We start from the raw sequence: 56,546 nt of genomic DNA on the forward strand, positions 1-56,546 counted from the left end.
GCATCTCGGAATTTAAAGAATTGGTTGGTCGTTCGCATAAAAATGGATTAAAGGTTATTATCGACTTTGTGCCCAACCATGTTGCCCGTACCTATGCCTCGGATGTAAAGCCCGATGGCGTGCACGATTTTGGCGAGCATGATGACACCAGCCTGCACTTTGCACCCGATAACGACTATTACTATATCCCCGGTCAGCCGTTTGTAGTGCCGGGCGGTTATAATCCCGGTGGTGATGAATTTACTTCGCCTTTAAAAGATGGCAAATTTGATGAGTTCCCGGCGAAAGCCACGGGGAATGATGTTTTCAACCCCGCGCCCTCCATAAACGATTGGTTCGAAACCATCAAACTAAACTATGGGGTTTACTACCTTGATGGTAAAAGATCCTATTTCGACCATATCCCGCCGCTGTGGCATAAAATGCTGCATATTTTAACGTACTGGGCAGATATGGGCGTGGATGGGTTCCGTTGCGATATGATAGAGATGGTGCCCGTAGACTTTTGGGCATGGCTTATCCCTAAATTGAAAGAAAAATTCCCCGGGCTGGTATGCATCGGCGAAGCATACGATAAAACCCAGTACAAAAACTATATCCACAATGGTGGTTTCGATTACCTATATGATAAGGTAGGGCTATACGATGCCGTCCGCCGATTAACCTGCGCCGAGCCGGGCGCATCAACCTGGGAAATAAACGCCGTATGGAACGACCATTGCCGCGGAATTGACGAGCATATGCTCCGCTTTATGGAAAACCACGATGAGCAGCGAATCGCCAGTCGTGATTTTGCAGGCGACGCCGGTTATGGCATTCCTGGCATGATCGTGAGCGCTACTTTAGCAACCGGCCCGGTCATGATCTACAATGGGCAGGAGGTAGGCGAACCTGCTGTAGGTGCTATGGGTTTTAGCAGCGATGACGGCCGCACCACTATTTTTGATTACTGGGGAGTGCCTGCGCACCAGGAATGGATGAACAACGGCGCTTTTGATGGCGCAAACCTCACATCGGCACAAAAGGAACTGCGAGGATTTTATAGCAAGTTATTGAATGTGGTAAAAGATAGCGACGCATTAAGCAGCGGCGAGTTTTACGAACTGATGATAGCCAACGAGCACCAGCCCGGTTTTGATACCATGCTGTATATTTATCTGCGCTATACAGCCACCCAAAAAGTACTGGTAATTGCCAACTTTAACCGTACCGAACGTGCCATTAATATCCAAATCCCTATGGAATTGCTTACACAACTTGGCTTGAGCGGCGGGGCAAGTTTTACAGATCTGTTAAGCGGGAACACCTTTTTTACAGATGATATCAATACAGGTATCCCCGTTATAGTAGGGGCGAGCAGTGGTTTATTGCTAAATTTGTAATTCTTCTTTAAAATCTCGCAAGGGCAGCACTTTGGCGTAATTATGGCTTGAAATTTCAGGAAATAATCGTTTATTAGCTGTTAACAAAATTAATTAGCTGATACATTAATCTTGCTTTACAGGGCTTTGCCGGTAAGGCCTATTGAAATGAATTGAATATGGCAGAAAATGTACCTGACCCAAACCCGGAACTGATAACGGCGAAATTGCTGCAGGTGGAGGATTTGATAGAAGAGGATGAAGAATTTCACCACTTAAATAACCCCGCCGATGGTATAAAGCCCATTGTTAAAAAATACCTGGGCATCCCCAACCACGCCGAACAAGCCGGCAATAAAATATTTTTTACAGATGGAGATGCCAAGGTAGAGGTTACCATAGTAACCAGCGAGATTATCCGCGTACGCCTGGCGCCCCACAGCGTTTTCCTGGAAGAGTTTTCTTATGCGGTACCCGAGTTGCCTCAAAAAGCAGTCGAGTTTACTTTACTGGAGAACGAGCACGAATTTAGGGTATCAACCCCATCTGTAAACTGCCACATCCGTAAGCAGGATTTCTTTATCTCGTTTTCGGATAAGAACGACCATGTGACCAGCGCCGATGCGGTGCCAATGCACTGGGAAGAGAACACCCAGTTTGGCGGTTACTACGTGTTTTGTACCAAAACCTGCGAGCAGGACGAAAGCTTTTTCGGCCTTGGCGATAAGGCCACCGAGTTTAACCTGCGCGGAAAACGCTTAAAAAACTGGAACACCGATGCTTATTCGTTCGGTTTTAACCAGGATCCGCTTTACCGCTCTATCCCGTTCTACATCAGCGTGAGCGATAATATTGCCCACGGAATTTTCTTCGACAATACCTTTAAAGCACACTTCGACTTTGGTGCCGAAGATACTACCAAAACCAGCTTTTGGGCTGATGGCGGCGAGCTACAATACTACTACATCCACGGCCCGCACATGATGGACGTGGTGAAAAACTACCACCTGCTAACCGGTACACACCCAATGCCGCCACTTTGGGCTTTGGGTTATCACCAATGCCGCTGGAGCTACTATCCCGAAAATAAAGTAAGGGTGATAGCAAATGGTTTCCGCCAGAACAGGATCCCTTGCGATGGGATTTATTTGGATATCGACTACATGGACGGCTACCGCTGTTTTACATGGAGCCCCAAATACTTCCCTAACCCTAAAAAAATGATAGCCGACCTGGCTGCCAACGGGTTTAAAACTGTTGTGATTATTGATCCGGGTATCCGTGTTGATGATAATTACTCGGTGTTTAAAGAAGGTAAAGAGAACAAATATTTCTGTCGCCGTTGCGACGATTACTTTATGGAAGGCCACGTTTGGCCGGGCCGTTGCCAGTTTCCTGATTTCACCAACCCCGAGGTACGTGCCTGGTGGGGCGGTTTGTTCGACGAATTGGTTGAAGTAGGCGTTGCCGGTGTTTGGAATGATATGAATGAGCCTGCAGTATTTGGCTCGGGCACCTTCCCGGATGATGTACGTCACCAATACGATGGTTACCGCGGGTCGCACCGTAAGGCACACAACGTCTATGGTATGCAAATGGTACGCGCCACTTACGAAGGTTTGCGCAAGCAAATGAAAAATAAGCGCCCGTTCACCATTACCCGCGCGGGCTACTCGGGCGTGCAACGCTATTCATCCGTTTGGACGGGCGATAACGTAGCATCATGGGAGCATTTAAAATTGGGTAACATCCAGCTGCAAAGGCTGTCGGTATCTGGTATCTCTTTCTGCGGAACGGACATTGGCGGTTTTAGCGGCGAGCCGGATGGCGAATTGTTTACCCGCTGGATCCAGATGGGTACCTTCTCGCCGTTTATGCGTGCACACTCTGCAGGTGATACCAAAGAGCGTGAGCCATGGAGCTTTGGCGAACCGTTCACCTCCATTAACCGTAAATTTATAGAGCTGCGCTATAAGCTATTACCATACTTATACTCGGCGTTTTGGGAGCACCACCGCTATGGTTTCCCTATATTAAGGCCCATGGTTATGCAGGAGCAGGAAGTTGCTTCGAATCACTTCCGCCAGGACGAATTTACTTATGGCGACAAGATCCTGATTTGCCCGGTATTGGAGCCGGGCCAGAAAAGTCGCAATGTATACTTGCCAAAAGGCAAATGGTACGATTTCTGGAGCCTGGAAATGGTTGATGGCGGCCGCGAGGTGAACGTATCAACGCCACTTGACATTATACCGATCTTCGTTAAAGCAGGTTCGGTGATCCCGGAATATCCTGTAATGCAATACACCGGAGAAAAGGAAATTGAGGAAGTAAAACTGAATATCTACTACAGCGATTACGAAGTGAATTCGTTCCTGTTTGAAGATTACGGCGAAACTTTTGCTTATGAGCAGGATATTTACCTCGAGAAAAAATTTGTGGTGAAAGGTGACGCTGATAAACTAACCATCAAACAAAGCATGGAAGGTTTATACACTCCACGTTATGAGGGCTACCATATTAAACTGAATGGCCTGCCGTTTAAGCCATCAAAAATTGTGGCCGATGGCAAAGAGATTCCAACTATTAATTATAATTCTGATAAAACCTACGAGTTTAAGTTTAGCAAGAACTTTAAACAAATAGAGATCTTTAAATAGGTCTTTTAAATATTTAACCACAAACAACACTAAGTTTTTTGCACAAAGGTCAAAAGGATTTTCCTTTAACCAATGTTCAAGCTTTGTGTGCTTTGTGGTTTTTCTTTGTGTTCTCTGTGGTTTAAAAACTCAAATATTTCTTTAATAATAAACATCTGCTACTATTGTCTGTTCAATAATTATATATTTGATACATCAGGAGCATGCATCCTGTAAACCAACTAACCTACGCGCAACGTCGCTACCGTAACTATGGCAAAGCAAACAATTAAACCCGATGCTGAACAAACAGAGCATGCACCTATAAAGGCAAAAAAAGAAACTAAGCCTAAAGCCTTTACCAAAGAAACTACGTCGAAGACAGAAGAGATAAAGGTTCCTAAAAAGTCGGCTGTTGCCAAAACTACTGCCACCGTTAAAAAATCAAAACCACTTGAGATCATCGAGAACAACGAACTGAAAGCGGTTGAAGCCTACAGCCGTTTTACTGACTTTGATATCGACCTGTTTAAATCGGGCAAGCACTTTAAGCTGTACGAGAAATTTGGTTCGCACGTGGTGGAGCATAAGGGCGTTGTGGGTACTTACTTTGCCGTGTGGGCGCCAAACGCGCAGTACGTAGCAGTAATAGGTAACTTTAACGGCTGGAACAAAGGTTCGCACTCGCTGAATTACCGTTGGGATGCATCAGGCATCTGGGAAGGTTTTATCCCAAACATCGGCGTTGGCGAAACCTATAAATATTACATCAAATCATCAACAGGGGAAGACCTGGAAAAAAGCGACCCGTTTGCCCTACGCTGGGAATTGCCCCCGCGTACCGCATCCATTGTTGCCGATACTTTTTACGAATGGAAAGACCAGGACTGGATGGCTAACCGCTACCAGTACACTGCTTTAGATAAACCATACTCGGTTTACGAAATGCACCTGGGCTCATGGGCACGCAGCCCCGAAAGTCCTGAAGAGTTTTTGAGCTATCGCCAACTGGCAGATACCTTGGTGCCTTACGTTAAGGAAATGGGCTTTACGCATGTAGAATTTATGCCTTTGATGGAGCATCCGTACTACCCAAGCTGGGGCTACCAGATCACCGGTTTTTTCGCGGCATCGTGCCGTTATGGTACACCGCAGGATCTGATGTTTCTGATAGAGAAATTCCACGAAGCCGGAATAGGCGTGATACTGGATTGGGTGCCTTCGCACTTCCCCGGCGATGCGCACGGCCTTTACAATTTTGATGGTACGCACCTTTACGAACACGCCGATCTGAAGAAAGGCTTCCACCCGGATTGGAAATCATACATATTTAACTACGGGCGTAATGAAGTTCGCGCATTTTTAATAAGCAACGCCCTATTTTGGCTGGAGCGATACCATATAGATGGTTTGCGTGTGGATGCCGTAGCATCTATGCTTTACCTGGATTACTCGCGTAACCACGGCGAATGGGACCCCAACGAATTTGGTGGTAACGAGAACCTGGAGGCGATATCATTCCTGAAAGAATTTAACGCGACGGTTTACAGCAACTTCCCCGATGTGCAAACAATCGCGGAGGAATCTACTTCTTTTACAGGTGTTAGTCGCCCGGTTTATACCGGCGGGCTTGGCTTTGGGATGAAGTGGATGATGGGCTGGATGCACGATACACTGGATTATTTTACGCACGATCCTATCCACCGCAAATACCACCAAAACCAGCTAACATTTAGTATGGTGTATGCCTTTACCGAGAACTTTATGCTACCATTTTCGCACGATGAGGTGGTTTATGGCAAAGGATCTATGCTGAACAAAATGCCTGGCGACGACTGGCAGAAGTTTGCTAACCTGCGTTTGTTATATAGTTTTATGTACACCCATCCCGGCACCAAGCTGTTATTTATGGGCAGCGAGTTTGGACAGGTTGCCGAATGGAATTATCAAAAATCGTTAGACTGGCACTTGCTGGAGCATGCCAGCCATAACGGCATCAAAGAAGCCGTTAAAGCCATTAACAACCTTTATAAAAGCGAACCTGCACTGTATGAGAAAGCGTTCGACTGGAACGGTTTTGAGTGGATAGACGCCGGTAACATGGATGATTCTGTGATTGTGTACATGCGTAAAGGTGTTGACAGGGATAACGACCTGGTGATCGTACTGAACATGACCCCGGTTGTGCATTATGATTACCGCATAGGCGTACCGGCAGCAGGCCAATGGCAGGAAGTATTCAATTCAGATGCCGAAAGATTCTGGGGTACGGGTTTGATCAACTTCGACCCGATAACTACCGAAGAAAAATACTGGCACGGAAAAGATAATTCGATCATAGTAAAAACGCCACCATTGGGTGCCGCTATATTTAAACGCGTTACCGCGCCTGCATCAACCGAAACAAAAAAATCTAAAAAGCTTAAATAATATGGCTGGTAAGTTTTTTTATTTATATCTGATAGGGGGCACCGTTGCCCTTGCCTTATTGGTCTACAGCATCATAGCCGCTTACCCGGATTTTAACCGCGGCGGCGCTTTTTTTTATGTGATCCCAACCCTTTTGCTTTATTACATGGCCTATAAAACATGGCATGTAAAGAATGACGGGGAGTTGATGTAGGCCTAAATCTAAAATAAATTGGGTCATCCTGAGCTTGTCTAAGGGCGCGCGAGGGGTTCTTGAATAGTGCTTCGACAAGCTCAGCATGACATGTTGATATTTAATACCTTTGCACCATGTACGGTTTACCAGCTACCGAAAATCATACTATCCGAAGTTACCCCTTAGTAACTATTGATGGCGGCAAACCCACCATGATAGGGGTGCACGAGGCTAACGGCGTCGACGTGACCATAGAGGATGCTTTCCTGCTTCCGCACCCTAGTTTTGCTTTATGGAAAAACAGACAGTATTAATAACCGGCGCTAATAAAGGTATTGGCTTGGAAACCGCTCGCCAACTGGCAAACGCAGGCTTAGGCTGCCGCGATAAGCAACGTGGCGACGAAGCTGTGTCGCAACTGCACAGCGAAGGCTTAAGTAATGTTGAATTAGTTGTAATTGACGTTGTAAGCGATGAGTCGGTACAGCAGGCATATGATGAGTTGGCTAAAAAGATAAACCATTTAGATGTGCTGATCAACAACGCGGGTATCCCCGGTAGCATCCCTCAGCCAGTATTGGAAACTCCTATAGAAACCTTTAAAGAAGTATATGAGGTTAATGTGATTGGTGTTGCCCGTGTAACAAAGGCATTTGTGCCATTGATGCAAAACGCACCAAACCCAAGGATTGTGAATGTTAACTCAGACCTTGGTTCTCTTGGCCTACACACTGATAAGACCTGGAGGCATTATGATGGTAAAACCGCGGCTTACGGCCCATCAAAAAGCGCATTGAATGGTTATACTATCGCGTTAGCTTATGAGTTGAAAAAACTTAGGGTAAACGCTGTAAACCCGGGTTACACCAAAACAGATTTTAACAATAACCAGGGTTACAAAACGGTTGAGATTGATGCAATACCAATCGTGAAATACGCTATGATCGACAAGGATGGCCCAACAGGTGGCTACTTTAGTGATTATGGGGTTACGCCTTGGTAATTCACCAATAGTCATTGCCAAGTTGCTACGCTCCTCAATGACGCAAAAGGGTTATTCCTCCTCCAAAATCCTCTTAGTCTCTGCCAGTTGGTCCATTTCCTCCTTAGGCAAAACAGGAAACTGCGGTTTCATATCTTTTAAGGTTTGCGCAACGATGGTTGAAATAGCTACCCGTGTAAACCATTTCTTATCGGCCGGTACCACATACCATAGGTTATCGTCGGTGCTGGTTTCTTTGATGGCTGTTTCGTAGGCATTCATATAATCGTCCCATAAGGCGCGCTCCTTAACATCGCCGGATGCAAACTTCCAGTTCTTTTCCGGGTCTTCAATGCGTTTCAGGAAGCGCTTCTTTTGCTCGTCTTTAGATAGATGCAGAAAGAACTTGATGATCACCGTCCCATTTTCGCTTTGGTGTTTTTCAAAATCGCGGATGCTTTGGTAGCGTTGGTCCCAGAATTTTTGGCCGATGTCTTTTACTTTGGTGATGCCGGGGATATGCTCTTTCAGGATATACTCGGGGTGTACCTTAGTAACCAGTACATTCTCGTAATGCGAACGGTTATGGATGCCAATGCTGCCACGCTCGGGCAGGGCCTTGTAATGTCGCCATAAAAAATCGTGCTCATAATCTTCGGATGTTGGCTGCTTAAAGCTATAAACCCGGCAACCCTGCGGGTTCAGTCCCGTCATAGTGTGCGCTATCGCGCTATCCTTCCCTGCCGCATCCATCGCCTGGAAGATAATGAGCAGGGATTTACTATTAGCCGCATAAAGCTCGTTTTGTAGCTTAGCGATTTTTTCGATCAGGTCGGCCAGTAATTCTTCCGAGTTATCCTTTTCATAACCGGCGGTGTCATCGGTATCAAAATCTTTTAATTTAAAGTTTTTGGTATTGGTTATTTTAAAACGATTGATAATGTCTTTCATATATAGGTAATAAGTTTGAAAGAGGGGAGAATGTTTGAACCAGTATGAACCTTTAAAACCAAACCCTCAAAACATTTATTTTGAGGGTTTGGTAAGCACGATTTTTGATCTTTAACTTACCAGATCCGTACTCTTTCGTTTTCGGCTTTATAGTTTTTATCGCCGGGCTGAATGTTAAAAGCCTTGTAAAAAGGAGCAAAATTCATCAACGGGCCGTTTACCCGCCACATAGCCGGTGAATGCGGATTAGTGTTTACGTAGGTGCGCAGAAAAGCATCCCTTGTTTTCACGCGCCAGATCCTGGCTATTGATAAAAAGAAGCGCTGATCGGGCGTAAAGCCATCTATCTTGTCATCGCTTTTACCTTGTTTAGTCATTTTAAACGCATCATAAGCGATGGCTACTCCGCCATTGTCTGCCGTATTTTCTCCTAATGTTAACGGCCCTTTAATATGTACCGTATCCAAAACGGTGAACGAACTATACAGGTTAGAAAGCTGCATTGTTTTTTCTTTAAACTTGCGTAAGTCTTCTTTAGTCCACCAGTTTTTTACGTTGCCGTCTTTATCATACTGGGCACCCTGATCGTCAAAAGCGTGGGTCATCTCATGGCCGATCACCATGCCGATACCACCGTAATTGATAGCGTCGTCTGCCGAGAAGTCAAAATAAGGATATTGCAGGATACCCGCGGGGAACACAATTTCGTTAACAGGAGGGTTATAATATGCTGTTACTGTAGATGGTGTTGTTCCCCATTCTGTTTTATCAACCGGCTTGTTCAACTTTGCCAGTTCAAACTGAAAATCATTTTTGTTAAGCGATAGGGTATTTTCAAAAAATTTAGTCCTGCTGACCTGTACCTTGTCGTAATTGCGCCACTTATCCGGGTAACCTATCTTCTTCGTAAAAGTATACAACTTCTCTTTAGCCTTTTGCTTTGTACTGTCGCTCATCCAGTCTAACTGGTTTATCCTGTTCTCAAATGCTTTTTGTAAATTGTTGACCAATGCCAGTACGCGCTTTTTGGCATCTTCATTAAAATATCGCTTTACATACAGTTGGCCCAAAGCTTGCCCCAACATATTATCTACGTTTGCCGTCATAATCTGCCTGCGGGACTTTTGCGTATCCTCTCCTGACAAAACCTTGTTGAAGGTGAACGAGGCATCAACAAACGGCTGGTTAAGCCTGTCAGCGTAGTTTTGTAGTGTAGCGGCTTTTAAATAAGCTTTCCAGCTTGCAATACTAACAACTCTCAGCATTGCATTTAGCTTGTCATAATAAGTGGGCTGGGCCATATCGATCGAATCTGTGGCCGCTCCTAAATTGCCAAGTAACGTCTTCCAGTTTATATTAGCCTGCTTTTTGCCTATAGCAGCAACTGCTACCTTGTTGAAATTCGCGTTAACATCTCTTAATTCTACATTAGTTTTACTACTATAGGCCAATTGTTTTTCAATACCATAAGTGATATCTGCATTTTTGGTTGCCACAACGCGCGTGCTTCCTGTCAACTGAAATAAAGTGCTGATGTAAGTTTTATAGGCCTTTTGAACTTGTAGTGTTGCCGAATCGGTTTTGAAGTAGTAGCCCTTTTCCGGCAAGCCGATACCGCCCTGGTACACATGGGCAATATTGATGGAGCTGTTTTTATTATCGGGAGATATGCCGAAGTTGATCACAGACCGGTTGCCCGACGCCATCTCAATGGCTACAAATTTAAGCAACGCCGGTACACTATTTATTGCGTCAATGCGCGCCAATATAGCTTTAACAGGCTCGTATCCCCTACGGTCAATGGTTGCCATATCCATACCCGAAGCGTAAAAATCTCCTACCTTTTGGTCGATGCTACCTGTTGTATTTTTAGCTTTTGAAACACTATCCAGGATGTTTTGCAGTAAAAGTTTTTGCGGAATATTCAGAAATGAGTAAGAACCCACACCCGCCTGGTCGTTAGCTATCTTCACGGTGTCATACCAGCGTGCGTTAACGTATCTAAAGAAATTGTCGCCCGGCTTAATAGCGGGATCCAAACCTGCTACATCTACAAACGTTTTGTGCTGGGCAATAGCATGGTGGCCTACGCTAAAAAGCGCTAACATTAAACACAGCGTAAATAATTTTTTCATAAATAAGATTTGTTTAAAGGTAATAAATGTAGATGATGTCTCAAATACTAGCCTCATAATCCGCATAGCAATTCTTATAAGCAAAGAAGCCCTCCAAACAATTAGTTGGGAGGGCTTTTAAATATTAGGGTTTAGATAAACTTATAGTTTGCCAATTTCCTGAACAAGATCGATCAGTTTGTTTGAGTAACCCCACTCGTTATCGTACCAGGATACAACCTTAACAAATTTATCGTTAAGTGCGATACCTGCTTTTGCATCAAAAATTGATGTGCGTGCATCACCTTTAAAGTCTTCAGATACAACTTCATCTTCGGTATAACCTAAAATGCCTTTAAGTTCGCCTTCTGATGCTTCTTTCATTGCAGCTTTAATGTCTTCGTAAGTAGCAGAAGTTTTTAAACGTACAACTAAGTCAACTACAGAAACATCAGCAACCGGGACACGGAACGACATACCTGTTAATTTACCTTTTAACTGAGGTAAAACTAAACCAACCGCTTTAGCAGCACCTGTTGATGAAGGGATAATGTTCTGGTAAGCACCACGGCCGCCTCTCCAGTCTTTGTGCGATGGGCCATCAACTGTTTTTTGAGTAGCTGTAACCGCGTGTACAGTAGTCATCAAACCTTCTTCGATACCAAATTTATCATCTAACACTTTAGCGATAGGCGCTAAACAGTTGGTAGTACATGATGCGTTTGACACGATAGTTTGATCTGCTTTTAAAAGCTTATGGTTTACACCCATTACAAATGTAGGGGTATCATCCTTTGCAGGTGCGCTCATAACCACTTTTTTAGCGCCGGCATCAATATGTTTTTGTGCAGTATCTATGGTTAAAAATAAACCTGTAGACTCGATAATAACTTCTGCACCTACTTCATTCCATTTAAGGTTTGCAGGGTCTTTTTCGGCAGTTACACGGATGGTTTTTCCGTTTACTACCAAATGGCCGCCTTCTACAGCGATAGTGCCTTTGAACTGGCCGTGGGTTGAGTCGTATTTCAACATGTAAGCCATGTAATCAGGCTCAACTAAATCGTTAATACCTACAACTTCAACATCTGGTCTTTCAATTGCGGCCCTAAAAGCTAAGCGACCGATACGGCCGAAGCCGTTGATTCCTATTTTCATGATTTTTAATTTTTATTAGAATAATACGTCAATAAATGGTTTATGGGTTCTTTTATAATATCCGTTATCGTTATCCCGGTACCCTCGGCAGCCTCATACAGGTAATCCTGAAAGTTGGCTGCTACCGATCCCGCAAAATGTACAGAAGCTCCCGGGTGCTGTTTGTTCAGAGGTACCAGGTAAGTTTGTATCAGTTTGCTAAAGCCTGTAGTGATAACGTTTTTTATGTAAGGGTCTTGTTTATTCTCCAGGAAAAAATCGCTGAACGAGCTCAGGAACAAAGCCGGCTGTTTTTGGCGATATACTTTTTCAAGCAGAGTTTTACGGTCGGCATCATACTTCTGCACAAACTTTTTGCGGATGTTTGCCGGCAAAGTTTCGTTCATAAAACCTTTTATGAGCTGCCTGCCCAACCAGTTGCCCGATCCTTCGTCGGCCAGTATATAACCTAAGCCGTAATTGTTTGGTTTTACCTTTTTGCCATCGTACCAGGCGGCGTTGCTTCCGCTTGCGCAAATGCTTACAATACCCGGGACGTTACGGCAGCAGGCAATGGCCGCGGCCTCAATATCGTGCCCAACGGTAATTTTAGCAAACTTAAAAAATGCTGCGAAGGCGTTATATACCACCTGTTTTAGTTCATCTGATGATGCGCCTGCACCAAAAAAATAGATCCGTTTTATTTCTTCTGCGTGGTGTATAAGGTTTATGTTTTTGTTGAAGAGCTGAACGATGTATTTTTCGTCGTTAAAATAGGGGTTAATAGCGGCGGTATTGAACGAGGCAACCGTCCTTCCCTTGTAGGCTAATCGCCAGCCGGCATTGTTAGATCCACTATAAACAACTGCAATCATTAAATTGATAATATATCTGCCATCAGCATCAGGTCGTCTTCTAACTTAAACTGATGCTGGGTTAAGGCCTCCTCAAGGCTTGTTAATTTTATGTGGTTGGCTTCAAGTCCAACCATCATTTGTGTCGAGCCATCTATCATGGCGTTAACAGCTGCAAAGCCTAAACGGCTGCCCAAAATACGGTCAAATGCTGATGGGCTTCCGCCACGTTGCAAGTGGCCTAATATAGTAACTTTTATATCGTAAAACTTGATTTGTTTTCTAACAACTTCGGCAAGGTCATAAGCACCGCCGCTCTTATCTCCCTCAGCTACAATTACAATGCTTGATGATTTTTTATTGTACTGACCAGCCTTCAAATTCTCTATCAGCATATCAATAGCGGTATCACGTTCGGGCAATAAAATAGCTTCTGCACCACAAGAAATGCCTGCACGCAGGGCAATAGCGCCCGAGTCGCGGCCCATTACTTCTATAAAAAACAAACGGTCGTGCGCATCAGCCGTATCGCGGATCTTATCAATAGCCTCAATAACGGTATTAGTAGCGGTATCAAACCCCAAGGTATAGGTAGATCCGTAAAGGTCATTGTCAATTGTGCCCGGTACGCCAATAACGGCTATGTCCGGATATTTTTTAGAAAAACGTAGCGCGCCGGTAAAAGTACCATCGCCACCAATTACCACAATACCATCAATACCGTTAGCTTTTAGGTTTTGGTAGGCAAGTTCCATACCCTCATCAGTGCGAAAGGGTAGGCAACGTGCAGTTTTAAGTATAGTACCACCAAGGTTTAAGATATTACTTACCGACCGGGTATTCATATCGTACATGTTATTTTCGATAAGCCCCTGGTATCCCTGGCGGATCCCTGCAACCTGCAGGCCATTATATATAGCGGTACGTACAACAGCCCTTATACACGGGTTCATGCCTGGTGCATCGCCGCCCGAAGTAAGAACTGCTATCTTTGAAATTTTTTGCATTATTTACTTAGGTAAATTTGTAGGTGCGAATATAGTGTGTCAAATTTACACCATTAAATTTATTTATTTATTTTTACATTAAAAATTAAGCAATATATTTAAGCACAATTAACCTAAATACATTTTCCCCTTGGAAGTAAAGTTACCTACATTTAACTCGGTTTTTTCTATAGACTGTGTCATATTTGGTTTTGAAGCTGGTGAGCTTAAAATATTACTTATAGAACGTAACGAGGAACCGTTTAAGGATTGGCTCGCCCTGCCCGGATATATTGTTGAGCAAGATGAGAGTATAGACGACGCTGCCGAACGGATTCTGTACGAGCTTACCGGCCTGCGCGACCTGCATATGCAGCAGTTTCATACTTTTGGCGAAGTTAACCGGCACCCGCAAGGCCGCGTAATTACCGTGGCGTACTATGCGCTGATCCGTATTAACGGGCAAAAAGAAGTTAAGCCGGTTACCCAGTACGCTAAAACCGCATTTTGGCATCCGGTGAACGAATTGCCTAAACTGGCGTTTGACCATAGCGAGATCTTTGAAACAGGTTTTAACAAAATTCGCCGCAGGTTAAATTACCAGCCTATTGCGTTTGAGTTATTACCCGAGAAATTTACCCTTACCCAACTGCAATCGCTTTACGAAGCAGTGCTGAATAAAAAGCTTGACAAGCGTAACTTCCGCAAAAAAATGCTGAGTTACGGCTTTTTGAAGGAGCTGGACGAGAAGCAGAAAGGTGTATCGTACCGTGCCGCCAAACTCTATAAATTCGATCGCCGCAAGTACACAAAGATCTTCCAGAATGATCTGAATCTTGATAAATAGGAGGGGAGAGAGTCAAGAGGTCAAGAATCAGTAATCAAGACAGGAGGAACTAAGAGGTCAAGAATCAGGAATTAAGATTGAAATAAAAATATAGTACATGAAAAAGCCGCATCGATATCGATGCGGCTTTTGTTTTATCTTAACTCTTCAGTCTTGACTCTTGATTCTTATAACCTTACAACTGGCTTGGTGCCAAATCTAAGTGGTATTTAACCAGGTTATCTATAGGCGAGCGGATGATGTTACCAACCGTCATGCCGTTTTCGGTACAAACTTCTTCCAACACGTTGCGGAAGTTGTAACCAACAGAACCTATACAGTTAAACGTGTATTTTTGATAATCGGGATAATGCGTAACCAGGTTTTTAAAGAAATCCTCGAAAGAGGTACGTACCAGGTTGCGCGAGTATTCGATGTTTACAATGTTATCATAAACAAATTTGCTAAAGCTTGCGCAAAAACGGTTTGCACGTGGTTGTGTGTAAACAATTTCGTTGATATCATCGGGTGTAAGCTTAAAGGTTTCCCAAAAGTTTTTACGCACAGCCTCGGGCATATAACCGCGCAGGTAATCAACCAGTAGTTTTTTACCAATATGGCAACCGCTGCCTTCATCACCAAGGATGTATGCGCCCGAGTCGATGTTGTTGATTACTTCTTTACCATCGTAAAGGCAGGTATTTGTACCTGTGCCTAAAATAGCGGCAAAGCCCTCGTTGTTGCCAAGCAAAGCGCGGGCAGCAGCAAGCAGATCGTGGCCAATATTAACTTTAGATTTTGTAAAAACTGCCGACATGGCATCCTCTACGATCTTTCGCATCTCGGGGGTAGAACAGCCTGCGCCGTAATAATTCACCTCGGTAATGTTGTCTTTCTCAAGATCGGTAGGCAGGCTCTCGTTCAACGATTGAATGATGTACTCAGTGCCCGAAAAATAAGGGTTGTAACCCTCGGTGTTAAAATACACCTTTTTACCTTCTTCGGTAACCAAACACCAGTTTGTTTTGGTGGAGCCACCGTCAGCAATTATGATCATAAAATAAGTTTTAGAAAAAAAATTAGGTTAAAAATATGATTAACTTATTGTAAAAAAAACACTTCCTAACTTTAAAAAGTAAAATCGTTGTAAAGCCAGGGTTAATTCTGTGTGTATGTGCACAATACTTAACTTTTTTACCAAAAAATAAATTTTGGCAAAAGGCCTTATTAATAAGTTAAATCATAAAAAAATACTTGTCAGTTTTACATATAAAGCACTGTGTTAATTGTACAACGCCGGTTTATAATTGAATGCAATTATATGTAATATTTTGACAAAAAATAATGGGTGGTGTTTTTTGTGACGATAAAAAATTTTATTACTGATGTTTTGTTACCCCCTGTTTTAAACGAAAGGTTTGCACCCGTTTGATTTTGAGCCTGCAATAAATATGATTGGGTAATATTTACCGATGCCTAAATACTATTGTTATGCATTACATTGTTTATGTAAGCGCGGCTGTAAACCATTTACAACCAAACAGTTGAAAGATCTTTTAAAAGAAAGCCGGGATAATAATATCCGGGTGGGCATAACCGGCTTGCTGCTTTATAACGATGGTGCATTTATGCAGGTTTTAGAAGGATATGAAGACCCTGTTAAATAAATTTACCACAAAATAGAGATAGATAAACGGCATACCTGCGTAATCAAAACTGCCGAGGAGCCTATGAAAAGGCGCATTTTACCGATTGGGTGATGGCTTTTGATGCCGTTTCGGGTACCGATCTCGCAAAAGTTAAGGAATTTATAAGCCCGCATAACATCAGTTTTGACCCTAACGACCGCCGCAAACCCATAGTTATGCTGAAAGCTTTTTTTGAAAGCTGCAAACCATAGCCGCCGATTTGAATTTAGCTATTGCCTTTTCCAACCATTTTTAGCATATTTGCACCGCGAAAAAAACGCGATGGTCCCATAGCTCAGCTGGATAGAGCAACAGATTTCTAATCTGTAGGTCATAGGTTCGAATCCTATTGGGATCACCTCTTGGGACAACACAGGATTTCTGGTCGTTGTCCCATTTTTTTTCCTCTTAAATTTCTGTTTATCAGGTAAATAAAACTAAATATCTCTCTTGTTTTCGCTGTTCGAACTTTCAAATCCTCATATGTGAACTTTTCGGGGTATATCAGAGTATGGTAAAACATTGCAAACCATAATTAAGGATCTTGCTGATTGGGTAGAAAACACCGGCAGATAATTATAGCAGACTTGTAAAATAAAGCTTTGGTGTAATTTACGCTTTAAACAGCAATCTGCAGGTCGTTCAAATAGGGTAGCACAAAAAGCGTGTGGTCAAAGGCGCGGAAGTGGGTGATGAGGTGGCTGCGGTCGTCAAAAAAAACTTCCACGTAAAAACTATTTAGGTTGTATAGTTTAATGTAATGATGATCGTTAAGGCGGTCGGCCAAAAAAGTGCCATTTAAAACAGCTTCTGTTTTTTCGTAGTATTTTAAAGCGTTAAAATCATTTGAGGTCATAATGGCAAAATATTTTATAGTCCGTTCATGATCAGGGTAATACAAAACCCGTGCCCCGTTTATAAATAAACAATAGCGTTTTTGAATAGTTATGAACATATGGAGAATTATCAGATAGCAGTAACCAGGGATACCGAAACGCACCAGTTTGAAGTAGGGGAGTATCCGCACTACGATGACGGACATTGTAAATACCGTGTATTTGAAAATGGCGTTTATGTAGCCAGTTTTGAACCAGATAAACATCACCTTTTACACATCTGCCAAAACCCCGGCCATATTGCCGAAGACATACTCCATTTGTTGGCGGATAAGATCGAGGATTATCATTCTAAGGGTTTGCGGGAAGATATTTAACTGTTATTATTACCCCTCTCCGGCAGTATCTCATCCGGTAATTCATCAGGGCTTTCCTTTGGTATCTCCGGCGTTTTAGGGTCTTCAGGTTGTTGTATTTCGGGTTGAGGTTTTGGGGTAGGCATTTCCTCAGGTTCGTTGGGGATGGTTTGATGTTTTTTGCTCATGTGTAATTAACATACCCGCCAAAAGGTTTGTTTGGATTCACCTCGCCATGCTTCTTCAAATTACTTACTTTTGGGTGTGCCTGTCAAAAAGAAAACTACGTCGCCTGTTAAACGGAAAACCACTAACAGGAAAAAGAAAGCCAAAGCCCCGTCGCGCTTAAAATACTACCTAATAGCGCTTGTATTTGCATTGCTTTTATCGCCGTTTTATTATGGCTATGTCATCAAAACGGCATCCTATACCTGGCGGTGGGTAAGGGACATTGGCCAGGATCCTAACTATCGTACCTACAAAAGTTTCGGCATCAAAATCCCGTCTAATTACGAGATTCACGGGATAGACGTATCGTACGCTCAGGGCAAAATTAACTGGCCAAAGGTGGTTGCAATGGAAGAGGATGGCGTACGCATCCGCTTCGCGTTCATCAAAGCTACGGAAGGCTTGCTTACGGTCGACCAATACTTTAAACGTAACTGGAAAGAGGCTAAAAATGCAGGCATCGCCTGCGGCGCTTACCATTTCTTTCGCCCTAAAAAGAGTGGTTTATGGCAGGGAAGGTTTTTTGTCCAAAATTCATCCATAGAAAGCGGCGGTCTACCACCCGTTGCCGATGTGGAGCGGCTGGACGGCAAAACACCCGCCGCCATGCGAAAGGAACTGCGCGATTTTCTGCTTTACGTAGAGAATAAAACTGGTGAAACCCCCATTATTTATACAGGCATTAGCTTTTACCGCGATTACCTGGCGGGATATTTTGACGATTACCCTTTGTGGATAGCCCATTACAATCAAGATAAATTAAACGTTAGCGCACGCACCAACTGGAAGTTTTGGCAACACTCGGAAACAGGCCACGTGAACGGCATAGGCCACACGGTAGATTTTGACGTTTTTAAGGGAGATACCCTCGCGTTTAAACGCTTTATATCGGGCGCTAGCCGTTAATTGACTTGCGTACCACGGGCGCTACTTTGGTGCCCAGCAGTTAAATGGCTTTTAATATTTTATGGTGGGGGGTGTGCCCGGTAACCAGTTGCGCCAAAAAACGGGTGTTGCCAAAAAGCTCATATTGCCCCATTATTTTATCTATAGTTTCCTGTGCATCGCCAACAATTAAAGGGCCATCGGTGCGCAGGTATTCAAACTGGTCGGTAGTCACGGGCGACCAGCCCCTGTCGCGGCCAACACGGTTCATCAGGGCCTCGTATGATGGGTAGAAGGCATCCCTGGCTTCCTGATTAGTATCGCCGGCCAAAAACTGGGACGAGATACCCACCTGTAGCTTAGCCACATCATGCCCCGCCTTCTCTGCCGACTCGCAATACAGCTCTACAAACGGCACAAAATGTTTTGGGGCGCTGCCAAGTATGGCAATCATTAGTGGTAAGCCCAACCTACCCGCGCGTATGGCCGATTTTGGTGTGCCGCCAACGCTATCCAAATGGGGAGCTGTTCCTGCAATGTCCTCGGGTAAATGCCCTGGTCGCTTATCGGCGCGCGGAATTTACCTTTCCAGGTAAGATTTACAGTTTTGTTGATCTGCATCAGCTGGTCAAGCTTTTCTTCAAACAGCTCATCGTAATCATTTAGGTCATACCCAAACAAAGGGAACGATTCGACGAAAGAGCCACAGCCTGCGATCATTTCTGCCCGCCCGCCGCATACGAGGTCGGCAGAACTTAGTACCGTTACCGAACTGGAGAGGCGGATGTTTTTAGTGATAGCCCCTGCTGCCGCGATAAAAATTTTGGGCTATGAGATGACAAAATCGGGGCGGTGGTACTAGCCAAAGGCAAAAACATCCAGGCCAACCTCGTAGGCCAGTTTAACCTCGTCCAGTAATTGCTGTACCCGTTTATATGCAGCGCGGTCGTTACCCGCAACGGCTGCCGGGTAAACTTCTCCAAAAGTGCTGATTTTTATAGGTGCAAATAGGCTAAAAATCTAATAAAATTGTGTCAGCCATAAGTTATGTTAAGCTAACCTAAAGGTTACCACGCCGTTTAGCGAAGATAAAGTCTGCTCACGCATAGAGAATAGATTAAGCTTTATTAAACATAATTATTGTAACATCGTATAACGGAGCAGAGGCTTTTTTTATATGACCCGGAGATTCATCTTGCTTTTCGTTTTTGTTTTAGTGATGCCTTGCCTGTGCTTTGGCCAACTATCCGAGATCAGGCAACTGCAACAGCAATTAAAGCATCCTAAAGATAGCTTGGATTACCTGCGTAAATTAAATAAAATAGGTTTGCTTATCCACCTCAAAAATGCCGACAGTAGTTTTTATTACGGTATACAAGGCAACGCTTTAGCCGATAGGTTGAACGCGCCGAAAGAGAAAGCCCATGCCATGTCTAACATTGCCACGGGGCTTCTCCTAAAGGGCTTATACAGCCAGTCGTTACAATACTTTGGCAAGGCATACAATATTTACCAGGCAAATAATAACAAGCCCGAGATTGCCCAAGGGCTGATGAACCAGGCCATTACCTACAGTTTTATTGGCGATAGTGCAAAGGCTATCCGGTTTGCCACCATGGCTAATAATTTTACCCGCAAATATCTGATGCGCGATTCCGCCGCCAGTACGCTTATGGCAAATTACGTGGAGCTGAACAGCGGCCTTGCTAAAGATTCTGTTGCGTGGTATTTGAGCGGAGCTGAGAAAATAGCTATAAAATTTAATGATCAGCGTACACTGGTATTTATAGGGCAGATACGTGCCAACCGTTTTATTGATGCCAAGCAACCAGCCATGGCTTTACCCATTATTATGCGGTCACTGGCCATTACGCGCGCTAATAATTGGGATTACCACGAGATGGAAAGCCTGAATAACCTTGGGAGTTATTACCTGGCTGTAAACAAAACAGATAGCGCCCTTGCCGCTTACCGGGTGATCTACAAAAAGGCTAAGGCCAATAACTACGTTTACTGGAAAATTGATGTTTTAAAGGATATTAGCAAATGTTATAAATTAAAAAATGATAAAGCCGGCGAGTATGCTACAGCACAGCTGCTGATCGTCGCGCTTGAGCAGGATAACACCGCCAATAATAGTTTTTTGGGCGATTACATCCAATACAACCAAACACAGGAAGAACTGAAGAAGCTGGGCTTATCTGAAGAGCTAAATCATAAAAAGATAGTATGGCTTTTTGTGGCCTGTGGCGCGGGCAGTTTAGTGATCCTATTGCTGATCCTTTTTTATTGGAAAGTTACTGCTCAGGCCAAAAAGCTAAGCGAGCAAAATTTAACTATTACTGGGCAAAACGACGCGTTAAAAGAGTCGGATGTTTTTAAGGGCAGGTTGTTATCTATGCTGGCGCATGATTTTCGGTCGCCGCTTAATTCAACCATATCTATGGTGCAGTTGCTGAGGGATCATGAAGCGATGGAGTCCGAAGAACTGGCCGGTTTATATAGGCTTATTGAGACGGATATTAACGAGGTGCTTTTAACCTTCGATAACATATTGCAGTGGACCCACAAGCAGCTAACCGGCTACACCCTGCAACCGGTTAAGGTCAATCTGAAGGAGAGTATAAACGAGGCATTCAGCTTTTTTCACGAACAGGCAAATGCCAGGCAGATCACCATCGTAAACGAGATAGATGCCACACTCGCACCACTTACCGACCAGGAGATCATCCGTTTTATCGACCGCAACCTGTTACATAATGCCATCAAGTATTCGCCCATAGGGGGTAAAATAACTGCCCGCTCGGTTGTGAAGAACAAGGAGATCATCATCACTATTAAAGATGAAGGTGTAGGCCTGTCTGACCAGTTGTTAAAAGAACTGTTTACCGGCAAGATCTCTGAAACTAATGACAGTGCCCAGGGTGCCGGGCTGGCCCTAAATATTTGCGCCGAGTTTATCCAAAAGCTTGGCGGCCGCATTTGGGCAGGGAAGAGTGCAGGTAAAGGTGCGGAGTTTTCATATGCTATCCCGCTTAGGGCAAGCGAATAACAAAGTTTTATTTGTTAAGCCTATGGGCGCTATCTTTGTCAAACGGGCGCAATATTTTGCACTGTAATATTTTACATTTAAAACCCATAATATGAAATACGTAGCATCGCGCCTGTCGGAAGGCAATAAACTTTTCCCGGCAGAGATCATGACCGAAGATAACGGCATTACCATAAAAATCCCCGGCCTGTTTAGCGGCGATACCACTACCATTGCTTACGACAGCATTTCGGCAGTGGAGATCGATACGCCACTTATCGGTTACTCTACCATTCGTTTTTACCACAGCGGTAACAAGGTAGAAGCCCACGGCTTCTCAAAAAGCGATGTGAACGAAATTAAAACCTTTATCGAGCAGGGAAGGAGCCGGGCGAGAGGGTAAAGTAACAACCAGTAAAATACATGGGCTCATTAGCATTTATCTTATCATCTGTATTAGGTTTTATATTTGGTGCAGGTTTAACTTTTTTGGGTGCTATTGCATTAAAGTCACCTGAAAGAATTACAAACTTTAATTTGAGGATTGTAAGGCGGCTTAATTATTTGAGTGCTTTTAAATTAAAAGAGAATTACATACTTAAAGCAGAAAATGGTTATTATACTGCAAGTTGGAAGAAAGCCGGATGGCCTCTTATTATTATGGGCGGTGTTTTTCTTTTCGCATTAGTGATTTATTGGAAGAACTTATAGCAATATTTAGCAAAGGCCCCCCTTAACATTAGTCTGGAAAGCTTTTTTATGCATTTGAGCCGACAAAACAAGTGATTTATACACTACTGTTGTTTCCAAATATTAATATATCTTAAGGCATGAAAAAACTGGTAATTCTTTTTGTCATTTCGGCGGCTTTCTCGTTCAAAGCATCGGCACAAACTTTTAGTACCGAAGATTTTAACGCCAACCCGGGCAAAAATTATTTACAGGATAACCCGGATATTGATATTGCCGATGTCGCTTATACCCTGCAAACCACCCGTGCCGATTTTAAGGAACGTATTTTTTTTCAGCTACCGACAGGAACGACTTGCTGGAGAAGCTTGCCAAGTTTAAACGTGATCCTGAAGTACGCATGCTGGGCATGTTTGATACTTATTCCTACCGCACACCACATTACGACCCATTACTGGTTAAATATGTTAAGCGCGGAATGTATTTTGGCCGTACAACATGGCATGCCATGTTGTTTAAAGATGGCTTTATGAAAACCATTACCACCCGCGCTAAGGCCGTTGAACGCGGCGCGGTAAGGCTTTTATGGAAGCTTAAATTTGGCACCGAGCAAAAACAGACGGGCTTTTTTGGCTATTCGCATAAGATAGACGAGATGAATAACAAGGCGCAAAAGGACTATCGGATAATGCCTTACGATATCTCGATAGAATTGTTCCGCGCGGAAACGCGCTCGTTTTACCTGGACGATTATGTTTATATGGGCTGGAAACCTTATGCTTTAAAAGGGGTGAACATCCACAACGTACCAGGCGAACACAATACCATATTTAAAGAGCCTAATGATAAGGGGTTTGCCCACATACTACAGGCTTGTCTCGATAAGATCAATTATTAAACAGGCGATTTTGGGCGTTATCATAAACCGGTATTTAAATGATGTAACGTGGCAAAATGCCGCGGCAACTTCACCTGTAATTAATGATAGCGAGGTACACGTCTGGCGCATTAACATCAGCCAAAACATAAAACGTTTAGAGAAATTTGAAGCCCTGCTTACCGCAGATGAAAAACTGCGCGCCGGTAAGTATAAACAGCCTAAAGACACTTACAGGTTTATAGTTAGCCGTGGTGCCCAGCGCATCATTTTAGGGCGATATTTAAATCAGCCACCAGCCGAATTGCAGTTTGTTTTAGGTGAAAATAAGAAACCCCATTTGATAGGAGTAGATGGCAACATCGTCCGTTATAACCTTTCACACTCCGGGGATTGGGTAGTGTTGGCTATTGCTACAGCCTCAATTGGTGCCGATGTGGAATTTATTGACGCAGCATTCCCCTTCCGGGATATTTTAGAGGATAATTTTAGTGAATATGAGGCGGCGTATATCGGCACGTCATCTGAAAAATTCTTCACCCTTTGGACACGCAAGGAAGCTATCTTGAAAGCCACGGCACAAGGATTGGGCGAGCATCTGTCCATTACCCCTGCGCTTGATGGGGAGTATTTGCTTGATGCATTGTTAACAGGTTCGAATAAAAACTGGCAACTTAATAGTTTTCTTTTGCACCCCGGCTATATAGCTACCGTTGTGGTAGAAAACGCCGGGCAGGAATTGCAGTTTTTTGATGCTGATTTATTCTGATACCACCAACGATTTTAGCGTACCTTATGGCGCGGGTTTTAGCGCGGCCATTTCCTTTATCCTGATGCTGTTCTTTTTCCATTGCTTCAACCTCTTTTTTTCAAGGGTCGTGCTATCGGCGGTACTGTAAAAATTAAGGATGCTTTTTTGGAGCTGCGGCGTAACGTTTTTATATTTTTGTTCCTGTAGTTCTTCAAGCAGTTTATCATAGGTATTGTCGGCCAGTTTGTACTCGCCCCAGTGGGTGGGTTTACCGGTATCAAAATCAATATCGGGCAGTACTAATTGGTTTTTACCAATCTGGTCTACAGCGATGTGGTAATTCTTCAATGTCGCTTCAAAACTTTGTGCGAAAAGCTTTTGTCCTTGCTCGCCCGGCGATTTAAATTTTAGCGTTTTCAGCGGGCCTATCTTAGGCAGGATCTTAATTAAAAATACCGTCATCTTCGCGAAGAACTTAGATTCCTGACTTTGTTTACTAAACTCCAGGTTAAAGGCCCGTTTGCTCATTTTGTATTGAAATTTACGCGCGGTAATGCCGGGGTTCATCTTCTCAATATCGGTTTGGTTGGTTTTATAGGCCGATTTGGTAAGCACCGGGAACAGGTTACGCACACCCCAGCGCATGGTATTGATGGATGAGTTAATGTTGGAAAATATCGATCCCAATTCCAGCCCGTAAGTTTCGTAAAAGGCCCGTTCTAAAACAGGTACCGCAATGTTAAAACCGATAAAATTATGGTAACCTTCGGATGTGTAACCCTTTTGGCCTATTTGTATTACATCGTACGCAAATTCCATGCGGCTGTGCGAGGTATGGTCGTCGTTATAGGTAACCACGTTGCCAAATTTCTTTTGAAGTTTTGGGTAGATAATGGGCACATTTAAATTGGTAGACATGGAGTGCCCGTATTTATCGGACATGTAGTGCGACAGGGCGCCCAGCGCAAAGGCATATTCGTTTAAGTTTCTGGCGTCTGCAAGCAGGGCTTTAATAAAATCGCCGCTGCGTACGTAGTGCACCAGGTCGGTAAAAAAGCCATTGCCAAAAGGCATGTAACCTATATCGGCCATAATACTGCCGCCATAAGTGTAGGAGTGCGCCATCAGGATCTCCTCGCGGGTAATACCGGGGTATTTTTCTTTAAGGAGGGGGATAAGCACCGGCTTCCAGGAAGCATCGATAATGGCCTCGTGCGCAAGTATAGAGTATGCTTTTGATGTCAGTCCTGCAAAGGTAAGGAGCGCAGAGAAGAAGAAAAATTTAAGAGCGGAACGGAAAGTGGCTGGCATCATAAACTCAATTCTGGATAAATTCTTATAAAGAACGGTAATATACCCCTAATGGTTTTATAATATGCCTTTGTTGAGGGAATTATTACCTTGAGCTTGGCAAACGGAGACGCGATACTTCGCGTCTTAAATGTTATGTATTAAAATCCTCGTGGGGTCTTCGGGACGAGAACCCTGCACAGGCATGCAAGGCAACCGCATGGCCCACGATGTTAGACCCTGCGGCGACAGCCGGACCGGTCTACTTATCTTCTCTCATTATAAACCCCAAACTCCGCGATAGAAACCTGGCCTTCAGCTTTATCAATGCTCACCCGGATCTTTGTTCCCCAAACGCGGTTAAAGCGGTGGATCTTTACGCGGGATGTGGTGTTGCCATTCAAAATCGGCTTCCAAACACCGTTTTGCAGGTACTCTAAGTGGTAAGCCGTGATATTTGGTTTGCGCTCGGTAAGTGCAATAGTGTTAAATTCGGTATCGTGGCCAAAATCAATTTCATACCATGGTTTCTCGACGGTTTTGCTGGACGTCCATGAGGTTGTAAAATCATCATCGTTGGCAAAATCCATAATTTCAGAATCATCGCTCCAGCTGGAGTTTGATGGTTTGTTTTTGGCGATATTGCTGGAAATTATCGGCGCACCGGTTGCAGCCAGTTTGGGTGCAGGGCCGTCGTTTTTCCAAAGTTTTCCAATTTCTTTCAGCGCGACTAAAGCATTATCATCAAATAAACCATCGCGGTTTGGGGCAACGTTTAAGATGAAGTTACAATCGGACTTGTTAAGGGTGGTTAATTCGGCAACCATTTTGGCTGCATCCTTTACCGGGATGCTAGGGAAGCTGGTTTTCCAGAACCAGTTTTGTTGTAAAGGTAAACAGGCCAATGACGGCATAATATTATTCTCTTTAGAAATGCGCTGACCTGCACCCATTTCGTAGGTTTTGATATCGCTGTAAAAAAGGCCTTCGGCAGGATATTTTGCGCCATTCAGGTCCATCAGCACACAATCCGGCTGAATAGATTTGATCAGGTGGTATACATCCTCAAAGTTAATATCATCATAGCTAATACGCGACCATGGCGCATCCCAACCATCGATAATAATAGCCTCTATCTTTCCATATTTAGTTAATAACTCGGTAAGCTGAGCCTTCACCATTTCAAAATGTTTTTGGGTGATGTTATGCGGGCGAAGCTTATGGTGGGTATCCAAAATGCTGTAATAAAGCATCACCTTCAAGTCGTTCTTGCGGAAAGCGTCCACATACTCCTTTACCACATCGCGCTTCAGCGGACTGTTCATCACGTTATAATCGGTGGTTTTGGTGTCCCATATACAAAAACCGCTGTGGTGCTTGGTTGTCAAGCAACCGTAGGTCATGTTAGCGCTTTTGGCGGCTTTGGCCCACTGGTCGGCGTTTAATTTTTTGGGGTTGAATGCAGATGCAGGCGCTTCCGGGTCGGGCCAGTCGGCATCCATGTAGGTGGGGATGTTAAAGTGGATGAACATCCCGAATTTAAGGTTGACAAATTTTTGCTGTAACGCGGTATAATTGGCCGTGGTGGTAGCCGCCTCATTATTTTGTGCTGATGCTTTAAAAATAATGAAAGATAACAGGAATGCGGCTGTCAGTAATTTCTTCATGGGATGAACGCTTAATGTTAAACTCAAAGTAAGCAATTATATCAGTAAGAAAAAGTAAGGGTTATTGTTAAGTTATTCAGGGAAATTGGCATGAAATAAAAACCCGTCATTGCTGTAAAGGTCAACTAATTCGGTTACCGAATTAGTTGACCTTTACAATTGCGAGCGTAGCGTGGCAATCTCTTTAGGACAATTGTACACATTGCAAGGCCGATTTGCTTAAAGAGATTGCTTCGTATCTCGCATTGACGGGGTGGAATAGGGGAGGGAATTATTAAGGCCAAAAAAAGGCTTGCCGAAGCAAGCCTTTATATTTTAAAGATGACAACTTTTCAAAAGGTGTCTAATCTAAATTACTTCAAAAGGTCCGCTTTCACGGTGTCTAATATTCTAAATGATTCGGCTATAGTTGGTGCTTCGGCGTAAACGCGGAGTACCGGCTCGGTGCCTGATGGGCGGATCATTACCCAGGTTTCGTCTTCAAAGAAGAATTTAAAACCATCCAGATCTTCGGTGAGGGTAACTTTTAGATCGCCAAACGCGCTGATGCCACTTTTACAACGGCTAATGATCGCTTGTTTTTTCTCTTCGGTAACATGCAGATCATAACGTTCTACCGCAAATTTGCCTACCACATCGTAAATTTCCTGTACAAGGTCTTTTAAGCTGCGGCCGCTATTCGCCATAAACTCCCATATCATCAAGCCTATCCAAACGCCGTCGCGTTCCGGAATGTGACCGTTAACCGCTATACCGCCTGATTCTTCGCCACCTACCATAAATGGTTTGCCGCTGTTCACGATCAGGTCGCAAATGTATTTAAAGCCAATTTTGGTAACCGTGTTATTTAAGCCGTAAGCATCACAAAGTTTTTGAATTTTGCTGGTACACGAGAAGGTAGAATATACCTCGCCGGTTTCGCCTTTAACTTTGTGCATGTAATGGATAAGCAACAACAATATGTGGTGCGAATCTACAAAGTTGCCATCGCCATCATATAAACCAATACGGTCTGCATCGCCATCGGTAACCAAACCTGATGCAATTTCACCTTCAGATAATTTGATCAGTTGCTCAAACTCCTGCAGGTTACGCTGGATAGGCTCAGGTGCCTGGCCGTCAAAGCTTGGGTTGTAATCGGCATGCAAAAAAGTAATATCCGGGAACAGGCGGCGCATAACATTCTGGCCTGCACCGTACATGGCATCATAGGCCCATTGCAAGCCGCTGTCGCGGATGGCAGGGATATCAAAGCTGGCTTCGGCATGCTCTACATACATATCTTCCAGATCAACGTATTCTACCAAACCTTCGGTAACATAATCGGTAACCGATTTTAGCTCGAGGCTGATGGTATCCGGGATCTGCGATTCTACTTTCTCAATATCATCCGGCGTGGCCGGGCCACCGTAAAATGCTTTTATTTTATATCCGTTATAAGCGGGAGGGTTGTGGCTGGCCGTAATAATGATACCTGCGGACGTTTTTAAACGTACCGTACCCAACGAGATCATGGGGGTTGATACGAAAGTATTTTCGGCACGGAATACCTTAACACCCTGTGATGCAAGTACCGTAGTGGTCACATCTGCAAACATCGGCCCTGCAAAACGCGGGTCGCAGCCTACAAGCGCGCTTGGGTTCTCAAAGTTTTGTTTTAGCCACAATGCTGTTGCATAGGCCACCCGTTTTACGTTCTCAACGGTAAAGTCGTCGGCAATGATCGCTCTCCAGCCATCTGTTCCAAATTTTATTTTGCTCATTTTAGATATAAGTGGTTTAAAATCCTATTTTTAGCGCCTCAATATTCACACAAGAATATTAATGTTTTATGGTAAACGGAAACAAATAATGAAAGTTTTAAAATTTGGCGGAACATCGGTTGGTAGTGCCGCCCGCATGCAGAAGCTACTGGACATCGTAAACCCCCAGGAAAGGCAAATTGTAGTGTTATCGGCAATGTCGGGCACTACCAACAATTTAGTAGAAATAGGCCAGGCCTACCTTGCAAATGACAAGGCCAAGGCAGCCACTTTGATCGCAACATTAAAGGAAAAGTACGAAGCTGTTATAAAGGAGCTTTTAAAGAAGCCCGAAACATTTGAGCAGGGTAAAGAGGTTATTGATTATCACTTTAGGTTATTATGCAGCTTTGCTAACGACCTGTTTACCCCCATAGAAGATAAAGTTATTTTAGCGCAGGGCGAATTACTGTCGACCACGTTATACCATATATATCTGAAAGAGATCGGCGTGCCGTCGGTATTACTGCCGGCATTAGATTTTATGAAGACGGATGAGGACAACGAACCCATCGTAGATCATATTACGGCTGAACTTACGCCATTGCTGAAAAAACACCCGGATGTGAACTTGTTCATCACCCAGGGTTTTATTTGCCGTAACGTTTTTGGCGAAATTGATAACCTGCGCCGCGGCGGCAGCGATTACACCGCGTCATTAATTGGTGCAGGCATCCGCAGCGAGGAAGTACAGATCTGGACGGATATTGACGGGATGCATAATAATGATCCGCGTATTGTAAGTAATACCAAACCTATCGCCCAGCTATCGTTTGATGAGGCTGCCGAGCTGGCTTACTTTGGTGCCAAAATCTTACACCCGCAAAGTGTGTTCCCGGCGCAAAAATATAAGATCCCGGTACGGTTATTAAACACCATGGATCCGCAGGCTGCAGGGACCCTGATAACCAACACCAGCGAAAAGGACAAAATTAAATCCATAGCTGCTAAGGATGGTATTACCGCCATTAAGATCCAAAGCAGCCGCATGCTACTGGCACATGGCTTTTTACGCCGCGTGTTTGAGGTGTTTGAGCGTTACCGCACGTCGATAGATATGATCACCACATCTGAGGTGGCTGTATCCTTAACTATTGATGATACCACTTACCTGGGCGAGATCACTGCAGAGCTGGGTGCTTATGGTTCGGTTGATATTGACGTGAACCATTCTATTATATGTGTGGTGGGCGATTTTGCTGCCGAGAAACATGGCTACGCAGCCCGTGTACTGGAAGCGATTAAACACGTACCCGTAAGGATGATATCATACGGTGGCAGCGACCACAATATGTCGGTACTGGTAAAAACAGAAGACAAGGTAGAGGTATTGAGGAGCTTGCATAGCAGGCTGTTTTAAGCGCCACCCAACCATCGCCGTAAGGGGATGGCTTAAAGCATACCACGCGCCATTGCGAGCGTAGCGTGGCAATCTTCGATAGACAAGTCGGCGACAAGCATATCGAAGATTGCCACGTCGCTATCACTCCTCGCAATGACGCTTAGAGAATAGTCAATTTTGACTTTTGACTTTTTAATTTTGACTTTACAACAATGTTCAACAACAATACGATACAGCGCTTTAACGATACGGAAACACCATTTTATTACTATGATATGGATGTTTTGCGCAACACGCTTGATGCTTGCAGGGATGCATCATCAAAATACGGTTTCCATGTGCATTATGCAATGAAGGCTAACTTTAACCCTAAGGTGGTTAAAACTATACAGTTGTACGGCTTTGGCGCCGACTGTGTGAGTGGTAACGAGGTAAAATCGGCCGTGGAGCATGGCTTTGATAAAGGTAAGGTGGTTTTTGCAGGCGTAGGTAAGTCTGATAAGGAAATTAACCTGGCGCTGGATGCGGACATCTTCTGCTTCAATGTAGAGTCGGTACAGGAGTTGGAAATTATTAACGAACTGGCTGCTGCTAAAGGAAAAATAGCAGGTATCGCTATCCGTATCAACCCAAATGTGGATGCACACACGCACCACTTTATAACTACCGGATTGGATGAAAATAAATTCGGGATCAACACCTGGCAGCTTAATGATGTGGCCGAGATGCTGCGCAAATGCGCCAACCTGAAGTTTTTAGGCATCCACTTCCACATCGGGTCGCAAATTACCGATATGGAGGTTTACCGTAACCTGTGTACCCGCATCAACGAAATGCAGGATTGGTTTGAAGACCATGGCTTCGCGATAAAGATATTGAATACAGGTGGCGGCCTGGGTGTAGATTACTACAATCCCGATACCAACAGCATTGCCGATTTTGAAGCTTACTTTAAAGTGTTCAGCAAATTTCTGCGCGTAAAACCGGGGCAGGAGGTGCATTTTGAATTGGGCAGGGCAATGGTAGCGCAATCGGCATCGCTGATCTCCAGGGTGCTGTATGTAAAGAATGGTCAAAAGAAAAATTTCCTGATCCTGGATGCCGGGATGACGGAGCTGATGAGACCAATGCTTTACCAGGCGTATCATTCTATTCAAAACCTGAGTCAAGAATCAAGAACCAAGAATCAAGAAAAATCAGAAGCTGATAACTCCCTCTCCTTTGGAGAGGGGCGGGGTGAGGCCATCAAATACGATGTTGTCGGCCCTATTTGCGAGAGTACGGATTGCTTTAGGAAAGATGTTGACCTGCCGCAATCATACCGTGGCGACCTGATCGCTATCCGCACGGCGGGTGCTTATGGCGAGGTGATGGCATCAAACTATAACCTGCGCGATCATGTGCAATCGGTTTATTCAGAATAAGTTACTTTAATCCAGCAATCCTAAAAAGAGCTAAACCCGGCAACTTTCGGCTGCATACAGGTCATATCCGGTACTGATTGAAGAGGATGGCTAAAGGTTCTGAATCAGTTAACGATGATTTATTAACCAAGTGCTTTTTGTGCTATAGAGGTTTTACCTTTAATTAACACCGCCGGGGCTTATGCGGACAATGTTTTAGCTTGTTCTGATGTTATAATTGTTGCGAACTCGTCTTGTAAAGTTGCTAATGATACGGCGTGAATAACATCGGCAGTAAAACTTTCTCCGTTCACACCACGTTTAGCGAAACTTACAGTAGCATCTTTAATAACATAGGTTTCAAATCCTAAATTAGCGGCCATCCTTGCAGTGGTAGACACACAGTGCTCGGTAATAAAGCCGGCTATCATAACCGTCTTTATACCCTGCTCATTCAGGGACTGCTGTAGGTTAGTCCCTATGAACGCGCTGTTTACGCTTTTCTCTACAATTATTTCATCGTTTAAAGGCGTAGCTTCTTTCTTGAACGCATTGCCGGGGCTCGAAATGGAAAGCAATGAACCTTCCGTATCGGAGTTGTGCTTTACATGGAATAACGGAAGATCGTTTCGGCGCCAATAGCTTAGCAAAGCTGCAATGTTTTGTTCGGCATGCGGGTTGTTTCTGCTTCCACCCCAATAATCAATATCATCAAAAGCGATTTGGACATCGATAAGGATCAGCGCGGGTTTATTCATATTAGAAGAGTTCATAAAAATAAAATTTAGCAAATATCAAAACTTCGTGGACAGGTTAAATAGTCCAGTTTATTAAAATGTTCCCAGCCAGTTATGCCCCCCCCCCGGAAAATGTGCTTTCCCGGCGTGGTCAACAGCGGAATAATCCGGCCTGCAGCAATACAAAACGAAATTCATATAGGAGCTAAGAATTACAGATAACTTAATTGCTGTTTTAGGGTTTATTTGGGAAGCGTGGCAAACCATCGGCGCTTATTAAGCGTATATTAATTAAATAGCTTCTTTGGGTTGATTATAAGGTGGTTGTCTTATATACAATGTGGCTAAGTAATTAATATTGCTCTTGTGGTTATAAGTGATGTTAAGGTATTTAGTAAGGCCCCGCAGGTTAATACTTTCGGGGCTTTTTTATGTCAAAACTTTTGCTATAAATGGCAAATTCTACAGTTAAATTTTACGTGTTTATACATATTTTTGCTAAAATAAGTGTTACGACATGCGCAAAGCCTAACAAAATTATTTTTTTGGCGTATAAGGTAAAAATAACTCGCAATAATATTTATCTATTACAATGAATTACACCGAGCAACAACGCCTTACCGCGGTAGACAGGTTTAAAAACCTCGGCGACGGTATCACGAAAGACCTCAACGATATTGTTGCCCTTGTATCTGAAATTTGCGGAACACCTGTCGCGCTTGTTACTTTACTTGATAACGAAGTACAATGGTTTAAAGCAGCTGTAGGTACCGATGTTACCGACACCTCCAGGAGCATTTCTTTTTGTAATAACACTATTGAACAGGAGGGCGTAAATATTATATACGATCTTCAGAAAGACGACCGCCATAATCAAAACCCGTTTGTTACCGGTGATCCAAATGTGCGCTTTTACGCCGGTTCGCCGTTAATTACAAAAGATGGTTATGCCATTGGCAGTTTATGCGTGGTGGATATGAAGCCGCGCGACCTGACCGACCATCAGCAGAAAGCCCTCCAAATTATGTCTAAACAGGTGGTGAACCTGATGGAACTTAACTGGAGCATTAAGGTACTTGCCGAACAGCGCGATAAAGAAAAAGCCCAGGCCGAAGCTATCACCGATTCTGAATTAAAGTTAAAAGCCATATTTGATAGTAGTAAAGATAGCCACCTGCTTATTGGCAAAAACTTTGAGGTGCTGGCTTTTAATAAATCGGCATCATCATTTATACATACCGTATACGGCCATGCTTTAGTAAATGGCGATAATTTGCTCGATTACTCAGACCCTAAAACCATAGAGCAAATGAAAAAGTATTGTAAGGTTGCCATGGGCGGTAAATCTGTAAAGCGTGAGTGGCATGTTATGGCTGGTACCCCGTATTCCTGCTGGATGAACACCACCTTTATCCCCGTTAGGAACAAAGAGGGAGCGGTTATTGGTGTGGCGCTAAACTCTACAGATGTTACACATCATAAAAAGCAAGAGGCTTATATTAACGTGCAAAATGAAGCGCTTAACCGTATTGCCATAATCCAATCGCATGAGCTACGCAGGCCGGTTGCATCGTTGCTTGGTATTATGGACCTGATAAAATTGGAAAACGTTTACTTTAACTATTTTGAAATGATGGAGCTCACCGTTAACGAACTCGACGAGAAGATCCGCGGGATAGTTAAAGATTCGGAAAATACCCTGCACAGCCGCCACTTGGCTGTTGTAGCGTAAACTGCTATTTATAGCATTGGCATAACCCACTTTTATACCGGATTTGCACTTTATGGATAATAATGCCTACCTTGCGCACTTTAATAAATAAAATAATGCAAAAAGAAGGAACAGTAAAATTTTTCAATGAGACAAAAGGGTTTGGATTTATCACACCTGATGGTGGTGGTGCCGACGTATTTGTTCATTCAACAGGTCTAATCGACGAAATTCGTGAAAACGATAAAGTTGAGTTCGAAGTAGAAAACGGAAGAAAAGGCTTAAACGCAGTAAACGTAAAAGTTGTTTAATTATATATTAATCCACTAAATGTTACATAAAACATCCGCTCCCCAAAAGGGCGGATGTTTTTTTTGCTTTATGATTTTTTTGCTTTATGATTTTTTTACTTTTTGGTGAGCCTGTCAAGCCATTAAATTAAGACTACTTAACGAGTTATTCAATCAGGTGTGGCTTAAGAAGTTCAGTCATTTTTATATACCCCAAAGCGTTTAAATGTATTTGGTCGCCCACGTCGTAAATTTTATTTAACGCTACACCGCTTTTAAAGGTGCTATCCAGGTTAATATAAATGCCTCCGGTGGCATGTGCCAGGGATTGGTATTTATTGTTTAAAGCAACTCTTTCGGCTTCAATTGAACGCGGATTTTCTCCGAATTTTAAAGCAGTTGGCAACACACTTAAAATATAAACCTTGGTTGATGGGCTTTTGATTTTAATAATATAGATCGCCAGCTTTACATTGTTAAAGGTATGATCTATTGGCACCGAATTTTCAAGATCGTTTATACCGCATTCTATGAATATTTTGGCCGGATGCCCTGAAACTATATCCTTAACCCGTTTTAATACCCCCCTTGACGAATCATAATATATGCCACGGTTTTTAACCGTAGGCATCCCGCTTAACTCAACAATCGGATACGCGGCAAATTGAGTGTCCCCTAAAAACAACACATCATTTGTTGATTTCGGCAAGCCGCTTTGCAACTTGTCGCCATTGCAAAAGAATGTTAAGGGCGGGTTGGGGTTTACGGTTGGGGCTAAAACAAAATGCCTGATTATTGCGCCTGCAAAAATGAAATTACCTAAAACAGAAATTGCAATTAAATGTCTTTTCATAATTATTGATCAAATATATAATTAAACAGCCGTTGTGGTTAAAGCACTGCCATTTGCTACAGTAACTTTATACCGTCTGGGCTTTTAAGAATAAATAAGCTGTGTAATAAATAGTGGGATAGGGCGATTTACTTAATCATTCCCGCTTATCCAAAAAACTATAGATGCAATCGCGATGATGGCCATAATTACCGGGATCAGCGTATCTAATATATGGCGCCCAATACGGTGGCCCACATGTTCTTTCCGGTCGAAAGTTGGGAAAAGTTTATATTTAAGTACAATAAGTATAGCTACTAGTACAACGGCTGTTAAATAAAATACCTTCCTAAAGTGTGCAGGCTTTAATAAGTCTGTTAAAGTTTCCCAAGTCATAATACCCTAAACGCCAAAGTGCTTACTTTGTGTGGATAGTACACGGCTATGGCCGCCAAATTAAACTTAATGTAAAAAAAGTAAACAGTGCGGTATGGTATTTGTTGGTCTAAGTACAAATCATCTACTAAAAAGTAATTAATAATGAAAGATCAAGCAAAAATTATAGCAGCACTTTTAGTGGGTGCTGCAGCGGGCGCCGCATTAGGTTTACTATTGGCCCCTGAAAAAGGTGAAGAACTAAGAGGTGACATTGCTGATTATGTGAACGACCTTGTTGACAAAGCAAAAAACAAAGCGCAGAGCACTGCAGATAACGTTAAAGAATACGCCAGTAATACGGTTGATTCGGTAAAATCAAAATTTAACGGTGCTGTTAATGATGCCGAAGGTGCTTATGACGATGCAAAATCAAAAGCCACCAACTATGCCGAAAACGGTGCAGACAGCGCAAAATCAAAAGTAAAAAGTACTGCTAACGACTGGAATAACTCTATCCAGAACGCATAAGTATTTTAAGATAACATGTGTAAAAGCCTCCCGACTAATGTCGGGGTGCTTTTTTTGTGTTTAATATTTGCATTCCAAAATTATCCATATTAGCCCGCTAAAGTGCAGTGATACAGGTACAATTGTTATCATAACAAGTTGAGTTTAAATAAATCTTATGTTAATAAGGTTAACACTAAAAACAAAGAAGGTTGGTTTTGGCAGCCGCTTGACAAAGGGGGGCTTAAGCATAAGGCAAAAGCTTGGCAATACGATAGTGATCAAAAAATAATTAAATCAGATCCGGCCTTTTTAAAGCATTTACTGACATCATATACATAAAAACGCCCGGCCACATATGGGGTCGGGCGTTTTTATGTATAAAATTAGTCTTGCTTACTTTTTAGCAGCAGGATCCCAGGTATTATCTTCGGTGTTAGCATCCATGTAAATGCCGTTATCCAAAGTGATAGATTTTAAACTTTTACCTCTTTCAGCTTTAAAGGTAACCAGTGTTTGTTTCTGGTTGGCTTCCCAAACTGCAGGGGTTTTGTGGATGGTTTTTGTTGTGCCATCAGCATACGTTATAACCACATCAAACGGGATTGCAAAACCGCCGATGTTAGCTACGGTGAAAGTATAACCATCTTTACCTGTTACCGGGTTTTTAATAGCCAAATCGTTATAATAATTTGTGAAGAACCAATTGTTAAAGAACCAGTTTAGGTTACGGCCCGATACATTGCTCATCGAGTTGAAATAATCCCATGGGATAGGATGTTTGCCATGCCACCTATCCATATAACCGTGCAATGCTTTCTTGAATAGTTCATCGCCAAGCATATCTTTCAATGCCAGGTAGCTTAATGATGGCTTGCCATAAGCGTTGTTGCCGTAGCCGGTGGTCAATTCGCTGGTTTGGGTAATCACCGGGATATCCTGGTTGCTCGAGCGGTTGTTGATCCACCCATTGATACGGAACTGTTTGTAAAATTCATCTGCTTTGGCTTTGCCTTTTTCGGCAGTACCTATCAGGTATTCTAAAGTGGTGGCCCAGCCTTCATCCATAAACGCATAGCGGGTTTCGTTAATGCCCATGTAAAAAGGGAACCAGGTGTGTGCAATCTCATGGTCCTGCACAAGCTGTGCAAAGCCAGGGTCGCCCATTTGGCTGTCGTTCACCATCATCGGGTACTCCATATCTGCAAAACCCTGAAACGCCGTCATTTTAGGGAACGGATAAGGTACGCCCGGCCAGTTGTAGCTAAACCAGCCTAAAGCATTACGGCCATATTGTACCGATTTTTTAAAATCGGTACCGGCTACAGAGTAAGCAGCCTGCATGCTTGATCGCCTTCCGGTTTTGCTATCCACAATAACACTGCCGGCATCCCATATGTAATGGTTACTTAGGCCAACGGCTACGTCGCTGATGTTGGTTGCGGTCCATGTCCAGGTGTTGGTGGCGCTTTGGTTGGTTACCTTGTTACCGGTCACTTCATCAATGGTAGCCACATTAATAGTGCTGTCACTGGTCATTGATCTTTGCAGGCGGTCGGCATATTCTTTCTGTAAAACTTTGGTTGGGTTTTGCAGTGTACCGGTAGCCCAAACAATAAAGTTTTTAGGCACGGTTACATTCAAGGTATAATCATTAAAGTCGTTATAAAATTCTTGCGCGTCAACAAAGGCTACGCGGTCCCAGCCGTTATAATCGTCATAAACAGAAACGCGTGGGTAAAAGTAAGCCAGGTAATAGCTGGTGCTGTCTATCTGCCCTTCGCGGCCGCTTTGTTTTGATGCATCAAAGTGCCACGCGATGTTGATCTTAACCGAATCATGCGGCATCAATGGTTTGCCTAAACTAACAGCCTGGTTGGTAGATGCATTCTGCACATTGTTCCAAGGCGTTTTTTGGCCGGCAATTAAAAAAGTATCTATCTGGATGCCGGATGTTAAATAATCAGGCCCTGCATCCCCCATACGGGCAGATCCCGGGCGGTGGATGTTAAGGATCAGTTTCATGTTCAGCCTTTTTAAGGTGTCGGGGCTGTTGTTGATATAGGTAATGGTTTCGGTACCTTTTACGGTGCTTAGCGGCGGCGCGGCAGTTATCGAGATATTGTAACGCGCGCGGTTTTGCCAGTATTTGGCGCCGGGTTTACCATCAAGGCTGCGGGTTTCGTTGTCATACGCTTTTTTAATATCGCGCGGCATATAAAGGCTTTGGGCCTGCAATTGTAACAGCGCTATGCTGCAAATTGCGGTTAACAGGACTTTTTTAAACATAATAAATGATAAGTTTTTGTAAAAACACATAACAAATGTAGAATAAACCTTTGATGATTTTGGTAAACGAATTGTTACAATACTTGCTTGTTTGGTGGCTTTTATTTATATTCTTTTGTATCAAGTTATTTTAGTAGGGGTATTAAATAACTACAAAGCCGGGCTTTATAGTCCGGTTTTGTTATTTTAAGGGCTTTTTGGCTGATGTTAATCCGTAATATATTCCTTAGCTATCAGCGTAAATAACTTTTCGTTATCTGCCGACTCATCAAAGTTCTCCGTAAGCAACTGCTTCACTTCATCATACTTTAATAACTTGGCTATCATAATAAGCATGCGGTATGCGGTGATGTGCTCTAAAATCTGAAAATAAAGCATTAGGTCAAGATCATTAAGCAATGGTATATTTTGCCCGTCATCCAAACAAAACTCATCTTTCACGATAGATCTGATGGGGTTGCAAACCTCTGGTGATGGCGTTTCGCCTATCAGTTTATAAATTTCTTCCATACGTTCCACCTGCTTATCAACGTCGCCGCCAAATTCGCCTACGGCAAGTTTAAGCGCTTTAAAGGATGCCAGTTTTACAAGGTCATCTGTACGCTGCTGTAAAAAACGTTTACCGTTGTAAATACGGGTAAGGTGATGTAAAAAGATCTGCTTTAAAAAAATTAGCATCGGGAGCGGGTGGGGTATGAGGGGCTATCTTGCTTAAATTACTGTGAAAAGGAAACATAAAAATCAATTTTATTTAGTTAATAAAAAAGCGATTAATACGCATTTGAAGTTAAATTGACAGTATTAATATCATTTTTAAAGCATTGCTCCTTATTATTGCAACATGAGATATAAGTTAGGCGATTTTGTACGCTTTGTTGACGAAAAACTGGAAGGCTACATAACCCGTATTATCGACGAGCAGATGATAGGCGTTACCGTTGAGGACGATTTTGAGATCCCCGTTTTAGCCAGCAAGGTTACCTACGTACACGGCCACGGTGCCGAAAGCCACGACGAGGAATACATTGCCGAAGTAAAACCTGTAGGCGAGTTTAAAAGCAAAGGCGTGCACATTGCTGTAGTGGCCGATGCTAAAGCCCAGGCTTTAGTGCATTTGTATATCATCAACGAAACATCTTATCAATTACTTACCTCGGTTACCGCTCAGCAGCAGAAGGATTTTAAAGGTGAGTTTTCCGGCATTATAGAAGCTAACGGTGTAGCAAAAGTATATTCGGCTAAACTATCAGATCTGCAATTGTGGCCTAAGCTGATCTTCCAGGGAGTGTTTTATACCAAGCAAAACCAACCGTCGGTTAGCCCCCTGAATGTGAGCGAGCAATTTAAAGCAAAAGATTTTTCGGGCGCTAAAAAGCTTGTTCCGTATATTAAACAACTGGGCTGGATGATTCAACTGGATGAGCCGGAACTAATTATAGATGCTGAAAAATTAAAGGAAAGCTTTTTTAAACCCGCCGAAGAAAAAGCCCAAACCGTAGCTAAGCCTGTAAGCGAACTTGACCTGCATATTGAAAAACTGCGCGACGACTATCAGTTCCTTAACAGCAGCGAGATCCTGAACATCCAAACAGACCACTTTAAAAAAGCGCTTGATGCCGCCATTGTTCACCAGATGCCCGATATTACATTCATCCACGGTACGGGTAACGGCATCCTGAAACACGAACTGCATAAACTGCTAAGCAAGCACCCCAAGGTGCAAACCTTTATGGATGCCCGTAAGGAGAAGTTTGGTTATGGCGCTACAAAGGTGGTATTGAAGTAAGAGCATATGAAATTTAAGACGATTATTTTTGACTTGGATGGCACCATTGCTGATACCTTGCCACTTTGCATAGCGGCCTTTAAAAAAAGCGTAGAACCCTTGTTAAATGCTACTATTAGCGATGATGAGATCATAGCCACGTTTGGCCCTTCGGAAGAGGGGACTATCCGCAAGCTTATTCCTCAACATGAAACTGCAGGTGTTGCCGCTTACCTTAAAAATTACGAAGAGCTGCATTATACCTGCCCGGTTCCTTTTGAGGGTGTAAAAGAGTTATTACAAGAATTGAAGAATGCAGGGGTAAAGTTGGGTATGGTTACCGGCAAGGGCTTACACAGTACCATTATTTCGCTTAAGCAATTCGAGTTGTCGGAGTATTTTGAAATTATGGAAACAGGGTCGCCTGAGGGGCCAAATAAAGTTGCCGGTATTGTTAGCATATTAAACCGTTTAGGCAGCGATATAAGCGAAAGTTTATACGTAGGTGATGCACCAAGCGATATTAAATATTGTAAAGAAGTGGGCATCCCAATTGCAGCCGCGGCTTGGGCATCAACCAGAAATGGCAGCGAATTAGAGCCGTTAAACCCCGACTGGATCTTTTACAGCATTGCCGATTTTAAAGATTGGTTGATAAGTTAAATTATTAATCGTAATATTGCGATTAATATGGGTGTTACCAAAACAGATAATTTTAATGATGAGCAAAATAGGTTGGCTACGCAATTAAAAGCGATTGCACACCCGGCCCGTATTGCCATTTTGCAGCACATCATCAATGCTAATGCCTGTATCTGCGGCGACCTTGTGGACGAACTGGGTTTAGCCCAGGCCACCATTTCCCAGCATTTAAAAGAATTAAAAAAGGCCGGCCTTATCCAAGGGACAATAGAGGGTGTTAGCGTATGCTACTGCATCGAACCCAAAGCCTGGAAAGCTTTACAAAACGAGATAAATACCATGTTTACATCTTATAAAGATGTAAATACCTGTTGTTAGATTTTTTTGCTTAAATCTATCGTAATATTACGATAGATAAAATTAAATATATAATTATGGAACACTTAAAATGGAGCGCTTTTAAAAAACAACTTCAGGCAAACCCGCAGCTAATACTGCAGTTTAGGTATGCCGAAAACAAATGGGTAGATGCATCCTACCACATCACCGAAATTAAGCAGGCGCCCATCACATCGGTAGACTGCGGCGGCGTGATGAATAGGTGGACGGAAATTATCGTACAACTTTGGGAACCGGAAGAACAACAGCAGGAGAGGGCAATGGAGGTAAGCAAAGCTTTGTCCATTATTAATTTGGTTGAAAAAACTTTATCCTTAGATGCAGATGGTATAGTTAAAATTGAATTTGGTAACCAACAATTTGATACCCGCCAAATGCTGCCTATAGATCTGCTGATAGATGGCGATAACCTGGTGGTAGACCTACGCCCCGATGCCGTACAATGTAAAGCCATTGATCGTGGCGGTAGCTGCGGTACCAATGATAAAGGGGAGGAATGCTGCACCCCAACAGCCGCGGTTAAACCAAAGATACAAATGCAAAACCTTGCCGCCGATGCTTCTTGCTGTACGCCGGGATTGGGTTGCTGTTAATTGAAATTATTATGAAAAATATATTAGTACTATGCACCGGCAACAGCTGCCGCAGCCAAATAGCAGAAGGTTACCTGCGCCATTACGCAGGTGTTGAAGCGACTATTTATAGCGCCGGGATAGAAACACATGGCGTTAACCCTAAAGCTATCGCGGTGATGGCTGCGGATGGGATTGACCTATCGGCACATACCTCAAACCATGTGGATGAGTATTTGAACATCTCGTTTGATTGCGTGATAACCGTATGCGACAACGCAAACGAAGCCTGCCCGTATTTCCCGGGGGATGTTAAGCGCTTTCATCACAATTTCCCCGACCCGGCAAAGGCTACGGGAACGCCTGATGAGGTAATGGCCGAATTTACACGCGTACGCGATATGATAAAATTGTACTCGCAAGATTTTGTAAAACAACATATCCAATAAAACCATGACGGCTAACAATTGCGCCCCGGTGGCCAACCGAAAAAAACTTGGCTTTTTAGACCGCTACCTCACCTTATGGATTTTTATGGCGATGGCTATAGGTGTGGCCATAGGCTATTTTGTGCCTTCCGCGCCTGCTTTTATCAATTTATACTCCAGCGGTACAACTAATATTCCGTTAGCTATTGGGTTAATATTAATGATGTATCCGCCCCTGGCGAAAGTAAAGTATGAAAACCTGGGCGAGGTGTTTCGTAACACCAAAGTTTTAAGCCTGTCGCTATTCCTGAACTGGATAGTAGGGCCGATATTGATGTTTGCGCTGGCCCTGATCTTCCTGCATGATAAGCCCGATTATATGATAGGCCTTATTTTGATAGGCCTTGCCCGCTGTATAGCCATGGTGATTGTTTGGAACGAACTCGCCGAAGGTAACCGAGAATATGCCGCGGGGCTGGTGGCATTAAACAGCATCTTCCAGGTATTGCTTTACAGCGTTTATGCTTATGTATTTATCACTATACTGTTGCCCTTATTTGGTATGAAGAGCGAGGTGGTGAACATCACAATCGGCCAGATAGCAAAATCGGTATGCATTTATCTTGGGATCCCTTTCGCAGCAGGGATCATTAGCAGGTATACACTAATCAAACTAAAAGGGGAGGAGTGGTTCAATCAAAAGTTCTTGCCGGTAGTTTCGCCTGTAACTTTAATCGCATTATTGTTCACTATAGTAGTAATGTTTAGCCTGAAAGGGCAACTCATTGTCCAGATCCCGTTTGATGTGGTTCGTATTGCTATCCCGTTGGTTATTTATTTCGCCATAATGTTTCTGGTAAGCTTTTTTGCAGGCAAGCATATGGGGGCCGATTATTCCAAAAATGCATCCATCGCCTTCACCGCGGCGGGTAACAATTTCGAGTTGGCTATAGCGGTAGCCATTGGGGTATTCGGTATCAACTCGGGCGAAGCTTTTGCCGGGGTTATTGGTCCGCTGGTAGAGGTGCCTGCCTTGATCATCCTGGTAAAAGTGGCCATTTGGCTGCGGGATAAGTATTATTAGCTAACATGAACCTCTCCTGACAAACAAAACCCGCCTCTCTGCTATTTATCTTATATAAAATTTATAACAAATGAGTAAAGTATGGTTCATAACAGGCTGCTCCACCGGTTTCGGGCGCGAGTTGGCCAAAGAGGTGCTGGCCGCCGGTAACAAGGCCGCCGTAGCATCGCGCAATACCGACGATGTTAAAGATATTATAGCCGATTACCCGGACACCGCCGTCGCGGTAAAACTGGATGTAACCAAGGCCGATGAAATTACTGCCGCTGTTGATCAGGTAAACCAAAAGTTTGGGCGCATAGATGTACTGGTAAACAATGCCGGTATAGGCTATTTTGGCGCGATAGAAGAGAGCGAGGATGATGCCGTTCGTAATATGTTCGAAATCAATTTTTGGGGATTAAATAACGTTACCAAAGCCGTATTGCCAACCTTGCGCAAGCAAAGGAGCGGGCATATAGTGAATATTGCATCGATAGGAGGCTTGGTTGGTTTCCCCGGAGTAGGTTTTTATAATGCTACCAAATTCGCGGTAGATGGTTATTCTGAAGCTTTGGCTAAGGAGACCGCGCCGTTAGGTATCAAAGTAACCGTTGTTGCACCAAGTGGTTTCCGTACCGATTGGGCAGGCCGATCTGCCAATGACAGCCCGATAGAGATAGACGATTACAAAGCAACCGCAGGTACCAATAAGGATACCATCCGCGGGTACAGCGGCAAACAACCCGGCGACCCGGTACGCGCAGCCAAAGCAATTGTTAAAGCTGTTGACGATGCTAACCCACCATTACACCTGCTGTTAGGCGCAGCCGCATTAAAAGGCGGCCGCAACAAGCTGGAAGTTTTGAAGAAGGATTTTGATGCCTGGGAAGAAACTACAACAGGTGCCGATTTCCCGCAGGAATAATTGTGTAAAGATCATATCAAGCCCCGCCTGAAAAAGCGGGGCTTTTTATTTTTAAATATAATTTATCTTTTGTCGGCATGGTAATTGCATTATAGTTAATAGTTATAAACCATTAAATAATATATACCATGAAAAAGATAAGTTTAGTAATGGCGACGGCCTTTGCAGCATTTGCTATCAACGCTGCTGCAAAAACACACACAACCACATCTGCTAATAAAGCATTATTGTTAACAGTTAACTTAACTGCCCAGCAGGATACCGTGCCTAAAAAACAAAAAACTAAAGCAAGGAGTACAACTCCAACTACGCCTATAATGCCAACGAGCCCAACCAGCCCGATGACGCCAACAAACCCTACTAACCCAAGTTACCCTACAACACCAACAAACCCTACGGCCCCAACCAGCCCTACTAACCCGACTGTACCCACAGCGCCGGTACCAACCATGCCGAACCCTACAGTACCATCAACAAGCCCAACAAGCCCGACTGTGCCGACACAAACACCAACCGTGCCAACGCAAAGCCCGGCAATACCAAGCAGTACATCGCCAACCGCGCCACGTACAACTTCGCCTGCAGCACCGGCACCCGGTACAAGTCCTGCAGCACCTTCAGTGCCGCGTCCGGGTAAATAATAACATATAATATAAATGTGAGAAAGGCCGGTGAAGCAAAAGTTTCACCGGCCTTTTTTTGTTTTATGTAAGTCTGGTTAGTTAAATGACATAAATTATTCAATTGCAATCTTATCGATGGCCTTTAATAATGTTTCCATTATAATTCGTCATAAATTCAATTTCCTGGCCTCCTTTACCTGCCACACTTCCTTGAAATATTGAATATTTGGAATTAGGAGCAAGTTTAGTTACATAATTTGTATCAGCAGTTTTGCCATCAACGCTTAATACTCCTGCTGGATTTTTTTTATTGAAATAAATTACTGCTACCCCCCCCCGACTCTCACTTTGGCAGAATCGCTTATTATCTCCAAATTCTTTAAGCCGCCTTTGCACGATACAATAGCTTTTTGTTTCCTATCGATATAAAATCCAGATTGCTCAGAACATGACAGTAGTAAAAAAGCCATACTGATTAAGATTCCTTTATAAACTTTATTCGATTGCATCTTTCAAGATTATTATTTATCGACGGATAATTACAAAACTTATACGTCACTCTCCGTTTACGCAAATATTAACTAAGATTTTTTATTGTAAACCATTGCAGTGGCGCACTGTTAAAATAACGTACCAAACATCCTACCATGGCAGATATCGCAAAGCGTTTCCCGCAAAACCCGTTATTATCCCCCAAAGACCTAAAAGCAACCACCGAAGGCCTGCACATTGCCTGCCTGCTAAACCCCGGCGTGTTCAGGTTTGATGGAAAGGTGTGGCTGCTGGTGCGGGTGGCCGAGCGCCCGGAGCAAAGCGAAGTAAAGGTGTCTTTCCCGATATTGACCGCTACTGGCGAAACCACCATTATGGAAATAGCTTTGGACGATAGCGACCTGATCGCTACCGATGCTCGCGTGGTAAGATATAAAGGGATAGATTACCTCACTACGCTATCGCACCTGCGTTTGCTTTGCAGCGATGACGGCGTAAAGTTTTACGAACCTGAAGGTTATGGAAGGCTGTTTGGAAGCGGCCCGCTTCAAACCTTTGGTATCGAGGATTGCCGTGTAACCCGTCTCGAGAATAAATACTATCTCACCTTTACCGCGGTAAGCGATAGCGGGGTGGGAGTAGGCATGCGCACCACTACCGACTGGAAAAATTTCCAGACCTATGGTATGATTCTGCCTCCGCACAATAAAGACGTTGCTATTTTTGAAGAAAAAATAAACGGTAAGTTTTACACCCTGCACCGCCCAAGCAGTGTGGATATTGGAGGTAATTACATCTGGATAGCCGAATCGCCGGATGGTGAGCATTGGGGCAACCACAAATGTATTGTTAAAACCCGCGAGGGTATGTGGGATAGCGGCCGTGTTGGTGCAGGCGCGGCACCCATCAAAACCGAAAAAGGCTGGCTGGAGATTTATCACGGTGCTACTAAAGCGCACCGTTATTGCTTAGGTGCTGTATTGCTCGACTTGAATGATCCTTCAAAAGTCATCGCCCGCACCACCGACCCTATCATGGAACCAACTGAGGCTTATGAAACCACCGGATTTTTTGGCCACGTAGTATTTACTAATGGCCACGTAGTTGATGGCGATAACATCACCATATATTATGGCGCTGCCGATGAGTTTGTTTGCGGGGCTAAGTTTTCAATTATGGAGATCTTGGCGGCTATGGGTGTGTAACTAAAACGTTTGCGTGCTTTGCAGGTAAAATGTATCAGAAATGTTTAATACATTGCCTTTTTATTAACCAATTATGAAGAGCTTTTTAGATGAGGACTTTTTGCTGCACAGTGATACCGCACGCGATCTGTATCACAACCACGCGAAAGACCTCCCCATTATAGATTACCACTGCCACCTGCCGCCAAACCAAATTGCCGGCGATATCAACTTTGCCAACATAACCCAGGCCTGGTTGCAGGGCGACCATTACAAGTGGCGCGCCATGCGTGCCAACGGAATAGATGAGGCCTACATCACAGGCAGCAAACCTGATAAAGAAAAGTTTCAGCAATGGGCAAGCACCGTTCCGTACACACTGCGTAACCCGCTTTACCACTGGTCACACCTCGAACTGCGACGTTATTTCGGCATCACATCGCGACTTACGGAAGGTACTGCCGAATTTATCTATCAGGATTGCTCGGCAAGATTACAAAGCCCGGAGTTTTCGGTACAACAGCTCATCAAAAAAATGAATGTGGAGGTGATCTGCACTACAGATGACCCGCTGGATGACCTGAGCCACCACGATCAGATAAAACGCGACGGTGCAACGGCAAATGTGTTCCCGGCATTTAGACCGGATAAGGCCATGTATATCGAAGACGTGGTAGCACTAAACGCTTACGTTAACAAACTCGAAGAGGTATCAAACATCAGCATCAATACATTTGAAGATTACCTGTACGCGCTGAAAAACCGTCATCATTACTTCGCTGCCAATGGTTGCACCGTGGCCGACCATGGCATGGAGCACATGTACGCCGAGGAATATACCGATGAAGAAATGCGCGCGATCTTTGAAAAAGTGCGTACCGAGAAAAAAGTCACCAATTCTGAAAAGGTAAAATTTAAGTCGGCCATGCTATATAATTTCGCGGTGTGGAACCAGGAGAAGGATTGGGTGCAACAGTTCCATTTAGGGGCACTACGGAACAATAACAGCCGCTTGCTTAGTCAGCTTGGGCCGGATACAGGCTTCGATTCTATGGGCGATTTTAGCCAGGCCAGGCCGCTTGCCAAGTTTCTGAATAAGCTGGATAAGGACGAGCGCCTTGCCAAAACTATCATTTACAACTTAAACCCGGCCGATAACGAAATGATGGCTGCCATGATCGGTAACTTTAATGACGGCTCCATCGCAGGCAAAGTGCAGTACGGCTCGGCATGGTGGTTCCAGGATCAAAAGGAAGGTATGACCAGGCAGATCAACGCGCTATCAAATATGGGCTTATTAAGCCGCTTTATAGGTATGCTAACCGATTCGCGCAGCTTCCTGTCGTTCCCCCGTCATGAGTATTTCAGGCGTATTTTATGCAACCTGTTTGCAGATGATATTGTGAACGGCGAGTTGCCAAATGATGTAGATTGGACAGGTAAAGTAATAAGGGATATTTGCTACTACAACGCTAAAAGCTACTTTAACTTTAAGCTTTAAGCGGGATATTGATTGCTATAAGCGTGCCCTTGTTTTGGTCGGATGAGATGTCAACCGTGCTTTCAGGTACTCTACCCGGGTGATGATATTTGAGGCCGATGCCTTCAAATTTCATCTTGTTGTTGGTGTTAAAACCGATGCCGGTATCCTCGATGGTTACGAATATATTATCCTCCTCGCTGGTTAGATTGATGTTCAGCCGGTTGGCTTTAGAGTGTTTTATCACGTTGTTAACGCATTCCTGCACCACCCGATAGAGTACGATCTCTACGTTGTTATCCAGTCGCTCATCCAACCCGTAAGCTTCAAGGTTTACCTTAAGGTGCTGCGAATCTATCTTGTTCACGAAATCTTTAATAGCCGATGCCAGCCCGATCTTCAACAAAATATTCGGCATCATTTGGTGGGCAATAGTGCGTACTTCCTTGCAGCTTTCGTCGACCATGGCAAGCGTTTTTTCGGCAAGGGCCTGCTCATCGGCATTAACTAAAACCACGCGGTCCAGCGGGCTGCTCAGGTTCATATACCCAGTCGAGAATAACGGCCCCACACCATCGTGGAGGTCGGCAGCTATGCGTTTACGTTCCTTCTCTTCGGCTTCAATAATACCTTTGGTGGCAATGTCCTGCTGTTGCAAAACTGTAGCCTCACCCGCAGGGTCCACGATGTGAGACCCTGCGGCGACAGGAAGGATAAAAAACTTTTGCAAATCCTTTAAAAAGTATCTTATATTTAAAATCAATTCTATAAACCAATGCCGGTGGCTGTTGCCGGTTTGTTTAAAACCTTATTAACATTACCAATGACTGCAAAAAAAACCGATGACATTCCCGCATCTGATGGTGTTAACACTTCGCCATTTACTTACGAGCGCCTTTATTCCCTTGATGCCCTGCGCGGGTTTGATATGTTCTGGATCTTAGGGGGCGAGGAAATTTTCCATACCCTTGCCAAGGCAACCGGTTCGCCGTTTTGGAAAACCATCGCCAACCAGTTTACACACCCGGATTGGAACGGCTTTCATTTGTATGACCTCATCTTCCCGCTGTTTTTGTTCCTGGCGGGAGTGGCAACCCCATACTCTACAGGCCGCGAGTTGGAAAAAGGCGCTACTAAAGGTCAGCTGGTTTTACGGGTTGTAAAACGCGCGGCTATTTTGGTGTTGCTTGGTTTGCTGGTTAATAATGGTTTAAAAACGCTTAAAACATTCGAGGAGATCCGCTTTGCATCCGTATTGGGGCGCATTGGTATCGCTTACATGTTTGCTAATATTATTTACCTGTATGCTAACCGTAAATGGCAGATAGCTTTTTTCTGGTTTTTCATCATCGGGTATTATTTACTGTTGAAATTTACAGCGGCCCCCGGCTTTGCCCCTGGCGACCTCACCATGCCTGGCAACTTTGCCTCTTATATGGATAGGCTGATACTACCGGGAAAACTTTACTTAGGCATCCACGATCCCGAGGGGCTATTCTCTACCATCCCTGCGATAAGCACTGGTTTATTAGGTGTATTGGCAGGCACATTGCTAAAAACCGGGCATCAGCATAAAGGCCGCAAAGCATTTATACTGGCCGCAGTAGGCGTAATATTTTTAGTGCTGGCGCAGATCTGGAACCTCGATTTCCCCATCAATAAAAACCTGTGGACAAGCTCGTTCGTGCTGCATGTAGGCGGTTTAAGTTTGCTGTTATTGGCGCTGTTTTACTACGTGATAGATGTGTTGGGCTACAAGGCCTGGGCGTTCTATTTCAAGGTCATCGGCATGAACTCCATCCTCATCTACATTTCCAGCAAATTCATCAACTGGAACTACGCCACCAACGGTTTCTTTGGATGGCTGGGCGAGCTGGTTGGCGAGCCCTACAATATTGTGGTAATGGCCATTTGTTTTGTGATGGTAAAATGGATGTTCCTGTACTTCTTATACCGCAAAAAAGCCTTTTTAAAAGTGTAAATTAATCTATCATGAAAAATATAAAATACCTGTTCTGTTTAATGTTATGTGTTGGGTTGATGCAAACGGCATCGGCACAAATGTCTATCCAGATCTTGCCCAAATTGATGCTGCGGCTGGACGATATCGGCATGAACCACTCCGTAAACATGGCCATGAAAAAAATGGCTGACACCAAGATGCCATTTTCGGCATCGGTGCAGTTCACTTGCCCGTGGTACCAGGAAGCGGTAGAGATATTAAAGAAAAACCCGCAGATAAGTGTTGGCGTGCACCTTACCCTAACATCCGAATGGAAAAATTACCGCTGGGGGCCGGTAACAGGCCGCGAAGCAGTACCAAGTTTGGTAGATGCGGTTGGGTATTTCCCGCAAAGCACGGGCGCTTTTGCCAAAAGCGGTTACAAGATGGAAGAGGTAGAGAAAGAGCTATCGGCACAAATAGAACGCGCGCTGGCATCCGGACTAAAAATTTCTTACATAGACCCGCACATGGGTATCGCTTTATCAACCCCGGCATTGCGGGCATTGACCGAGAAACTGGCGCACAAATACAAACTGGCTATCTCAACCCTTAGCGAGCAGGTGTACCTTGGTGAAACCTATAAAGAGATGTGGGGCGAACCGGTGGCTACCAAAAAGAAAGCGTTTTTGGCTTATGTAACCAATAAACTAAGCAAGAACAGGCCCAACCTGGTGGTGATACACGTTGCCCTGCAAGACCCGGAAATGAACGCCCTGTTTGATATGAACAGCAGCATGATGAATACCAAAGCAGGTAAGCCACTTACCGCCCTGCACCGCCAAACAGAACTGAACATGCTGTTATCGCCGGAGTTTAAAAAGCTGGTAGGTTTAAAGTTTGAACTGACCAATTATACCGAACTGATAAAAGAGCGTGGGCTGGGTGCCATGAAACTGGAAACCGTAAAAAACTAACGATGGAACGGAGGTCGTTCGTAAAACTATCTGCCTTTACGGCATTGGTACTTACACTACCGTTGGCGCAAAGTTGCAATAGCAGTTCAAAAGAAATAGCGGTTGCGCAGCCTTTCCTGTTCTCGCATTTGGTTGATGCCAAAACCATTAAAGAGGCCGGTGCCGATTACCTGAAAAAGCACGCTGCAGAAAACGATCAAAAAAAGCTTTCGCAATTGTTATTGGGCGGGAAAGACCCTGCTGCATTAAGTAAAGATGAGATACAGGCGATGCTTGATGAACAGGTAACAGCCGACTTTAAAGCAGGCAAAGTGATAGCGGTAAGCGGCTGGGTAATGTCACAAACAGAGGCACGCCAATGCGCGCTATATTCATTACTTAAAGCCTAAGCCATGCATATCGACGCAAGAAATATAGAGAACAACAGCCTGATAGAGGGCGATATCTGCATAGTGGGCTCGGGTGCGGCTGGCATTAGCATAGCGCTCGAGTTTTTGAACACCCCTTATAAAGTAATACTGCTGGAGGGCGGCGGCTTTGAGTACGAAAAGCAAATGCAAGACCTGTACAAAGGTAAAACCACCGGGCAGCGCTATTACCCGCTCGATTCGGCAAGGTTGCATTACTTTGGCGGTACAACAGGGCATTGGTCGGGCTTTTGTTCAACTTTCGACCCGATAGATTTTAAGGAACGCGACTGGGTGCCGCATAGCGGATGGCCTATAACCCGCCAGGATCTGGACGCATATTACCCTCGTGCCCATAAAAACCTCGACCTTGGCCCGTACGAATACGACGTAAAATACTGGCAGGGCAAAGACCCGGAACTAAGATCGCTGCCCTTTAAGGGCGATGCCGTTTACAATAAAATGTGGCAGTTTAGTAAGCCCACCCGCTTCGGTACAAAATACCGCGATACCATTATAAAAGCGCCAAACATCCATCTATACACTTATGCAAACGTAACGGATATTACCGGTAATGAAAATGCATCGGCCATAACACAGGTTACGGTTAAAAATTTGGCTGGTAAACAGCATACGGTTAAGGCAAAGCAGTTTATAATCGCCTGTTGTTCTATCCAAAACGCGCGCCTGCTGTTGGCTTCAAACAATCAAATGCCGAAAGGGCTGGGTAACCAAAATGACAATGTGGGCCGTTACTTTATGGAGCACCTGGAGATTAAATCGGCAGAGTTATGGTTGGCAAAGCCCGATGTGCTAAAACTATATCATTGGGAGTGGGAGATAACCAAAGCCCGCGCCGAATTGGCCATCAGCGAAGAAATGCAGCGCAAGCATAAGATATTGAACGGCACTGCATCGCTTATCCCGTTGGATATTGCCAAACAACAAGCCGCCTTTATCGATATATGGACGGCAGATACCGTCCAAACCAAAAAGAACTTCGCCAAGTTTGAAAAAGCAGAAAAAGATGGCGCGAAAAAAGAGGGGCATAGCTCGTACCAATTATTTACCCGGGTAGAACAAGCGCCAAATCCTGATAGCCGCGTTACGTTAGATACTGAAAGGGATGCTTTAGGCGTGCCGCGTGCTATGCTGCATTGGGAACTTACCCCGCTGGAAAAACACAGCCTGCGCGGCATCCACAAAATTATTGGTGAGCAAATAGGTATTACCGAGGCAGGCCGCGTTAGGCTAATGGAATACCTGCGCGATGAAAACGATAACACCTGGCCCGAATTTACCGGTGGTGGCTGGCACCATATGGGCACAACCCGCATGGCTGCCGACCCTAAAAAAGGGGTGGTGGATGCCAACTGTAAAGTGCACGGCATAGCAAACCTATACATGGCCGGCGCATCGTGCTATGCAACTGCCGCCGCGCCAAACCCAACGTTAACATTGGTAGCGCTGACTATCCGATTGGCGGATCATATCAAACAAAAGGTAAAGGCGGTTTAATACCGCCCGTTCAAGCGTGCACGCTTGAATGTTGATAACCGCGAGCGTCCCCGCTCGCGATACAAAGCCAGCGTGGATGCTGGTAATTTCTTAAAGTTATGCGTGGACGCTTGACTTGGCCTCTTTGGTATTACTCAACATCACAATTCCAACCGCAATCACACCCCAAAGCAACATTTGCCAGGTGCTCATGTCCCACTCGCCAAGTTTCCAGGATAGCAGGCCGAAGTAGGTGCCTGCCGAACCGCCAATGAAATAGGTGGTCATGTAAATAGTATTCAGTCGGCTGTGAGCATGTTCATCCAGCGCGTAGATACGGGCAAAATTGGTTATCTGAGTAGCCTGTACACCAATATCTAAGAAGAAAATGGCGACAATAAGCGCGACAATCGAATAAGGAAAGATCTTCAGCAGGATCACACTGGCGATGATCATCCCAACGGAAATTAATAGCGAACGGTGCGTATTGCCCTTGTCGGCCAGTTTGCCAAACCATGGGGCAACCAGCGCGCCCCCAATGGCTATAAAGCCAAACAAACCAATGGTACTTGCCGAAAAATTTAGCGGCGCGTTACTGAGGTGGAAAGTTAGGGTGGTCCAGAAGGAGCTGAAGATGCCGAAGGTAAAGAAGCCAAGCAATGCTGCCTGTCTCAATATTTTAAATTCACCCACTAAGGATAGTGCTGATTTTAGCAAGCCCACATAATTACCTTTAAATTTTGGCGGTACGTTGGGCAGGTATAATTTCAACAATATTGCAACAACAAATACCATCCCAGCCGAGATGCCGTAAACAAAACGCCATCCCAACCAGCCGGCAATTAACCCGCTAATAACCCGCGCACCTAAAATCCCCACTAAAATTCCACTAAATACTTTACCAACCGTTTTGCCGCGGTTAACACTATCTAATGTGGCGGCCATAGGCATCAATATCTGGGCCGATGTAGCAAGTAAACCAACTAATAAACTCAATGCATAAACCTGATATAATTGCGTAGCAAAGCTAAACCCGGCAAGGGCTATGATCAGTAAAGTACTTAACAACAGTATCAGGTTTTTGCGGTTTACCTTATCGCCAAGGGGGATCAAAAAGAACATCCCCAGGCCATAACCCAGTTGCGCAAACATCGATACCTTACCAATTTCGGAACCCGAAGCATGTACGGACAGGCCAATGTCTTTAAGAATAGGCTGGTTGTAATAGATGTTGGCTACCGTAACACCTGCCGCAACGGCCATTAGGGGGATAATCGCGGGGTGCAGTTTGGGGGTAGCAGTATCTGTCATGCGGCAAACCTAAGCAAATGGGTTTTGCTATCAAATGCAAACACGGTTTATATGCCTTACAATGTATATTTGTGAAAGTAAGTTGACAAACGGGCGTAAAGCCGCCAAATATTTTCATATTTGAACAAACGCTAAATAATGATCAGGATTTGTGTTGTAGAGGATGAAGAAAAGGTTTCATCATTTATAAAAAAAGGCCTTAACGAACACGATTACGAAGTGGATATTGCCGATACCGGTGAAACCGCGTTGGATATGGTGCAGGCGCAGGAGTATAACCTGCTGATACTGGATGTAATGCTGCCCGATATGAGCGGCATAGAGATATGCCGGGAAGTACGCAAGCACCAGCCCCAGTTGCCCGTGCTGATGTTAAGCGCTTTAGGGACAATTGATGATAAGGTGAACGGACTGCATTCCGGTGCGGACGATTATCTGGTTAAACCATTCCATTTTAACGAATTGCTGGCGCGGATAGAAGCCCTGCTTCGCCGTAAAAAACTGACTGATGGCGATACCCATATTCTGAGTTTCGGAGGATTAAAACTAAATACCTGGGATAAAACTGCCGAGCGCGAGGGCAAACAAATAAACCTCACCGCCAAAGAATACAGCTTGCTTGAACTGCTGATGAACAACCCCGGCAAACTACTTTCGCGCGAATATATTATGGAGCGGGTATGGGGGATAAACTTTGATACCGGTACCAATATGGTTGATGTTTATGTAAACTATCTGCGTAATAAAATTCAGAAAGGTTTCGAGAAAAAATTGATTCATACGGTGATTGGTATGGGGTATATTCTTAAGGACTAAAGGCCCACCCAAACCCTCACCGGAAGGACGGGCTTTAATAAAATTTTAAAAAAAAGCTTCTCCGCTAACCAGCAGAGGAGATTTAGAGGGGGCTACTAATGAAAATAAAAACCCGGCTATCGTTATACTTTACGCTCATCAGTTCGGGGGCGTTGCTACTGGTTTTGGTGGCGTTGTATATTGCCGTGTACTCTTTTTTTACAGCCGATTTTTATAGCCGCCTTACCGACCGTACCAACCTGGCGTCCCAATTTTATTTAAAAGCTGATGAATTGGCGGCCGACAGTATGTTGCAAATTCAGCAGCGATACCTGGAGAAATTATCCGATGAGGTAATAAGGATCTATGACCGGGATAACCTGTCGGCCTTTAAAATGAACCATAATATTTATTGGAATCGGGGGATAATAGACCAGGTGCGCAAAGATGGTTACATTGAATATGAGGAAGGCGACCGCAAGGTGGTAGGCAAGTTCTATAAAGATAACCAAGGCGATTTTGTGATCCTGGCATCTGCGGTTGATGAAAACTCCACTCGGCGATTGTTATTGCTTTTGCAGATCACTTCGGTGCTGTTCATCATATTTGGTACGGGTTTGTTTTTCGCGGGGCGGATGTTCGCGCAAAAGGCGTTGTCGCCGGTGGATAAGGTCATTTCCCAGATCAGAAATATCCGCTCGAACAACCTGTATATGCGGGTAAGCCCTGTAAAAAGCAAGGATGAGATATCCGAGCTGATAGATAATTTTAACAGCCTGCTTGCCCACCTGCAAAACGCTTTTGAGTTGCAGCAAACCTTTGTAGCCAATGCATCGCATGAGTTGCGCACACCCCTTACCAGTATTATAGGCGAGGTGGAATTGGCGCTGGAAAAAGACCGTGATAAAACCGAATACGAGCGCATCTTGTCGTCAATCGCTATTGATGGTGCCCGCCTGCAGGAAACCATTACCAGTTTGATGGAACTGGCCCAGGTAGACCTTAACTATACCCAGGCCAAACTAAGCCCGGTTAGGGTTGATGAACTGGTTTGGGAACTGGAGGAACAATGGTCGGCCAGGAAAGGGGCGGGGATGCTGAAGATCCAGCTGGCTGCCCTGCCCGAAGATGAAGAAGTACTCACCATCCCGGCCAATAAATCTATGCTGTATATCGCCCTAAATAACATCATCGATAACGCATTTAAATATTCGGAACCGCACCCGGTAACTTTGAGTTTTGAAGCTAATGCATCGCACATTAAAATCGCGGTGAGCGATAACGGGCCGGGCATCAGTAAAGAAAACGCGGAGAAGATCTTCAACCCGTTCTTCCGCGCAAACAGGGATAAAAACATAGGCGGTAGCGGGATAGGCCTGTATATCACCAGCAAAATTATTGAGCTGTTTAAGGGTACGATTAAGGTAGTGTGTGAAGGACAGGGAGGTAGCACTTTCGTGGTGGAATTTTTGAAAAACAATGCCCCCGTTTAATTTTAATGCTAATCTAATTTCGTTTTAATATGCTTCTAATTTATGTTTGATAGTTTTGCGACTATCAAACAAAGCACTAATGTTACGCACTTATTATAAAATTCTAATGCTTTTTGCCCTGGCAATTATTTGCTGGCAACAAGCCTCGGCCCAGTCCGACACCCTCAAGGTAAACTTTAAAGATGCAGAGAAACTTTTCTTGCAAAACAACCTGAGCCTGATAGCTCAAAAGTATAATGTTGATGCCACACAGGCATTGGTTAAACAAGCCAAACTTTGGGATAACCCCGTATTAAGCACCGACCAAAACATTACCGACGCCAACAAAAAGTTTTTTGACCACAGCAAAGGTAACGGCCAGATAATGGTTCAGCTAAGCCAGGTTTTTAAAACTGCCGGCAAACGCGGCAAGCAGGTACAAATGGCTAATGATGATGTAAATATCCAGCAGGCCCAGTTTAACGACTTGTTAAGGAACTTGCATTACAACCTGCTGTTAGATT

General features: G+C 44.1%; 59 protein-coding genes, 1 tRNA gene and 1 pseudogene (2 of these 61 only partly in view). 41 read left to right on the top strand and 20 right to left on the bottom strand.

Features of this window, described 5'->3' with window-relative positions:
- The 6 genes from RHM67_RS07835 to RHM67_RS07860 form a co-directional block, all read left to right on the top strand.
- On the top strand, positions 1–1,382 hold the 3' portion of the coding sequence (locus tag RHM67_RS07835; RefSeq protein WP_322231558.1) for an alpha-amylase family glycosyl hydrolase. 328 nt of this gene lie to the left of the window's left edge; only the last 1,382 of its 1,710 coding nucleotides appear in the window; its start codon lies beyond the left edge, outside the window; it ends in the stop codon at positions 1,380–1,382.
- Between the two features lie 158 nt (positions 1,383–1,540).
- Positions 1,541–4,021, top strand: coding sequence for a glycoside hydrolase family 31 protein (locus RHM67_RS07840; protein ID WP_322231560.1), 2,481 nt, complete (start codon positions 1,541–1,543; stop codon positions 4,019–4,021).
- Positions 4,022–4,273: 252 nt separating this feature from the next.
- Entirely contained in the window at positions 4,274–6,430 is a 2,157-nt protein-coding gene (gene glgB / locus RHM67_RS07845; protein ID WP_322231561.1) for a 1,4-alpha-glucan branching protein GlgB, read from the top strand.
- Between the two features lies 1 nt (position 6,431).
- Positions 6,432–6,623, top strand: a complete 192-nt coding sequence (locus RHM67_RS07850; RefSeq protein WP_252758323.1) for a hypothetical protein — start codon at positions 6,432–6,434, stop codon at positions 6,621–6,623.
- Positions 6,624–6,739: 116 nt separating this feature from the next.
- The gene (locus RHM67_RS07855) at positions 6,740–6,919 is read left to right on the top strand and encodes a hypothetical protein (RefSeq protein WP_322231562.1); all 180 of its coding nucleotides are present in this window, start codon (positions 6,740–6,742) and stop codon (positions 6,917–6,919) included.
- Positions 6,898–7,608, top strand: coding sequence for an SDR family oxidoreductase (locus tag RHM67_RS07860; protein ID WP_322231563.1), 711 nt, complete (start codon positions 6,898–6,900; stop codon positions 7,606–7,608). The genes RHM67_RS07855 and RHM67_RS07860 overlap by 22 nt, the downstream gene beginning before the upstream one ends.
- Before the next feature lie 51 nt (positions 7,609–7,659).
- On the opposite strand, the gene RHM67_RS07865 is transcribed toward RHM67_RS07860, so the two are convergent.
- The 5 genes from RHM67_RS07865 to pfkA all read right to left on the bottom strand — a co-directional run bounded on the left by RHM67_RS07865 (position 7,660) and on the right by pfkA (position 13,650).
- Positions 7,660–8,538: a polyphosphate kinase 2 family protein gene (locus RHM67_RS07865; RefSeq protein WP_322231564.1), complete on the bottom strand. Its 879-nt coding sequence runs from the start codon at positions 8,536–8,538 to the stop codon at positions 7,660–7,662.
- Positions 8,539–8,654: 116 nt separating this feature from the next.
- A complete protein-coding gene (locus tag RHM67_RS07870) occupies positions 8,655–10,673 on the bottom strand; it encodes a M13 family metallopeptidase (protein ID WP_322231565.1) in 2,019 nt (672 codons plus the stop codon).
- Positions 10,674–10,814: 141 nt separating this feature from the next.
- Positions 10,815–11,810 (bottom strand): type I glyceraldehyde-3-phosphate dehydrogenase, encoded by a 996-nt coding sequence (gene gap / locus RHM67_RS07875; RefSeq protein ID WP_322231566.1) that lies wholly within the window; start codon positions 11,808–11,810, stop codon positions 10,815–10,817.
- A 5-nt stretch (positions 11,811–11,815) separates the two neighbouring features.
- Positions 11,816–12,664, bottom strand: a complete 849-nt coding sequence (locus RHM67_RS07880) for a hypothetical protein (protein ID WP_322231568.1) — start codon at positions 12,662–12,664, stop codon at positions 11,816–11,818.
- A complete protein-coding gene (gene pfkA / locus RHM67_RS07885; protein WP_322231569.1) occupies positions 12,664–13,650 on the bottom strand; it encodes a 6-phosphofructokinase in 987 nt (328 codons plus the stop codon). The genes RHM67_RS07880 and pfkA overlap by 1 nt, the downstream gene beginning before the upstream one ends.
- Positions 13,651–13,780: 130 nt before the next feature.
- Between pfkA and RHM67_RS07890 the strand changes: the two genes are divergently transcribed.
- Positions 13,781–14,476, top strand: a complete 696-nt coding sequence (locus RHM67_RS07890; protein ID WP_322231570.1) for an NUDIX hydrolase — start codon at positions 13,781–13,783, stop codon at positions 14,474–14,476.
- Positions 14,477–14,651: 175 nt separating this feature from the next.
- On the opposite strand, the gene RHM67_RS07895 is transcribed toward RHM67_RS07890, so the two are convergent.
- The gene (locus RHM67_RS07895) at positions 14,652–15,512 is read right to left on the bottom strand and encodes an N-acetylglucosamine kinase (protein WP_322231571.1); all 861 of its coding nucleotides are present in this window, start codon (positions 15,510–15,512) and stop codon (positions 14,652–14,654) included.
- Positions 15,513–15,927: 415 nt separating this feature from the next.
- On the opposite strand from RHM67_RS07895, the gene RHM67_RS07900 reads away from it, so the two are divergent.
- From RHM67_RS07900 to RHM67_RS07910, 3 genes are all read left to right on the top strand, one after another.
- Positions 15,928–16,122: a BLUF domain-containing protein gene (locus tag RHM67_RS07900; RefSeq protein ID WP_322231572.1), complete on the top strand. Its 195-nt coding sequence runs from the start codon at positions 15,928–15,930 to the stop codon at positions 16,120–16,122.
- A gap of 92 nt (positions 16,123–16,214) precedes the next feature.
- Complete coding sequence (locus tag RHM67_RS07905) at positions 16,215–16,355, top strand: hypothetical protein (protein WP_322231573.1); 141 nt, start codon at positions 16,215–16,217, stop codon at positions 16,353–16,355.
- A 72-nt stretch (positions 16,356–16,427) separates the two neighbouring features.
- Positions 16,428–16,501, top strand: a tRNA-Arg gene (locus tag RHM67_RS07910).
- A 261-nt stretch (positions 16,502–16,762) separates the two neighbouring features.
- Here the strand turns inward: RHM67_RS07910 and RHM67_RS07915 are convergent.
- Positions 16,763–16,999 carry a hypothetical protein gene (locus RHM67_RS07915; protein ID WP_322231574.1) on the bottom strand — a complete coding sequence of 79 codons (237 nt, stop codon included), beginning with the start codon at positions 16,997–16,999 and terminating at the stop codon, positions 16,763–16,765.
- A gap of 99 nt (positions 17,000–17,098) precedes the next feature.
- Here RHM67_RS07915 and RHM67_RS07920 point away from each other — a divergent pair, with 99 nt between their 5' ends.
- Positions 17,099–17,356 (top strand): hypothetical protein, encoded by a 258-nt coding sequence (locus RHM67_RS07920; protein ID WP_322231575.1) that lies wholly within the window; start codon positions 17,099–17,101, stop codon positions 17,354–17,356.
- On the opposite strand, the gene RHM67_RS07925 is transcribed toward RHM67_RS07920, so the two are convergent.
- Positions 17,353–17,523: a hypothetical protein gene (locus RHM67_RS07925; RefSeq protein ID WP_322231576.1), complete on the bottom strand. Its 171-nt coding sequence runs from the start codon at positions 17,521–17,523 to the stop codon at positions 17,353–17,355. The genes RHM67_RS07920 and RHM67_RS07925 overlap by 4 nt on opposite strands.
- A gap of 76 nt (positions 17,524–17,599) precedes the next feature.
- Between RHM67_RS07925 and RHM67_RS07930 the strand changes: the two genes are divergently transcribed.
- Positions 17,600–18,469 (top strand): glycoside hydrolase family 25 protein, encoded by an 870-nt coding sequence (locus tag RHM67_RS07930; protein ID WP_322231577.1) that lies wholly within the window; start codon positions 17,600–17,602, stop codon positions 18,467–18,469.
- 40 nt (positions 18,470–18,509) lie between these two features.
- On the opposite strand, the pseudogene RHM67_RS20595 reads toward RHM67_RS07930, so the two are convergent.
- Positions 18,510–19,270 (bottom strand): annotated as a pseudogene (locus RHM67_RS20595) (LLM class flavin-dependent oxidoreductase).
- Positions 19,271–19,625: 355 nt separating this feature from the next.
- Between RHM67_RS20595 and RHM67_RS07945 the strand changes: the two are divergent.
- The 6 genes from RHM67_RS07945 (at position 19,626) to RHM67_RS07970 (ending at position 23,815) form a co-directional block, all read left to right on the top strand.
- A complete protein-coding gene (locus RHM67_RS07945) occupies positions 19,626–21,500 on the top strand; it encodes a tetratricopeptide repeat-containing sensor histidine kinase (protein ID WP_322231579.1) in 1,875 nt (624 codons plus the stop codon).
- A 91-nt stretch (positions 21,501–21,591) separates the two neighbouring features.
- Complete coding sequence (locus RHM67_RS07950; RefSeq protein ID WP_322231580.1) at positions 21,592–21,882, top strand: hypothetical protein; 291 nt, start codon at positions 21,592–21,594, stop codon at positions 21,880–21,882.
- 20 nt (positions 21,883–21,902) lie between these two features.
- Positions 21,903–22,190, top strand: a complete 288-nt coding sequence (locus RHM67_RS07955) for a hypothetical protein (protein ID WP_322231582.1) — start codon at positions 21,903–21,905, stop codon at positions 22,188–22,190.
- Positions 22,191–22,309: 119 nt separating this feature from the next.
- On the top strand, positions 22,310–22,702 hold the full coding sequence (locus tag RHM67_RS07960) for a hypothetical protein (RefSeq protein ID WP_322231584.1): 393 nt from the start codon (positions 22,310–22,312) through the stop codon (positions 22,700–22,702).
- Positions 22,699–23,067, top strand: a complete 369-nt coding sequence (locus RHM67_RS07965; RefSeq protein ID WP_322231586.1) for a hypothetical protein — start codon at positions 22,699–22,701, stop codon at positions 23,065–23,067. Before RHM67_RS07960 ends, RHM67_RS07965 begins: the two co-directional genes overlap by 4 nt.
- 10 nt (positions 23,068–23,077) lie before the next feature.
- On the top strand, positions 23,078–23,815 hold the full coding sequence (locus tag RHM67_RS07970) for a 4'-phosphopantetheinyl transferase family protein (protein WP_322231587.1): 738 nt from the start codon (positions 23,078–23,080) through the stop codon (positions 23,813–23,815).
- A gap of 24 nt (positions 23,816–23,839) precedes the next feature.
- On the opposite strand, the gene RHM67_RS07975 is transcribed toward RHM67_RS07970, so the two are convergent.
- The 3 genes from RHM67_RS07975 to RHM67_RS07985 all read right to left on the bottom strand — a co-directional run bounded on the left by RHM67_RS07975 (position 23,840) and on the right by RHM67_RS07985 (position 28,517).
- On the bottom strand, positions 23,840–25,111 hold the full coding sequence (locus RHM67_RS07975; RefSeq protein ID WP_322231589.1) for a zinc dependent phospholipase C family protein: 1,272 nt from the start codon (positions 25,109–25,111) through the stop codon (positions 23,840–23,842).
- Positions 25,112–25,353: 242 nt separating this feature from the next.
- Positions 25,354–26,754 carry an alpha-L-fucosidase gene (locus tag RHM67_RS07980; RefSeq protein WP_322231590.1) on the bottom strand — a complete coding sequence of 467 codons (1,401 nt, stop codon included), beginning with the start codon at positions 26,752–26,754 and terminating at the stop codon, positions 25,354–25,356.
- Positions 26,755–27,107: 353 nt separating this feature from the next.
- Positions 27,108–28,517 carry a phosphoglucomutase/phosphomannomutase family protein gene (locus RHM67_RS07985; RefSeq protein ID WP_322231591.1) on the bottom strand — a complete coding sequence of 470 codons (1,410 nt, stop codon included), beginning with the start codon at positions 28,515–28,517 and terminating at the stop codon, positions 27,108–27,110.
- Positions 28,518–28,605: 88 nt separating this feature from the next.
- Here RHM67_RS07985 and RHM67_RS07990 point away from each other — a divergent pair, with 88 nt between their 5' ends.
- Together RHM67_RS07990 and lysA are read left to right on the top strand one after the other, a co-directional pair.
- Positions 28,606–29,916 (top strand): aspartate kinase, encoded by a 1,311-nt coding sequence (locus tag RHM67_RS07990; protein ID WP_322231593.1) that lies wholly within the window; start codon positions 28,606–28,608, stop codon positions 29,914–29,916.
- 194 nt (positions 29,917–30,110) lie between these two features.
- Positions 30,111–31,322: a diaminopimelate decarboxylase gene (lysA, locus tag RHM67_RS07995; RefSeq protein ID WP_322231595.1), complete on the top strand. Its 1,212-nt coding sequence runs from the start codon at positions 30,111–30,113 to the stop codon at positions 31,320–31,322.
- 179 nt (positions 31,323–31,501) lie between these two features.
- On the opposite strand, the gene RHM67_RS08000 is transcribed toward lysA, so the two are convergent.
- On the bottom strand, positions 31,502–32,074 hold the full coding sequence (locus tag RHM67_RS08000; RefSeq protein WP_322231596.1) for a cysteine hydrolase family protein: 573 nt from the start codon (positions 32,072–32,074) through the stop codon (positions 31,502–31,504).
- A gap of 556 nt (positions 32,075–32,630) precedes the next feature.
- Between RHM67_RS08000 and RHM67_RS08005 the strand changes: the two genes are divergently transcribed.
- Together RHM67_RS08005 and RHM67_RS08010 are read left to right on the top strand one after the other, a co-directional pair.
- A complete protein-coding gene (locus tag RHM67_RS08005; RefSeq protein WP_322231598.1) occupies positions 32,631–33,770 on the top strand; it encodes a GAF domain-containing protein in 1,140 nt (379 codons plus the stop codon).
- A gap of 95 nt (positions 33,771–33,865) precedes the next feature.
- Positions 33,866–34,060: a cold-shock protein gene (locus tag RHM67_RS08010; protein ID WP_067057762.1), complete on the top strand. Its 195-nt coding sequence runs from the start codon at positions 33,866–33,868 to the stop codon at positions 34,058–34,060.
- Between the two features lie 145 nt (positions 34,061–34,205).
- Here RHM67_RS08010 and RHM67_RS08015 read toward each other — a convergent pair whose 3' ends face one another.
- Together RHM67_RS08015 and RHM67_RS08020 are read right to left on the bottom strand one after the other, a co-directional pair.
- Positions 34,206–34,892, bottom strand: a complete 687-nt coding sequence (locus RHM67_RS08015) for a GDSL-type esterase/lipase family protein (protein ID WP_322231600.1) — start codon at positions 34,890–34,892, stop codon at positions 34,206–34,208.
- Positions 34,893–35,024: 132 nt separating this feature from the next.
- Positions 35,025–35,267: a hypothetical protein gene (locus RHM67_RS08020; RefSeq protein ID WP_252758352.1), complete on the bottom strand. Its 243-nt coding sequence runs from the start codon at positions 35,265–35,267 to the stop codon at positions 35,025–35,027.
- Between the two features lie 144 nt (positions 35,268–35,411).
- Between RHM67_RS08020 and RHM67_RS08025 the strand changes: the two genes are divergently transcribed.
- Both RHM67_RS08025 and RHM67_RS08030 read left to right on the top strand, forming a co-directional pair.
- Positions 35,412–35,777, top strand: a complete 366-nt coding sequence (locus tag RHM67_RS08025) for a YtxH domain-containing protein (RefSeq protein WP_322231601.1) — start codon at positions 35,412–35,414, stop codon at positions 35,775–35,777.
- A gap of 138 nt (positions 35,778–35,915) precedes the next feature.
- Positions 35,916–36,098, top strand: coding sequence for a hypothetical protein (locus RHM67_RS08030; RefSeq protein WP_322231602.1), 183 nt, complete (start codon positions 35,916–35,918; stop codon positions 36,096–36,098).
- Between the two features lie 54 nt (positions 36,099–36,152).
- Here the strand turns inward: RHM67_RS08030 and RHM67_RS08035 are convergent, their stop codons facing one another.
- Positions 36,153–38,045, bottom strand: a complete 1,893-nt coding sequence (locus RHM67_RS08035) for a M1 family metallopeptidase (protein WP_322231604.1) — start codon at positions 38,043–38,045, stop codon at positions 36,153–36,155.
- Between the two features lie 207 nt (positions 38,046–38,252).
- Positions 38,253–38,723 (bottom strand): DUF892 family protein, encoded by a 471-nt coding sequence (locus RHM67_RS08040; protein WP_322231607.1) that lies wholly within the window; start codon positions 38,721–38,723, stop codon positions 38,253–38,255.
- Positions 38,724–38,886: 163 nt separating this feature from the next.
- Here RHM67_RS08040 and RHM67_RS08045 point away from each other — a divergent pair, with 163 nt between their 5' ends.
- The 8 genes from RHM67_RS08045 (at position 38,887) to RHM67_RS08080 (ending at position 44,483) form a co-directional block, all read left to right on the top strand.
- Positions 38,887–39,831, top strand: coding sequence for a Smr/MutS family protein (locus RHM67_RS08045; protein ID WP_322231609.1), 945 nt, complete (start codon positions 38,887–38,889; stop codon positions 39,829–39,831).
- Between the two features lie 6 nt (positions 39,832–39,837).
- Positions 39,838–40,473, top strand: coding sequence for an HAD family hydrolase (locus RHM67_RS08050; RefSeq protein WP_322231611.1), 636 nt, complete (start codon positions 39,838–39,840; stop codon positions 40,471–40,473).
- 27 nt (positions 40,474–40,500) lie between these two features.
- Positions 40,501–40,830, top strand: a complete 330-nt coding sequence (locus RHM67_RS08055) for a metalloregulator ArsR/SmtB family transcription factor (RefSeq protein WP_322231612.1) — start codon at positions 40,501–40,503, stop codon at positions 40,828–40,830.
- Between the two features lie 56 nt (positions 40,831–40,886).
- The gene (locus RHM67_RS08060; RefSeq protein ID WP_322231614.1) at positions 40,887–41,444 is read left to right on the top strand and encodes a DUF6428 family protein; all 558 of its coding nucleotides are present in this window, start codon (positions 40,887–40,889) and stop codon (positions 41,442–41,444) included.
- Between the two features lie 11 nt (positions 41,445–41,455).
- Entirely contained in the window at positions 41,456–41,872 is a 417-nt protein-coding gene (locus RHM67_RS08065) for an arsenate reductase ArsC (protein WP_322231616.1), read from the top strand.
- Positions 41,873–41,876: 4 nt separating this feature from the next.
- A complete protein-coding gene (arsB, locus tag RHM67_RS08070; RefSeq protein ID WP_322231618.1) occupies positions 41,877–42,935 on the top strand; it encodes an ACR3 family arsenite efflux transporter in 1,059 nt (352 codons plus the stop codon).
- Between the two features lie 70 nt (positions 42,936–43,005).
- Positions 43,006–43,842 (top strand): oxidoreductase, encoded by an 837-nt coding sequence (locus tag RHM67_RS08075; RefSeq protein WP_322231620.1) that lies wholly within the window; start codon positions 43,006–43,008, stop codon positions 43,840–43,842.
- 128 nt (positions 43,843–43,970) lie between these two features.
- Positions 43,971–44,483: a hypothetical protein gene (locus RHM67_RS08080; RefSeq protein ID WP_322231622.1), complete on the top strand. Its 513-nt coding sequence runs from the start codon at positions 43,971–43,973 to the stop codon at positions 44,481–44,483.
- A 111-nt stretch (positions 44,484–44,594) separates the two neighbouring features.
- Here RHM67_RS08080 and RHM67_RS08085 read toward each other — a convergent pair whose 3' ends face one another.
- The gene (locus tag RHM67_RS08085) at positions 44,595–44,861 is read right to left on the bottom strand and encodes a hypothetical protein (protein ID WP_322231623.1); all 267 of its coding nucleotides are present in this window, start codon (positions 44,859–44,861) and stop codon (positions 44,595–44,597) included.
- A 251-nt stretch (positions 44,862–45,112) separates the two neighbouring features.
- Between RHM67_RS08085 and RHM67_RS08090 the strand changes: the two genes are divergently transcribed.
- Together RHM67_RS08090 and uxaC are read left to right on the top strand one after the other, a co-directional pair.
- The gene (locus tag RHM67_RS08090) at positions 45,113–46,162 is read left to right on the top strand and encodes a glycoside hydrolase family 130 protein (RefSeq protein WP_322231625.1); all 1,050 of its coding nucleotides are present in this window, start codon (positions 45,113–45,115) and stop codon (positions 46,160–46,162) included.
- A gap of 73 nt (positions 46,163–46,235) precedes the next feature.
- Positions 46,236–47,642 carry a glucuronate isomerase gene (gene uxaC / locus RHM67_RS08095; RefSeq protein ID WP_322231627.1) on the top strand — a complete coding sequence of 469 codons (1,407 nt, stop codon included), beginning with the start codon at positions 46,236–46,238 and terminating at the stop codon, positions 47,640–47,642.
- Here the strand turns inward: uxaC and RHM67_RS08100 are convergent.
- Positions 47,632–48,351, bottom strand: a complete 720-nt coding sequence (locus RHM67_RS08100) for a sensor histidine kinase (RefSeq protein WP_322231628.1) — start codon at positions 48,349–48,351, stop codon at positions 47,632–47,634. The two genes, uxaC and RHM67_RS08100, sit on opposite strands and share 11 nt — an antisense overlap.
- A 93-nt stretch (positions 48,352–48,444) precedes the next feature.
- Here RHM67_RS08100 and RHM67_RS08105 point away from each other — a divergent pair, with 93 nt between their 5' ends.
- From RHM67_RS08105 to RHM67_RS08120, 4 genes are read left to right on the top strand one after another with little or no spacing between them, the layout of a single operon-like run.
- Positions 48,445–49,602, top strand: a complete 1,158-nt coding sequence (locus RHM67_RS08105; RefSeq protein ID WP_322231630.1) for a DUF5009 domain-containing protein — start codon at positions 48,445–48,447, stop codon at positions 49,600–49,602.
- Positions 49,603–49,613: 11 nt separating this feature from the next.
- On the top strand, positions 49,614–50,540 hold the full coding sequence (locus tag RHM67_RS08110) for a ChbG/HpnK family deacetylase (RefSeq protein WP_322231631.1): 927 nt from the start codon (positions 49,614–49,616) through the stop codon (positions 50,538–50,540).
- A 2-nt stretch (positions 50,541–50,542) separates the two neighbouring features.
- Positions 50,543–50,929: a hypothetical protein gene (locus tag RHM67_RS08115; RefSeq protein ID WP_322231632.1), complete on the top strand. Its 387-nt coding sequence runs from the start codon at positions 50,543–50,545 to the stop codon at positions 50,927–50,929.
- A 3-nt stretch (positions 50,930–50,932) separates the two neighbouring features.
- A complete protein-coding gene (locus tag RHM67_RS08120) occupies positions 50,933–52,465 on the top strand; it encodes a GMC family oxidoreductase (RefSeq protein ID WP_322231633.1) in 1,533 nt (510 codons plus the stop codon).
- Positions 52,466–52,561: 96 nt separating this feature from the next.
- Here RHM67_RS08120 and RHM67_RS08125 read toward each other — a convergent pair whose 3' ends face one another.
- Positions 52,562–53,755 carry an MFS transporter gene (locus RHM67_RS08125; RefSeq protein WP_322231634.1) on the bottom strand — a complete coding sequence of 398 codons (1,194 nt, stop codon included), beginning with the start codon at positions 53,753–53,755 and terminating at the stop codon, positions 52,562–52,564.
- Between the two features lie 138 nt (positions 53,756–53,893).
- Here RHM67_RS08125 and RHM67_RS08130 point away from each other — a divergent pair, with 138 nt between their 5' ends.
- From RHM67_RS08130 to RHM67_RS08140, 3 genes are all read left to right on the top strand, one after another.
- The gene (locus RHM67_RS08130) at positions 53,894–54,571 is read left to right on the top strand and encodes a response regulator transcription factor (RefSeq protein ID WP_322231635.1); all 678 of its coding nucleotides are present in this window, start codon (positions 53,894–53,896) and stop codon (positions 54,569–54,571) included.
- 98 nt (positions 54,572–54,669) lie between these two features.
- A complete protein-coding gene (locus RHM67_RS08135; RefSeq protein ID WP_322231636.1) occupies positions 54,670–56,043 on the top strand; it encodes a HAMP domain-containing sensor histidine kinase in 1,374 nt (457 codons plus the stop codon).
- A 106-nt stretch (positions 56,044–56,149) separates the two neighbouring features.
- A protein-coding gene (locus tag RHM67_RS08140) for a TolC family protein (RefSeq protein ID WP_322231637.1) crosses the window boundary here: on the top strand, positions 56,150–56,546 show its beginning. The gene runs 848 nt beyond the window's last position; the window shows 397 of its 1,245 coding nt (coding positions 1–397); it begins with the start codon at positions 56,150–56,152; the stop codon falls past the right edge of the window.

Source organism: Mucilaginibacter sp. 5C4, assembly GCF_034345625.1.
In the GTDB taxonomy this organism is placed as follows: domain Bacteria; phylum Bacteroidota; class Bacteroidia; order Sphingobacteriales; family Sphingobacteriaceae; genus Mucilaginibacter; species Mucilaginibacter aurantiaciroseus.

What these genes read in the sequence shown, in the direction of transcription:
- RHM67_RS07840 (WP_322231560.1), top strand. Translation starts at nt 1,541, where the DNA reads ATGGCAGAAAATGTACCTGACCCAAACCCGGAACTGATAACGGCGAAA.
- glgB (WP_322231561.1), top strand. Translation starts at nt 4,274, where the DNA reads ATGGCAAAGCAAACAATTAAACCCGATGCTGAACAAACAGAGCATGCA.
- RHM67_RS07850 (WP_252758323.1), top strand. Translation starts at nt 6,432, where the DNA reads ATGGCTGGTAAGTTTTTTTATTTATATCTGATAGGGGGCACCGTTGCC.
- RHM67_RS07855 (WP_322231562.1), top strand. Translation starts at nt 6,740, where the DNA reads ATGTACGGTTTACCAGCTACCGAAAATCATACTATCCGAAGTTACCCC.
- RHM67_RS07860 (WP_322231563.1), top strand. Translation starts at nt 6,898, where the DNA reads ATGGAAAAACAGACAGTATTAATAACCGGCGCTAATAAAGGTATTGGC.
- RHM67_RS07865 (WP_322231564.1), bottom strand. Translation starts at nt 8,538, where the DNA reads ATGAAAGACATTATCAATCGTTTTAAAATAACCAATACCAAAAACTTT.
- RHM67_RS07870 (WP_322231565.1), bottom strand. Translation starts at nt 10,673, where the DNA reads ATGAAAAAATTATTTACGCTGTGTTTAATGTTAGCGCTTTTTAGCGTA.
- gap (WP_322231566.1), bottom strand. Translation starts at nt 11,810, where the DNA reads ATGAAAATAGGAATCAACGGCTTCGGCCGTATCGGTCGCTTAGCTTTT.
- RHM67_RS07880 (WP_322231568.1), bottom strand. Translation starts at nt 12,664, where the DNA reads ATGATTGCAGTTGTTTATAGTGGATCTAACAATGCCGGCTGGCGATTA.
- pfkA (WP_322231569.1), bottom strand. Translation starts at nt 13,650, where the DNA reads ATGCAAAAAATTTCAAAGATAGCAGTTCTTACTTCGGGCGGCGATGCA.
- RHM67_RS07895 (WP_322231571.1), bottom strand. Translation starts at nt 15,512, where the DNA reads ATGATCATAATTGCTGACGGTGGCTCCACCAAAACAAACTGGTGTTTG.
- RHM67_RS07900 (WP_322231572.1), top strand. Translation starts at nt 15,928, where the DNA reads ATGCCTAAATACTATTGTTATGCATTACATTGTTTATGTAAGCGCGGC.
- RHM67_RS07905 (WP_322231573.1), top strand. Translation starts at nt 16,215, where the DNA reads ATGGCTTTTGATGCCGTTTCGGGTACCGATCTCGCAAAAGTTAAGGAA.
- RHM67_RS07915 (WP_322231574.1), bottom strand. Translation starts at nt 16,999, where the DNA reads ATGACCTCAAATGATTTTAACGCTTTAAAATACTACGAAAAAACAGAA.
- RHM67_RS07920 (WP_322231575.1), top strand. Translation starts at nt 17,099, where the DNA reads ATGGAGAATTATCAGATAGCAGTAACCAGGGATACCGAAACGCACCAG.
- RHM67_RS07925 (WP_322231576.1), bottom strand. Translation starts at nt 17,523, where the DNA reads ATGAGCAAAAAACATCAAACCATCCCCAACGAACCTGAGGAAATGCCT.
- RHM67_RS07945 (WP_322231579.1), top strand. Translation starts at nt 19,626, where the DNA reads ATGACCCGGAGATTCATCTTGCTTTTCGTTTTTGTTTTAGTGATGCCT.
- RHM67_RS07950 (WP_322231580.1), top strand. Translation starts at nt 21,592, where the DNA reads ATGAAATACGTAGCATCGCGCCTGTCGGAAGGCAATAAACTTTTCCCG.
- RHM67_RS07955 (WP_322231582.1), top strand. Translation starts at nt 21,903, where the DNA reads ATGGGCTCATTAGCATTTATCTTATCATCTGTATTAGGTTTTATATTT.
- RHM67_RS07960 (WP_322231584.1), top strand. Translation starts at nt 22,310, where the DNA reads ATGAAAAAACTGGTAATTCTTTTTGTCATTTCGGCGGCTTTCTCGTTC.
- RHM67_RS07965 (WP_322231586.1), top strand. Translation starts at nt 22,699, where the DNA reads ATGAAAACCATTACCACCCGCGCTAAGGCCGTTGAACGCGGCGCGGTA.
- RHM67_RS07975 (WP_322231589.1), bottom strand. Translation starts at nt 25,111, where the DNA reads ATGATGCCAGCCACTTTCCGTTCCGCTCTTAAATTTTTCTTCTTCTCT.
- RHM67_RS07980 (WP_322231590.1), bottom strand. Translation starts at nt 26,754, where the DNA reads ATGAAGAAATTACTGACAGCCGCATTCCTGTTATCTTTCATTATTTTT.
- RHM67_RS07985 (WP_322231591.1), bottom strand. Translation starts at nt 28,517, where the DNA reads ATGAGCAAAATAAAATTTGGAACAGATGGCTGGAGAGCGATCATTGCC.
- RHM67_RS07990 (WP_322231593.1), top strand. Translation starts at nt 28,606, where the DNA reads ATGAAAGTTTTAAAATTTGGCGGAACATCGGTTGGTAGTGCCGCCCGC.
- lysA (WP_322231595.1), top strand. Translation starts at nt 30,111, where the DNA reads ATGTTCAACAACAATACGATACAGCGCTTTAACGATACGGAAACACCA.
- RHM67_RS08000 (WP_322231596.1), bottom strand. Translation starts at nt 32,074, where the DNA reads ATGAACTCTTCTAATATGAATAAACCCGCGCTGATCCTTATCGATGTC.
- RHM67_RS08005 (WP_322231598.1), top strand. Translation starts at nt 32,631, where the DNA reads ATGAATTACACCGAGCAACAACGCCTTACCGCGGTAGACAGGTTTAAA.
- RHM67_RS08010 (WP_067057762.1), top strand. Translation starts at nt 33,866, where the DNA reads ATGCAAAAAGAAGGAACAGTAAAATTTTTCAATGAGACAAAAGGGTTT.
- RHM67_RS08015 (WP_322231600.1), bottom strand. Translation starts at nt 34,892, where the DNA reads ATGAAAAGACATTTAATTGCAATTTCTGTTTTAGGTAATTTCATTTTT.
- RHM67_RS08020 (WP_252758352.1), bottom strand. Translation starts at nt 35,267, where the DNA reads ATGACTTGGGAAACTTTAACAGACTTATTAAAGCCTGCACACTTTAGG.
- RHM67_RS08025 (WP_322231601.1), top strand. Translation starts at nt 35,412, where the DNA reads ATGAAAGATCAAGCAAAAATTATAGCAGCACTTTTAGTGGGTGCTGCA.
- RHM67_RS08035 (WP_322231604.1), bottom strand. Translation starts at nt 38,045, where the DNA reads ATGTTTAAAAAAGTCCTGTTAACCGCAATTTGCAGCATAGCGCTGTTA.
- RHM67_RS08040 (WP_322231607.1), bottom strand. Translation starts at nt 38,723, where the DNA reads ATGCTAATTTTTTTAAAGCAGATCTTTTTACATCACCTTACCCGTATT.
- RHM67_RS08045 (WP_322231609.1), top strand. Translation starts at nt 38,887, where the DNA reads ATGAGATATAAGTTAGGCGATTTTGTACGCTTTGTTGACGAAAAACTG.
- RHM67_RS08050 (WP_322231611.1), top strand. Translation starts at nt 39,838, where the DNA reads ATGAAATTTAAGACGATTATTTTTGACTTGGATGGCACCATTGCTGAT.
- RHM67_RS08055 (WP_322231612.1), top strand. Translation starts at nt 40,501, where the DNA reads ATGGGTGTTACCAAAACAGATAATTTTAATGATGAGCAAAATAGGTTG.
- RHM67_RS08060 (WP_322231614.1), top strand. Translation starts at nt 40,887, where the DNA reads ATGGAACACTTAAAATGGAGCGCTTTTAAAAAACAACTTCAGGCAAAC.
- RHM67_RS08065 (WP_322231616.1), top strand. Translation starts at nt 41,456, where the DNA reads ATGAAAAATATATTAGTACTATGCACCGGCAACAGCTGCCGCAGCCAA.
- arsB (WP_322231618.1), top strand. Translation starts at nt 41,877, where the DNA reads ATGACGGCTAACAATTGCGCCCCGGTGGCCAACCGAAAAAAACTTGGC.
- RHM67_RS08075 (WP_322231620.1), top strand. Translation starts at nt 43,006, where the DNA reads ATGAGTAAAGTATGGTTCATAACAGGCTGCTCCACCGGTTTCGGGCGC.
- RHM67_RS08080 (WP_322231622.1), top strand. Translation starts at nt 43,971, where the DNA reads ATGAAAAAGATAAGTTTAGTAATGGCGACGGCCTTTGCAGCATTTGCT.
- RHM67_RS08090 (WP_322231625.1), top strand. Translation starts at nt 45,113, where the DNA reads ATGGCAGATATCGCAAAGCGTTTCCCGCAAAACCCGTTATTATCCCCC.
- uxaC (WP_322231627.1), top strand. Translation starts at nt 46,236, where the DNA reads ATGAAGAGCTTTTTAGATGAGGACTTTTTGCTGCACAGTGATACCGCA.
- RHM67_RS08105 (WP_322231630.1), top strand. Translation starts at nt 48,445, where the DNA reads ATGACTGCAAAAAAAACCGATGACATTCCCGCATCTGATGGTGTTAAC.
- RHM67_RS08110 (WP_322231631.1), top strand. Translation starts at nt 49,614, where the DNA reads ATGAAAAATATAAAATACCTGTTCTGTTTAATGTTATGTGTTGGGTTG.
- RHM67_RS08115 (WP_322231632.1), top strand. Translation starts at nt 50,543, where the DNA reads ATGGAACGGAGGTCGTTCGTAAAACTATCTGCCTTTACGGCATTGGTA.
- RHM67_RS08120 (WP_322231633.1), top strand. Translation starts at nt 50,933, where the DNA reads ATGCATATCGACGCAAGAAATATAGAGAACAACAGCCTGATAGAGGGC.
- RHM67_RS08125 (WP_322231634.1), bottom strand. Translation starts at nt 53,755, where the DNA reads ATGACAGATACTGCTACCCCCAAACTGCACCCCGCGATTATCCCCCTA.
- RHM67_RS08130 (WP_322231635.1), top strand. Translation starts at nt 53,894, where the DNA reads ATGATCAGGATTTGTGTTGTAGAGGATGAAGAAAAGGTTTCATCATTT.
- RHM67_RS08135 (WP_322231636.1), top strand. Translation starts at nt 54,670, where the DNA reads ATGAAAATAAAAACCCGGCTATCGTTATACTTTACGCTCATCAGTTCG.